Source organism: Actinocorallia libanotica, from assembly GCF_039525175.1.
In the GTDB taxonomy this organism is placed as follows: Bacteria; Actinomycetota; Actinomycetes; order Streptosporangiales; family Streptosporangiaceae; genus Actinocorallia; species Actinocorallia libanotica.
In genome coordinates, this window is sequence record NZ_BAAAHH010000005.1 from 1 (window position 1) to 55,666 (window position 55,666).

At 73.2% G+C, this 55,666-nt stretch carries 55 protein-coding genes; 32 read left to right on the forward strand and 23 right to left on the reverse strand.

Annotated elements, in window-relative coordinates; translation table 11 throughout:
- The 6 genes from ABD140_RS08420 to tsaD all read left to right on the forward strand — a co-directional run.
- On the forward strand, positions 1 to 1,102 hold a 1,102-nt coding region (locus tag ABD140_RS08420), incomplete at its 5' end, for an alpha/beta fold hydrolase (protein ID WP_344238550.1).
- Entirely contained in the window at positions 1,102 to 1,548 is a 447-nt protein-coding gene (gene tsaE / locus ABD140_RS08425; RefSeq protein WP_344238553.1) for a tRNA (adenosine(37)-N6)-threonylcarbamoyltransferase complex ATPase subunit type 1 TsaE, read from the forward strand. The genes ABD140_RS08420 and tsaE, both read left to right, overlap by 1 nt.
- A 131-nt stretch (positions 1,549 to 1,679) precedes the next feature.
- A complete protein-coding gene (locus tag ABD140_RS08430; protein ID WP_344238555.1) occupies positions 1,680 to 2,387 on the forward strand; it encodes a hypothetical protein in 708 nt (235 codons plus the stop codon).
- Between the two features lie 26 nt (positions 2,388 to 2,413).
- Positions 2,414 to 3,079, forward strand: a complete 666-nt coding sequence (gene tsaB, locus ABD140_RS08435) for a tRNA (adenosine(37)-N6)-threonylcarbamoyltransferase complex dimerization subunit type 1 TsaB (RefSeq protein ID WP_344238557.1) — start codon at positions 2,414 to 2,416, stop codon at positions 3,077 to 3,079.
- Between the two features lie 8 nt (positions 3,080 to 3,087).
- Entirely contained in the window at positions 3,088 to 3,519 is a 432-nt protein-coding gene (gene rimI, locus ABD140_RS08440; RefSeq protein ID WP_344239138.1) for a ribosomal protein S18-alanine N-acetyltransferase, read from the forward strand.
- Positions 3,516 to 4,544: a tRNA (adenosine(37)-N6)-threonylcarbamoyltransferase complex transferase subunit TsaD gene (gene tsaD / locus ABD140_RS08445; protein WP_344238559.1), complete on the forward strand. Its 1,029-nt coding sequence runs from the start codon at positions 3,516 to 3,518 to the stop codon at positions 4,542 to 4,544. The genes rimI and tsaD overlap by 4 nt, the downstream gene beginning before the upstream one ends.
- A gap of 24 nt (positions 4,545 to 4,568) precedes the next feature.
- Here the strand turns inward: tsaD and ABD140_RS08450 are convergent, their stop codons facing one another.
- Positions 4,569 to 6,098: an ATP-binding SpoIIE family protein phosphatase gene (locus tag ABD140_RS08450; RefSeq protein WP_344238561.1), complete on the reverse strand. Its 1,530-nt coding sequence runs from the start codon at positions 6,096 to 6,098 to the stop codon at positions 4,569 to 4,571.
- Entirely contained in the window at positions 6,095 to 6,718 is a 624-nt protein-coding gene (locus ABD140_RS08455; RefSeq protein WP_344238563.1) for a class I SAM-dependent DNA methyltransferase, read from the reverse strand. The genes ABD140_RS08450 and ABD140_RS08455 overlap by 4 nt, the downstream gene beginning before the upstream one ends.
- 125 nt (positions 6,719 to 6,843) lie before the next feature.
- Between ABD140_RS08455 and ABD140_RS08460 the strand changes: the two genes are divergently transcribed.
- On the forward strand, positions 6,844 to 8,280 hold the full coding sequence (locus ABD140_RS08460; protein ID WP_344238565.1) for an FAD-binding protein: 1,437 nt from the start codon (positions 6,844 to 6,846) through the stop codon (positions 8,278 to 8,280).
- On the opposite strand, the gene ABD140_RS08465 is transcribed toward ABD140_RS08460, so the two are convergent.
- The gene (locus ABD140_RS08465; RefSeq protein ID WP_344238567.1) at positions 8,255 to 9,505 is read right to left on the reverse strand and encodes an MFS transporter; all 1,251 of its coding nucleotides are present in this window, start codon (positions 9,503 to 9,505) and stop codon (positions 8,255 to 8,257) included. The two genes, ABD140_RS08460 and ABD140_RS08465, sit on opposite strands and share 26 nt — an antisense overlap.
- A 95-nt stretch (positions 9,506 to 9,600) precedes the next feature.
- Here ABD140_RS08465 and ABD140_RS08470 point away from each other — a divergent pair, with 95 nt between their 5' ends.
- Positions 9,601 to 10,563 carry a GlxA family transcriptional regulator gene (locus ABD140_RS08470; protein ID WP_344238569.1) on the forward strand — a complete coding sequence of 321 codons (963 nt, stop codon included), beginning with the start codon at positions 9,601 to 9,603 and terminating at the stop codon, positions 10,561 to 10,563.
- A 27-nt stretch (positions 10,564 to 10,590) separates the two neighbouring features.
- On the opposite strand, the gene ABD140_RS08475 is transcribed toward ABD140_RS08470, so the two are convergent.
- A complete protein-coding gene (locus ABD140_RS08475; RefSeq protein WP_344238571.1) occupies positions 10,591 to 11,997 on the reverse strand; it encodes an MFS transporter in 1,407 nt (468 codons plus the stop codon).
- A gap of 93 nt (positions 11,998 to 12,090) precedes the next feature.
- On the opposite strand from ABD140_RS08475, the gene ABD140_RS08480 reads away from it, so the two are divergent.
- The 9 genes from ABD140_RS08480 to ABD140_RS40060 all read left to right on the forward strand — a co-directional run bounded on the left by ABD140_RS08480 (position 12,091) and on the right by ABD140_RS40060 (position 20,517).
- Positions 12,091 to 12,693, forward strand: a complete 603-nt coding sequence (locus ABD140_RS08480; protein WP_344238573.1) for a TetR/AcrR family transcriptional regulator — start codon at positions 12,091 to 12,093, stop codon at positions 12,691 to 12,693.
- Positions 12,694 to 12,814: 121 nt separating this feature from the next.
- Positions 12,815 to 13,669, forward strand: coding sequence for a hypothetical protein (locus ABD140_RS08485; protein WP_344238575.1), 855 nt, complete (start codon positions 12,815 to 12,817; stop codon positions 13,667 to 13,669).
- 42 nt (positions 13,670 to 13,711) lie between these two features.
- Positions 13,712 to 14,242 carry a carboxymuconolactone decarboxylase family protein gene (locus tag ABD140_RS08490; RefSeq protein ID WP_344238577.1) on the forward strand — a complete coding sequence of 177 codons (531 nt, stop codon included), beginning with the start codon at positions 13,712 to 13,714 and terminating at the stop codon, positions 14,240 to 14,242.
- An 81-nt stretch (positions 14,243 to 14,323) separates the two neighbouring features.
- Positions 14,324 to 15,598: an MFS transporter gene (locus ABD140_RS08495; protein WP_344238579.1), complete on the forward strand. Its 1,275-nt coding sequence runs from the start codon at positions 14,324 to 14,326 to the stop codon at positions 15,596 to 15,598.
- Positions 15,599 to 15,732: 134 nt separating this feature from the next.
- Complete coding sequence (locus tag ABD140_RS08500) at positions 15,733 to 16,698, forward strand: ABC transporter substrate-binding protein (RefSeq protein ID WP_344238581.1); 966 nt, start codon at positions 15,733 to 15,735, stop codon at positions 16,696 to 16,698.
- Positions 16,695 to 17,723, forward strand: a complete 1,029-nt coding sequence (locus tag ABD140_RS08505) for a FecCD family ABC transporter permease (protein ID WP_344238583.1) — start codon at positions 16,695 to 16,697, stop codon at positions 17,721 to 17,723. The genes ABD140_RS08500 and ABD140_RS08505 overlap by 4 nt, the downstream gene beginning before the upstream one ends.
- Positions 17,720 to 18,757, forward strand: a complete 1,038-nt coding sequence (locus ABD140_RS08510; protein WP_344238585.1) for a FecCD family ABC transporter permease — start codon at positions 17,720 to 17,722, stop codon at positions 18,755 to 18,757. The genes ABD140_RS08505 and ABD140_RS08510 overlap by 4 nt, the downstream gene beginning before the upstream one ends.
- Positions 18,754 to 19,554: an ABC transporter ATP-binding protein gene (locus ABD140_RS08515; RefSeq protein WP_344238587.1), complete on the forward strand. Its 801-nt coding sequence runs from the start codon at positions 18,754 to 18,756 to the stop codon at positions 19,552 to 19,554. The genes ABD140_RS08510 and ABD140_RS08515 overlap by 4 nt, the downstream gene beginning before the upstream one ends.
- Positions 19,555 to 19,615: 61 nt before the next feature.
- Positions 19,616 to 20,517 (forward strand): IS5 family transposase gene (locus tag ABD140_RS40060; protein ID WP_425544093.1). Its coding sequence is split into 2 segments (ribosomal slippage): positions 19,616 to 19,963 and positions 19,966 to 20,517, totalling 900 coding nucleotides; the frame shifts between segments, so codons are not numbered across the junction.
- Positions 20,518 to 20,531: 14 nt separating this feature from the next.
- Here the strand turns inward: ABD140_RS40060 and ABD140_RS08530 are convergent.
- On the reverse strand, positions 20,532 to 21,161 hold the full coding sequence (locus tag ABD140_RS08530; RefSeq protein ID WP_344238593.1) for a class I SAM-dependent methyltransferase: 630 nt from the start codon (positions 21,159 to 21,161) through the stop codon (positions 20,532 to 20,534).
- A 291-nt stretch (positions 21,162 to 21,452) separates the two neighbouring features.
- Between ABD140_RS08530 and ABD140_RS08535 the strand changes: the two genes are divergently transcribed.
- Positions 21,453 to 22,175 carry a DUF6624 domain-containing protein gene (locus ABD140_RS08535; protein ID WP_344238595.1) on the forward strand — a complete coding sequence of 241 codons (723 nt, stop codon included), beginning with the start codon at positions 21,453 to 21,455 and terminating at the stop codon, positions 22,173 to 22,175.
- A 77-nt stretch (positions 22,176 to 22,252) separates the two neighbouring features.
- On the opposite strand, the gene ABD140_RS08540 is transcribed toward ABD140_RS08535, so the two are convergent.
- Together ABD140_RS08540 and ABD140_RS08545 are read right to left on the reverse strand one after the other, a co-directional pair.
- A complete protein-coding gene (locus ABD140_RS08540) occupies positions 22,253 to 22,444 on the reverse strand; it encodes a hypothetical protein (protein ID WP_344238597.1) in 192 nt (63 codons plus the stop codon).
- Between the two features lie 61 nt (positions 22,445 to 22,505).
- Positions 22,506 to 22,925, reverse strand: coding sequence for an ATP-binding protein (locus ABD140_RS08545; RefSeq protein WP_344238599.1), 420 nt, complete (start codon positions 22,923 to 22,925; stop codon positions 22,506 to 22,508).
- A gap of 110 nt (positions 22,926 to 23,035) precedes the next feature.
- Here ABD140_RS08545 and ABD140_RS08550 point away from each other — a divergent pair, with 110 nt between their 5' ends.
- Both ABD140_RS08550 and ABD140_RS08555 read left to right on the forward strand, forming a co-directional pair.
- On the forward strand, positions 23,036 to 23,851 hold the full coding sequence (locus ABD140_RS08550; RefSeq protein WP_344238601.1) for a helix-turn-helix domain-containing protein: 816 nt from the start codon (positions 23,036 to 23,038) through the stop codon (positions 23,849 to 23,851).
- Entirely contained in the window at positions 23,848 to 24,030 is a 183-nt protein-coding gene (locus ABD140_RS08555; protein ID WP_344238603.1) for a DUF397 domain-containing protein, read from the forward strand. Before ABD140_RS08550 ends, ABD140_RS08555 begins: the two co-directional genes overlap by 4 nt.
- 13 nt (positions 24,031 to 24,043) lie before the next feature.
- On the opposite strand, the gene ABD140_RS08560 is transcribed toward ABD140_RS08555, so the two are convergent.
- From ABD140_RS08560 to ABD140_RS08590, 7 genes are all read right to left on the reverse strand, one after another.
- Positions 24,044 to 24,763 (reverse strand): aquaporin, encoded by a 720-nt coding sequence (locus tag ABD140_RS08560; RefSeq protein WP_344238604.1) that lies wholly within the window; start codon positions 24,761 to 24,763, stop codon positions 24,044 to 24,046.
- A 203-nt stretch (positions 24,764 to 24,966) separates the two neighbouring features.
- On the reverse strand, positions 24,967 to 26,601 hold the full coding sequence (locus ABD140_RS08565) for a DNA repair helicase XPB (protein ID WP_344238605.1): 1,635 nt from the start codon (positions 26,599 to 26,601) through the stop codon (positions 24,967 to 24,969).
- A gap of 85 nt (positions 26,602 to 26,686) precedes the next feature.
- Complete coding sequence (locus tag ABD140_RS08570; RefSeq protein ID WP_344238607.1) at positions 26,687 to 27,070, reverse strand: hypothetical protein; 384 nt, start codon at positions 27,068 to 27,070, stop codon at positions 26,687 to 26,689.
- Positions 27,071 to 27,121: 51 nt separating this feature from the next.
- Entirely contained in the window at positions 27,122 to 29,407 is a 2,286-nt protein-coding gene (locus tag ABD140_RS08575; RefSeq protein ID WP_344238609.1) for a helicase-associated domain-containing protein, read from the reverse strand.
- Between the two features lie 7 nt (positions 29,408 to 29,414).
- Positions 29,415 to 30,017, reverse strand: coding sequence for a TetR/AcrR family transcriptional regulator (locus ABD140_RS08580; protein ID WP_344238611.1), 603 nt, complete (start codon positions 30,015 to 30,017; stop codon positions 29,415 to 29,417).
- Positions 30,018 to 30,050: 33 nt separating this feature from the next.
- A complete protein-coding gene (locus ABD140_RS08585; RefSeq protein ID WP_344238613.1) occupies positions 30,051 to 30,446 on the reverse strand; it encodes a cold-shock protein in 396 nt (131 codons plus the stop codon).
- Between the two features lie 75 nt (positions 30,447 to 30,521).
- Entirely contained in the window at positions 30,522 to 31,178 is a 657-nt protein-coding gene (locus ABD140_RS08590; protein WP_344238615.1) for an HAD family hydrolase, read from the reverse strand.
- A gap of 184 nt (positions 31,179 to 31,362) precedes the next feature.
- On the opposite strand from ABD140_RS08590, the gene ABD140_RS08595 reads away from it, so the two are divergent.
- On the forward strand, positions 31,363 to 32,226 hold the full coding sequence (locus ABD140_RS08595) for a DUF3027 domain-containing protein (protein ID WP_344238617.1): 864 nt from the start codon (positions 31,363 to 31,365) through the stop codon (positions 32,224 to 32,226).
- A gap of 2 nt (positions 32,227 to 32,228) precedes the next feature.
- A complete protein-coding gene (locus ABD140_RS08600; RefSeq protein WP_344238619.1) occupies positions 32,229 to 35,291 on the forward strand; it encodes a sacsin N-terminal ATP-binding-like domain-containing protein in 3,063 nt (1,020 codons plus the stop codon).
- Here the strand turns inward: ABD140_RS08600 and ABD140_RS08605 are convergent.
- Complete coding sequence (locus tag ABD140_RS08605; protein WP_344238621.1) at positions 35,284 to 35,547, reverse strand: DUF2530 domain-containing protein; 264 nt, start codon at positions 35,545 to 35,547, stop codon at positions 35,284 to 35,286. The genes ABD140_RS08600 and ABD140_RS08605 overlap by 8 nt on opposite strands.
- 155 nt (positions 35,548 to 35,702) lie before the next feature.
- Here ABD140_RS08605 and ABD140_RS08610 point away from each other — a divergent pair, with 155 nt between their 5' ends.
- The 4 genes from ABD140_RS08610 to ABD140_RS08625 all read left to right on the forward strand — a co-directional run bounded on the left by ABD140_RS08610 (position 35,703) and on the right by ABD140_RS08625 (position 39,858).
- Positions 35,703 to 36,137 (forward strand): MarR family winged helix-turn-helix transcriptional regulator, encoded by a 435-nt coding sequence (locus tag ABD140_RS08610; RefSeq protein ID WP_344238623.1) that lies wholly within the window; start codon positions 35,703 to 35,705, stop codon positions 36,135 to 36,137.
- A gap of 8 nt (positions 36,138 to 36,145) precedes the next feature.
- Positions 36,146 to 37,354 carry an MFS transporter gene (locus ABD140_RS08615; protein WP_344238625.1) on the forward strand — a complete coding sequence of 403 codons (1,209 nt, stop codon included), beginning with the start codon at positions 36,146 to 36,148 and terminating at the stop codon, positions 37,352 to 37,354.
- 77 nt (positions 37,355 to 37,431) lie between these two features.
- Entirely contained in the window at positions 37,432 to 38,004 is a 573-nt protein-coding gene (locus ABD140_RS08620) for a TerD family protein (protein ID WP_344238627.1), read from the forward strand.
- A gap of 3 nt (positions 38,005 to 38,007) precedes the next feature.
- Positions 38,008 to 39,858 (forward strand): TerD family protein, encoded by a 1,851-nt coding sequence (locus ABD140_RS08625; protein WP_344238629.1) that lies wholly within the window; start codon positions 38,008 to 38,010, stop codon positions 39,856 to 39,858.
- A gap of 49 nt (positions 39,859 to 39,907) precedes the next feature.
- On the opposite strand, the gene ABD140_RS08630 is transcribed toward ABD140_RS08625, so the two are convergent.
- On the reverse strand, positions 39,908 to 40,462 hold the full coding sequence (locus ABD140_RS08630) for a GlcG/HbpS family heme-binding protein (RefSeq protein WP_344238631.1): 555 nt from the start codon (positions 40,460 to 40,462) through the stop codon (positions 39,908 to 39,910).
- A 285-nt stretch (positions 40,463 to 40,747) separates the two neighbouring features.
- On the opposite strand from ABD140_RS08630, the gene ABD140_RS08635 reads away from it, so the two are divergent.
- Genes ABD140_RS08635 through thpR form a run of 3 tightly spaced genes read left to right on the forward strand, consistent with a single transcriptional unit; the run spans position 40,748 to position 43,271 of the window.
- Positions 40,748 to 42,031 carry a sensor histidine kinase gene (locus ABD140_RS08635; protein WP_344238633.1) on the forward strand — a complete coding sequence of 428 codons (1,284 nt, stop codon included), beginning with the start codon at positions 40,748 to 40,750 and terminating at the stop codon, positions 42,029 to 42,031.
- Positions 42,028 to 42,687: a response regulator gene (locus ABD140_RS08640; RefSeq protein WP_344238635.1), complete on the forward strand. Its 660-nt coding sequence runs from the start codon at positions 42,028 to 42,030 to the stop codon at positions 42,685 to 42,687. The genes ABD140_RS08635 and ABD140_RS08640 overlap by 4 nt, the downstream gene beginning before the upstream one ends.
- A gap of 26 nt (positions 42,688 to 42,713) precedes the next feature.
- Positions 42,714 to 43,271, forward strand: a complete 558-nt coding sequence (gene thpR, locus ABD140_RS08645; protein WP_344238637.1) for an RNA 2',3'-cyclic phosphodiesterase — start codon at positions 42,714 to 42,716, stop codon at positions 43,269 to 43,271.
- Here thpR and ABD140_RS08650 read toward each other — a convergent pair.
- The 5 genes from ABD140_RS08650 to pdxH all read right to left on the reverse strand — a co-directional run bounded on the left by ABD140_RS08650 (position 43,268) and on the right by pdxH (position 49,295).
- Positions 43,268 to 45,103, reverse strand: a complete 1,836-nt coding sequence (locus ABD140_RS08650; RefSeq protein ID WP_344238639.1) for a hypothetical protein — start codon at positions 45,101 to 45,103, stop codon at positions 43,268 to 43,270. The two genes, thpR and ABD140_RS08650, sit on opposite strands and share 4 nt — an antisense overlap.
- A gap of 24 nt (positions 45,104 to 45,127) precedes the next feature.
- Positions 45,128 to 46,087 (reverse strand): hypothetical protein, encoded by a 960-nt coding sequence (locus tag ABD140_RS08655; protein ID WP_344238641.1) that lies wholly within the window; start codon positions 46,085 to 46,087, stop codon positions 45,128 to 45,130.
- A gap of 138 nt (positions 46,088 to 46,225) precedes the next feature.
- Positions 46,226 to 47,344 (reverse strand): phosphoserine transaminase, encoded by a 1,119-nt coding sequence (gene serC / locus ABD140_RS08660; RefSeq protein WP_344238643.1) that lies wholly within the window; start codon positions 47,342 to 47,344, stop codon positions 46,226 to 46,228.
- 11 nt (positions 47,345 to 47,355) lie between these two features.
- Positions 47,356 to 48,627 carry an MFS transporter gene (locus ABD140_RS08665; RefSeq protein ID WP_344238645.1) on the reverse strand — a complete coding sequence of 424 codons (1,272 nt, stop codon included), beginning with the start codon at positions 48,625 to 48,627 and terminating at the stop codon, positions 47,356 to 47,358.
- On the reverse strand, positions 48,624 to 49,295 hold the full coding sequence (pdxH, locus tag ABD140_RS08670) for a pyridoxamine 5'-phosphate oxidase (protein WP_425544085.1): 672 nt from the start codon (positions 49,293 to 49,295) through the stop codon (positions 48,624 to 48,626). Before pdxH ends, ABD140_RS08665 begins: the two co-directional genes overlap by 4 nt.
- Positions 49,296 to 49,624: 329 nt before the next feature.
- On the opposite strand from pdxH, the gene ABD140_RS08675 reads away from it, so the two are divergent.
- Together ABD140_RS08675 and ABD140_RS08680 are read left to right on the forward strand one after the other, a co-directional pair.
- The gene (locus ABD140_RS08675) at positions 49,625 to 50,326 is read left to right on the forward strand and encodes an iron-dependent transcriptional repressor DtxR (protein WP_344238649.1); all 702 of its coding nucleotides are present in this window, start codon (positions 49,625 to 49,627) and stop codon (positions 50,324 to 50,326) included.
- 78 nt (positions 50,327 to 50,404) lie between these two features.
- Positions 50,405 to 52,573, forward strand: a complete 2,169-nt coding sequence (locus ABD140_RS08680) for an ATP-binding SpoIIE family protein phosphatase (protein ID WP_344238651.1) — start codon at positions 50,405 to 50,407, stop codon at positions 52,571 to 52,573.
- A 57-nt stretch (positions 52,574 to 52,630) separates the two neighbouring features.
- Here the strand turns inward: ABD140_RS08680 and ABD140_RS08685 are convergent, their stop codons facing one another.
- Both ABD140_RS08685 and ABD140_RS08690 read right to left on the reverse strand, forming a co-directional pair.
- Entirely contained in the window at positions 52,631 to 53,296 is a 666-nt protein-coding gene (locus tag ABD140_RS08685; protein ID WP_344238653.1) for a class I SAM-dependent methyltransferase, read from the reverse strand.
- Positions 53,297 to 53,369: 73 nt separating this feature from the next.
- Positions 53,370 to 53,528, reverse strand: coding sequence for a hypothetical protein (locus tag ABD140_RS08690; protein ID WP_344238655.1), 159 nt, complete (start codon positions 53,526 to 53,528; stop codon positions 53,370 to 53,372).
- A 92-nt stretch (positions 53,529 to 53,620) separates the two neighbouring features.
- Here ABD140_RS08690 and ABD140_RS08695 point away from each other — a divergent pair, with 92 nt between their 5' ends.
- Entirely contained in the window at positions 53,621 to 55,627 is a 2,007-nt protein-coding gene (locus tag ABD140_RS08695; protein ID WP_344238657.1) for an MFS transporter, read from the forward strand.
- The last annotated feature ends 39 nt before the right edge of the window (positions 55,628 to 55,666 follow it).

The following is a 55,666-nucleotide window of genomic DNA, read 5'->3' on the forward strand; positions in this document are numbered from 1 at the left end:
CGGCAGGTTGGTGCGCGGCCGGGTGCGCGACGGTGCGGCGGGCAGATCCTGCGCCAGGATCGACTGGTGGAGCGCGGCGGTCGCGGCACGCCGGGCGGCGGTCGGCCGGGTCCGGCTGCAGCCCGACCCGTACGCGGGCGAGCCCTTCGGGGTGCGGTGCGGCGAGCCGCTGACGGTGCTGGCCGACGACGGGCTCCCGCTGTACGTGGAGATCGACGAGCCGGCCGTGCGGCGGCCGGGCCTGCCGACGCTGGTCTTCTGCCACGGCTACTGCCTGACCCAGGACACCTGGCACTTCCAGCGCCGCGACCTGGCGGAGTTCCGCCGGGTCTTCTGGGACCAGCGCAGCCACGGCGCGTCGGGGCGCAGCAAGCCCGCCAACGCCACCATCGACCAGACCGGCGCCGACCTGGCGGCGGTGCTGCGCGCCACGGTCCGCCCGGACGAGCCGGTCGTGCTGGTCGGCCACTCCATGGGCGGGATGTCGATCATGGCGCTGGCCGACCGGGAGCCTGAGCTGTTCGGCTCGCGGGTCCTGGGCGTCGGCCTGGTCAACACCTCCACCGGCGACGTCCACGAGATGACGCTGGGGTTCCCGCTGGTGCTGGCCAAGCTGGTGCGCCCGTTCGCGCCCCGCGTGGTGCAGGGGCTGGGCCGCCGCAAGCAGATCGTGGACCCCGCCCGCGAGGTCGGCGCCGACCTGGCGTTCTTCGTGATCCGCCGGATGGGCTTCGCCGACCGCAGGATCAGCCCCGCGATCGTGGACTTCGTGGAGCAGATGATCCGCGTCACGCCCATCGACGTGATCGCCGAGTTCTACCCTTCGCTCATGCGGCATGACAAGCGCGCGGCGCTGGAGGTGCTGACGAAGGTGCCGGTCCTGGTCATGTCGGGGGGCGCCGACCTGCTCACGCCCAGGGCGCACGGCGAGCTGATCGCCGAGCTGCTGGACGACGCGGAGTTCGTCGGCGTGGAGGCGGCGGGGCACCTGCTGCCCCTGGAGCACCCGGACACGGTGACCGCCGCGCTGCGCAGGCTGGTGGAGAGGGCGGCGGGCGGCGGACGGAACGGCAACGGCGGACGCGGAAGGCGGAAAGACTAGTGCGGATCGAGACGGCCGAGGAGATGCACCGCTTCGGCAGGGAGCTGGCGGGGCGGCTGCGCCCGGGCGACCTGGTGGTGCTCTCCGGAGGGCTGGGCGCGGGCAAGACCACGCTGACCCAGGGGATCGGCGCGGGCCTGGACGTGCGGGGGCCGATCACCTCGCCGACCTTCGTGATCGCCCGGGTGCACCCGTCGCTGTCGGCCGGTCCCCCGCTGGTGCACGTGGACGCCTACCGCCTGGGCGGCCTGGCGGAGGTGGACGATCTCGACCTGGACGCCTCGCTGGAGGAGGCCGTCACCGTCGTGGAGTGGGGCGAGGGCATGGTGGAGGAGCTCGCCGAGGACCGGCTGGAGATCCGGCTGGAGCGGGTGGGCGAGGGCGAGGAGCGCGAGGTGGCGGTCATCGGGGTGGGCGAACGGTGGTCCGGGAGCGTTCCATGGTGAAAAAAGGTGTTTCTTCTGGTTGAGAACCTCCTGGGAGGTACTTCTTAAGTTGCAGTTGGATGTCGTAACCTCTTCAGCGCAGTAACGGGTTACTTCTCCTGATATCTCGGCAACGGGCATGGGAGTCCTCCATGGGTGGTCAGAGACGCAGATCCAGCGGCTCCGAGCGGAGCATGGCGATTCTGCTGGGCGGCGCGCTGACCGTCGTCCTCGCGGTCTGCGCCGTGGCCGGGCTCTTCATCCTGCGCAGCGCGGGCACCTCGCCGGAGGAGCGCATCCAGCCGGCGCGCAGCCAGCAGAACGCCCAGGCCCACCCCGACGCCACCTTCACCCCGCTGAGGGTCGTGCCCTCGGCCTGCGACACGGTGCCCGAGGACGTCGCGGGCCGGCTGGCGCCCGGCAGCACCGCGCGGCCGCACGAGGGAAGCGAGACCGACGACTACTCCAAGTGCAGCTGGGGCGGCGTGGGCACGGAGTCCGCCCGGGAGCTGTCCGTCGAGCTGCGCGGCATCCCCGGCGGCCAGGGCATCGAGCAGGCCAAGTCCCTGTTCCAGGAGGAGGCCTCGGCCGACGAGGGGGGCGAGGGATTGCTCTCGGGCCAGCGGCTGCAGCACTTCAAGCAGGTCGCGGACGTCGGCGAGCAGGCGTACGAGCTGTTCATCACCGAGAGGTACCAGGGCCAGGGCATCGTCCACGCCCAGGTCGGCAACGTGCTGATCACGGTGAGTTACGGCGGCAGCGGCAAGAACGACACCCTGCCGGACGCGGATCCGTGCCTCGAAGGCGCCCGCCAGGCGGCCGGAGCGGTCGTGGAGGCGGTGCGCGCGGCCGCCGCCTGACCGGCGAGCGGATAAGCTTGACGGCCGTGCTGGTACTGGCTTTCGACACCGCGACCTCGGCGGTCACCGTCGCCCTCTACGAATGGCGTCCGGGTGACACCGTCTACGCCCGCGGCAGCGTGCGCGGGATGGGCAGACAGCGCCACGCCGAGGTCCTGACGCCCTCGATCTCCCAGGTCCTGGCCGAGGCGGGCGCCTCCCCCCGGCAGCTGCGGGCGATCGCGGTGGGCGTCGGCCCCGGCCCCTACACCGGGCTGCGGGTCGGCCTGGCCACCGCGCACGCGCTGGGCGACGCGCTGAAGATCCCGGTCCACGGGGTCTGCACCCTGGACGCCGTCGCCTGGGCCACCGGCAGCGACGAGCCCTTCGTCGTGGCGACCGACGCCCGGCGCAAGGAGGTCTACTGGGCGCGGTACGACTCCTACGCCCGCCGGGTCACCGAGCCCGCCGTCGGGCCGCCCGCCGAGGCCGCCGAGCCGGGCCTTCCGGTGTACGGCGAGGGCGCCGCGCTGTACCCGGCGGTCCTGGGCGAGCCGCGCGAGCCGCTGATGCCCTCGGCCGCGGCGATCGCCGAGATCGCGATCATCCGCCTGTCGGGCCGCCCCGGCCTGCCGCTGCTGGCGCCCGAGCCGCTGTACCTGCGCCGGCCCGACGCCCAGGAGATCGGGCCGCGGAAGAAGGCGATCCAGTGATCAGGCCGATGACCGAGGCCGACCTGCCCGCCGCGATGGAGATCGAGCACGAGCTCTTCACCGACGAGGCGTGGACCGAGGCCATGCTGCTGGGCGAGCTGGCCGAGCAGCCCCGCACCCGGTACTACGTGGTGCTGGAGCGGGACGGGAAGGTCGTCGGCTACGGCGGGCTGGCCGCCGCGGCCGACGAGGGCGACATCCAGACCATCGGCGTCCGCACCGCCCACCAGGGCGCGGGCCTGGGCGCGGAGCTGCTGGCCGAGCTGCTCGCCGAGGCCGCCCGGCGCGGCTGCCGCGCGGTGTTCCTGGAGGTCCGCGCCGACAACGGACCGGCGCAGCGCCTGTACGAGAAGTTCGGCTTCGTGCGGATAGGCGTCCGCAAGCGCTACTACCAGCCGTCCGGCGTGGACGCGATCGTGATGAGGAGGGACAGACCATGAGCGAACCCCTGGTGCTGGGCATCGAGACCTCCTGCGACGAGACGGGCATCGGCATCGTCCAGGGCCACACCCTGCTCGCCGACACCGTCGCCTCCAGCGTCGACCTGCACGCCAGGTTCGGCGGGGTGGTGCCCGAGGTGGCCTCCCGCGCCCACCTGGAGGCGATGACCCCGACGATCGAGCGGGCGCTGAAGACCGCGGGCGTGACCCTGGACGACCTGGACGCCATCGCGGTCACCGCGGGCCCCGGCCTGGCCGGCACGCTCATGGTCGGCGTCGCCGCCGCCAAGGCCTACGCGCTGGCCCTGGGCAAGCCCCTGTACGGGGTGAACCACCTGGCCGCGCACGTGGCCGTCGACCAGCTGGAGCACGGCCCGCTGCCCAAGCCGTGCGTGTCGCTGCTGGTCTCCGGCGGCCACTCCTCGCTGCTGCTGGTCCCCGACGTCGCCACCGACGTCCGCTCCCTGGGCTCGACCGTCGACGACGCCGCGGGCGAGGCGTTCGACAAGGTCGCCCGCGTGCTGGACCTCGGCTTCCCCGGCGGCCCGATCATCGACCGCACGGCCCGGTCGGGCGACCCCGCGGCGATCACCTTCCCCCGCGGCAAGCTCGACGACGGCACCTACGACTTCTCCTTCTCCGGCCTGAAGTCGGCGGTGGCCCGCTGGGTGGAGGCCAAGGAGCGGGCCGGGGAGCCCGTCCCGATCGCGGACGTGGCCGCCTCGTTCCAGGAGGCCGTCGTGGACGTGCTCACCCGCAAGGCCGTCGCGGTCTGCAAGGCGCACGACGTCGACCACCTCCAGATCGGCGGCGGCGTCGCGGCCAACTCCCGGCTGCGGGAGATGGCCAAGCAGCGCTGCGACAAGGCGGGGATCCGGCTGCGGGTGCCCCGCCCCGGCCTGTGCACCGACAACGGCGCCATGGTCGCCGCCCTCGGCGCCGAGCTCGTCGCCTCCGGCGTGCACGACTCCCGCCTGGACATCCCGGCCGACTCCTCCCTCCCGGTGACGACCGTCCGCGTCTGAGGGCCGTCCGAGGGCTGTCCGGGACTAGGGGCCGTCGGACTGGGTGTTCAGCCGGAACCAGACGATCTTGCCGGTGGCGGTGCGGGTCGCGCCCCACTGGTGGGCCAGCCGGGAGACCAGCTGGATGCCGCGCCCGCCCTCGTCGTCGGCGTCGGCGTGGCGCAGCACCGGCAGGCCGTGCTCGTCGTCGCTGACCTCCACCAGCAGGCCGTCGGTGTGCAGCAGGCGCAGCTCGATGGGGCGGGCGGCGTAGCGGACGGCGTTGGTGACCAGCTCGGTGGCGAGCAGCTCGGCGTGCTCGCTGTGCTCCTCCAGTCCCCAGGAGGTGAGGGTGGCGCGGATCAGCCGGCGCACCCGGGCCGGGGTGATGGGCCGGGGCCGCAGCATCCAGCGGGCGATGCGCGTGGCCGGGATGCCGTTCAGGTCGGCCATGAGCAGCGCGACGTCGTCGTCCTGCTGCCCGCGGACCGGCAGGACGCGCAGCACCTCCTCGCACTGGGCGTCCAGCGGCAGCCGCCGGGCGTCGAGCACGCCGCACAGCTCGCCCAGCCCGTCCATGAGGTCGCGGCCGCGCACCTCCACCAGGCCGTCGGTGCACAGCACCAGCCGGTCGCCGTCGCGCACCGGGAACTCGATCGGCTCGAAGGCCACCCCGCCCACCCCGATCGGCACGCCCGCGGGCACCGGCAGCAGCTCGGCGCGGCCGTCGCGGCGGACCAGGACGGGCGGCAGGTGCCCGGCGTTGGCGAAGGTCACCCGCCGGGCCACCGGGTCGTACACCGCGTACAGGCAGGTGGCGAGGTGGTTCTCGCCCAGCTCCTGGGCGAGCCCGTCGAGCTGGCGCAGCAGCTGGTCGGGCGGCAGGTCCAGGGCGGCCAGGGTGTGCACGGACGTGCGGAGCTGGCCCATGATCGCCGCCGAGCGCATGCCGTGGCCCATGACGTCGCCGACGACCAGCGCGACGCGGCTGCCGGGCAGCGCGATCGCGTCGAACCAGTCGCCGCCGACCCGGGCGTGGTCGCTGGCCGGCAGGTAGCGGTGGGTCAGCTCGATGCCGGTGAAGCGGGGCAGGACGGTCGGCAGCATGCTGCGCTGGAGGGTGTCGGCGGCGGTGGCCTCGACCCGGTAGCGGTGGGCGTTGTCGGCGGCGAGCGCCGCCTGGTCGGCGAGCTGCTCGGCCATCATGACGTCGATCTCGTCGTGCGGCGCCCGCGCGCGCTCCAGCAGGACGGCGCCCAGGGTGCGGCCGCGCACCTTCATGGGCACGGCCAGCAGCGTGCCGTCCTGCAGCGGGGCGTCGAGCCGCATGACCTCGCGGGCGAGCTCCTCGGGCTGCTTGGGGCCGGTCACCAGGCGCAGCCCGGCCGAGCCGTCCAGCCGCTCGCCGGTGAACAGGCCCTCCAGCAGGTAGACGGTGACGGTGTCGGCCAGCTGCGGCACGAGGGCGGCGGCCAGGGCGCGGGCGCTGGCACCGGCGTCGAGCCGGGTGCCGATCCGGGTGGCCGCCCGCCCCAGGTAGGACAGCCGGTCGCGCAGGGGCTCGGCGGCGGTCATGGGCGGCGGCAGGAGAGGAAGAGCTGGACTTCGGGGACGGCCTGGGTGGAGGCGGGCGCGTAGCTGAGCACCTGCTCCTCCTCGATGGCGAACCCGGCGGCGGTGACCTCGTCCCGCAGCTCGTCGCGCAGCAGGGCGGAGACGCGCACCTCCTCGCCCAGGAAGGCCAGGGGGTGGTCGTCGAGGTCGGCCTCGACCATGGACAGGCAGAACAGGCCGCCGGGCCGCACCAGCCGGTGCATGCGCGCGAGGGCGGCGGGGAACTCCTCCAGCGGATACATCAGCAGGAGGAAGAACGCGATGACGGCGTCGTACTCGCCCTCGACGTCGCACAGGTCGATCTGCCGGAACTCGCCCCGCGGAACGTTCTCCCGGGCCAGGCGGACCATCTCGGCGGAGTAGTCGACGCCGGTGACGCGGTGACCGGCTCCGGCCAGCTGCGCGGCGGTCGGCAGGCCGGTGCCGCAGCCGAGGTCGAGCACGGCGGATCCGGGGGCGAGCCGGGCGAGCAGCCACTCGCCGGCCAGGATCTGGCCCTCCTTGTGCGGGAACGCCTCGTCGTAACGGGCGCCGATATGGTCGAAGGCGGCCGCCTGGCGACTCTCCCGTGTTGACTGCATGCTCCCGTTCCTCCGGGGTTCCCGTGGGCACAGTGCCGCAAATTTACAATCTCGGACATTCTGTAGTGAGATTCTTGCCAAGATCCTTTCAGGTGGTCTGAACGGATCTTGCAGGAGGTGCCACTGTGCCGGAACCCGGCCGCCGCTCCGTCATCACCGGCCTCGTGACGGGCGCGCTCGTCCTCGGCCTCGATCCCGTGTCCCGGACCTGGGTCACCGCCGCGCACGCCGGCGGTCCCTTCGACCGGCTGCCCCCGCTGGACGGGCGGCTCCGCCTCGACGCCGCCGCGCTGGACGCGGCCGCCGACGACTTCGGCCACATCGTCAGCAGGCGGCCGCGGGCCGTCCTGGAACCGGGCTCGGTCCGCGACGTGGCCGCCATGGTGAAGTACTGCCGCCGCCACGGCGTCCAGGTGGCCGGACGCGGCCAGGGCCACAGCGTCCACGGCCAGTGCCAGGTGGCGGGCGGCCTGGTCGTCGACCTCGGGACGCTGGACGCCATCGAGATCCGGGGCGACCGCGCGGTCGTCGGCGGGGGAGCCACCTGGCTGGCGCTGGTGCGGGCCGCGCTGGCCGAAGGCAGGACCCCGCCCGTGCTCACCGACTACCTGGGCCTGTCCGTCGGCGGCACCCTGTCGCTCGGCGGGTTCGGCGGCGCGGTCGGCCACCACGGCGCGCAGGTCGACAACGTGCTGGAGCTGACGGTCGTGACCGGGAAGGGCGAGCTGGTGACCTGCTCGCCGACCCGCCGCCGCGACCTCTTCGACGCGGTGCGCGGCGGCCTGGGCCAGGTCGGGATCATCGTCGAGGCCGTCGTCCGGCTGACCCCCGCGCCCGCGGCGGTGCGGCGCTACAACCTCACGTACCCGACGCTGGAGGCCCTCACGGCCGTCCAGAGGCGGATGGTCGACGAGGGGAGGTTCGGGTATCTGGAGGGCTCTCTCAGCCGCGCAGAGGACGGCTCCTGGGCGTACGTGATGGAGGCGGTGGCCTTCGACGCGACGCCCGCCGACGACGAGCGGCTCATCGGCGACCTGGGCCACGCCTCGGCGGCGATCGACGACCTGCCTTACTTCGACTTCCTCAACCGGATAGCCCCGGTCGTGGAGATCCTCATCCAGCTCGGCGAGTGGGCGCGCCCCCACCCGTGGATCGACGCCTTCCTGCCCGGCTCGAAGACCGAGGAGCTGGTCGCGGAGACGCTGCCGGAGCTGACCCCGGAGCTGATCGGGCAGAGCGCGGTCATCCTGCTCTACCCGATCCCCACCGCCAGGGTCCGGGCGCCTCTGGTGCGGCTGGCCGAGGAGAAGCACACCTTCCTGTTCGGGCTGCTGCGCACCGCCTCGCCCGGCTCCGCCGACGCCGCCACGATGGTCGCCGCCAACCGCGCCCTCTACGAGCGGGTCCGCGCCGCCGGAGGAGGCCGGTACGCGACCGGGGCGGTCCCGTTCAGCCGCGACGACTGGCGGCGGCACTTCGGCGACGCCTGGCCCGCCTTCCGCGCCGCCAAGCGCACCTACGACCCGGCGAACATCCTCACGCCGGGACAGGGGATTTTCTGACCGGGGGCCTGGTACGGAGGTTGGCGGAGACGAACGCCGCGGCGATGCACAGCACGCCGGCCCCGTACCAGGCCACGTCGTAGCTGCCGTGCTCGTCCCGGAGGAACCCGGCGACGGCCGAGGCGAAGGCGGCTCCGATCATGTGCGAGGCGAACACCCAGCCGAACACGATCGAGCCGTCCTTCCCGAACAACCGCTGGCACAGCGCGACCGTCGGCGGGACCGTCGCCACCCAGTCCAGGCCGTAGAAGACGATGAACAGCAGCATCGTCGGCTCGACGGAGGCGGCGAACAGCTGCGGCAGCACCAGCAGTGACATGCCGCGCAGCCCGTAGTAGGCCACCAGCAGCCTGCCCGGGTCCACGCGGTCGCTGAGCCAGCCGCTGAAGACGGTCCCGGCGATGTCGAAGACCCCGATGACCGCCAGCAGGCCCGCGGCGGCGGGCTCACTCATGCCGTGGTCGTGGGCGGCGGGGATGAAGTGGGTGCCGACGAGGCCGTTGGTGCTGGCCCCACAGACGAAGAACCCCGCCATCAGGTACCAGAAGCCGCGGCTGCGCGAGGCCTCCCGCAACGTCCGCAGCGCCCGCCCCGCGGCCCCCGGCCGCCGCTCGTGCACGGCGGGCGTGTCGGCACCCAGGGCGGTGAGCCCGATCTCCTCCGGGGTGTCGCGCAGCAGGAACCACACCAGCGGCACGACGGCCAGCGCGGCCACCGCGACCGCCACCGAGGCGAAACGCCAGCTCTGCTCCTCGGCCAGGGAGGCCAGAAGCGGCAGGAAGACCAGCTGACCGGTCGCGCCGCCCGCCGTCAGCACCCCCATGACGAGGCTCTGATGCCGCGCGAACCACCGGTTGACGAGGGTCGCGGCGAAGACCAGCGCCATGGAGCCGGTGCCCAGCCCGACCAGGACGCCCCACAGGGCGACGAGCTGCCAGCTCGCGCTCATCCAGACGGTGAGGCCGCTGCCCGCCGCGATCAGCACCAGCGCCGCCGTGACGACCTGCCGCATGCCGAACCGGTCCATCAGGGCGGCGGCGAACGGCGCCGTCAGCCCGTACAGCAGGAGGTTGACCGAGACGGCCAGCGAGATCGTGCCGGTGGACCACCCGAACTCCGCGCGGAGCGGGTTGATCATGACGCCCGGAGTGGCACGGAATCCCGCGGCGCCCATGATCGCCACGAGCGCGACGCCCGCGACGATCCATGCCCTGTGCAGCTTCATGTCCAGAATTCTTGAGGAGTCGGGAAATCCCGGCGAGTGGCCCGAACGCCAACTATCGCAAGATTCCGGCCAGTGGTCGGCGTACTGTACCGGGCATGCCGCACCGCATCGCCGTCCTGGCCCTGGACGACTTCTCCACCCTCGACCTGGGCATCCCCGGCCACGTCTTCCGGGTCGCCGAACCGCCCGCCGACTACGAGGTGCTCACCTGCAGTCCCGGTGGCGAGCCCGTGCGCTGCCGCACCGGCTACAGCGTGGTCCCCGACCACGACCTCTCCCTCCTGGCCACCGCCGACACGGTCGTCGTGCCGGGCATCCACGGCGGCTCGCCCCTGCGCGACGGAACCCTGCGCGAGGACGTCCGCGAGGCGCTGCGGGCCACCCCCGCCCGCCTGATGTCCATCTGCACCGGAGCCTTCGTCCTGGCCGCCGCGGGCCTCCTGGACGGCCGCCCGGCCACGACGCACTGGCGCAACGCGGAGAGGTTCGCGCGCCTCTTCCCGGCCGTGAAACTGAATCCCGACGTCCTGTTCGTCGACGACGGCGACGTCCTGACCTCGGCGGGCGTCGTCTCGGGCATCGACCTCTGCCTCCACGTGATCCGCAGCGACCACGGCAGCGCGGTGGCCAACCGCACGGCCCGCCGCTGCGTGGCCGCCCCCTACCGGCCCGGAGGCCAGGCCCAGTTCATCGAACGCCCCATCCCCGCCCCCGGAGCCGAAGGCACCGCTCCGGCCCGCGCCTGGGCTCTGGCCCGCCTCGCCGAGCCGATCACCGTGGCCGACCTCGCCGCGCGCGCCGGCATGAGCCCCCGCACGCTCACCCGCCGCTTCCGCGAGGAGACCGGCCACAGCCCCGCCAAATGGCTGACCCAGCAGCGCGTGGACCACGCCCGCCACCTCCTGGAGGCCACCGATCTGCCGGTGGACGAGGTCGCCCGGCACAGCGGCCTGGGCACCGCCGCCTCCCTGCGCCAGCACCTGCACGCCGCCCTGGGCGTGGCCCCCACGGCCTACCGGAGCACCTTCCGGGCCGGGGCGCCCGCCCCGGCCCGATGAGGGTCGGGCACGGGACGCCGTTCGGGGTCAGGGGCGGCCGGGGGTCAGGGCCGCCGCCACCAAGGCCGCGAGGGCGGCCGCGGCGGCGGCCAGGAGGAAGCCGTCGGTGAAGCCGCCCAGGGCGCGGCCGGCGATGGCGGCGGCGGCGACGCTGGAGATGACGGCCGCGCCGAGGGAGGCGCCGAACTCGTGGAAGGTGCTGACGATCCCGGAGGCGATGCCGGACTCGTGCGGGGCGACCCGGCCCAGCGCGGTGGCCGAGGCGACCACGAACAGCGCTCCGGCTCCCGCTCCCGCGACCGCCATCCCGACCGTGACCGTCACCGGGCCGAGCGACAGCACCGGCACGGCCATCCCGACCGCGGAGGCGAGCAGGCCGGCCACGGCCAGGCGGCGTGCTCCGGCGGCGCCCAGGGCCCGGCCGGTGAGGTCGGCTCCGGCCATCGTCGCCAGGGCGACGGGCAGGAACAGCAGGCCGGTGTGCAGGGCGCCGTAGCCGCGGGTGTGCTGGAAGTAGAAGGTGCCGAGGAGGAACGCCGCGATCACCAGGGCGGTGGCCATCAGGATGAGGAACGCGCCCGCGGCCACGGGGCGGCGGGCCAGCATCGCCACGTCCATCAGCGGCGAGCGCGCCTTCTTCTGCCAGAGCGCGAACACCGCGTAGCCGGCGGCGGCCGCCAGGAGGAGCAGGCCGGTGGCGGCGGTGAGCCAGCCGTGGTCTCCGGCGCGGATGAGCGCGAAGATCAGCGTGCCGGAGGCGGCGGTGACCAGCAGCGCGCCGAGCACGTCCAGCCGGGGGCGCGGACCGGTCGCGCCCCGGCGCGGCAGCAGCCGGGCCAGGGCCGCCAGGATCACCAGTCCGATGGGCACGTTGACGTAGAAGACCCACGGCCAGCCCGGCCCGGCGGTGATCAGCCCGCCCAGCAGCACGCCCAGGGCCGCGCCTCCGCCGCCGAGCGCCGACCACACCCCCAGCGCCCGGTTGCGCTCCTCTCCGTCGAACAGGCCCACCACCAGCGACAGCGCCGCCGGTGACAGCAGCGCCGCGCCCACGCCCTGGGCCGCGCGCCCGCCCAGCAGCATCCCGGCCGAGTCGGCCGCTCCGGTCGCCAGCGATCCGGCGACGAAGACCGCCAGGCCCGCGACCACCACCGGCTTGGCCCCGACCAGGTCGGCGATCCGGCCGCCCAGCAGCATCAGGCCGCCGAAGGCCAGGGTGTAGGCGGTGACCGTCCAGGCCACGGCCTGGCGGCCCAGCCCCAGATCGGCCTCGATGTGCGGGAGCGCGATGGCCACGACGGTGACGTCGAGGATCAGCATCAGCTGGGCCACCCCGAGGAACCCCAGAAGGCGCCACCGCAGCGGATGCGCCGCCTCCTGCGGCGCGGTGGAGGCCTGGTCTCCACGGGTGGGCGGATCGGACTGTCGGGTCATGGCGAACCCCTCCCTTAACTCGTACTCATGAGTACGACTTTGCGGTCGCGGGGAGAGTAACACGTACTTACTCATACGAGTTAGGGTGTGGGCATGCCGACCGCCGACCGCCCCCGCCGCCGCGCAGACGCCGAGCGCAGCATCGCCCGCATCGTCACCGCGGCACGCGCATGCCTGAGCGGCGACCCGAACGCCGGCCTCGACGACATCGCCAAGGCCGCCGGGGTGGGGCGGATGACGCTCTACGGCCACTTCGGCAACCGCGCCGCACTGGTCGAGGCGGCGCTGGCCGACGCGCTGCGCGCCGGCGAGGAGGCGTTGGCGGCCGTCGACCTCACCGGGGACGCGCGACAGGCCCTGGCCCGCCTGCTGCACTCCAGCTGGTCGCTGGTGGCCGAATCGGCGGTGCTCCTGGGCGCGGCCCGGGAGGTGCTTCCCGCCGAGCGCATCCTCGAACTGCACGCCGCCCCCGCCCAGCGCGTCGAAGACCTCGTCCGCCGCGGCCAGGCCCAGGGCGTCTTCCGCACCGACCTGCCGATGACATGGCTGGTCAACGTCGTGCACCACATCCTGAAGGGCGCCGCGGAGGAGAGCCGCGCCCAGCGCCTGGAGGCCGAGGACGCCGCCGGCATCGTCACCGCGACGGCGCTGGCCGTCCTCGCCCTCCCCGCCCCGGATCCCCTCGGTCCGCGGTAGCGCTGTCGGCGTCCTGCGGCATGTCGCTGTCCGGACCCCGTAGACGGAAATACCCCCCGGGGGTATGTTGTTGGAGCCGGTACGCCGAGCACGGACGACACATCACCCAGGTGGAGGCATCATGAAGCACCATTCCGGACACGAGACGACCGGCCACGCAGGCCACGGCGAAGCCCGGCCCGGGGGGCTCTCGGTCTCCGAAGACGGGTACACCTTCGAACTCGACTCGACGATCCTCCCCGCCGGGGCGCAGACGGTCACCTTCCGGGTGGCCGGCCCCGACGGACGGCCGGTCACCCGGTTCACGCCCGAGCACGAGAAGGAACTGCACTTCATCGCCGTGCGGCGCGACACGACCGGGTTCCAGCATGTGCACCCGGTGATGGACGAGAAGGGCACCTGGAGCGCCGAAGTGTCCCTGGAACCGGGGGCCTGGAGGTTCTTCGCCGACATCCACCCGGACGGCCACGGGGGTTCCCTGACTCTGGGGGCCGACGCCTCGGTCGCCGGACGGTACGACCCGCGGCCGCTTCCCGAGGAGAACCGCACCGCTCGCGTCGGCGATTACACCGTCACCCTCGACGGCGCGCTCGTGCCCGGCGAAGCAGGCGACCTGACGCTCACCGTCAGCCGCGGCGGTGAGCCCGTCACCGACCTGCAGCCCTACCTGGGCGCGTACGGGCACCTGGTGGCGCTGAGGGTGGGCGACCTGGGCTACCTGCACGTCCACCCGGAGGGCGCGCCCGGTGACGGCACCGCCGAGCCGGGGCCCGCGATCACCTTCACGGCCGCTGCGCCGTCGGGCGGCGCCTACCGTCTCTACCTGGACTTCCAGCACGACGACGTCGTCCGGACGGCTGAGTTCACGGTGCGGACGACCGCGGCCGCCCCCCGCTCAGAGGCGGCGCCCCAGGCCGCACCCGGGCACGGGGGCCACCACGGCCACCACGGGCACCACGCGCACGCGCACCACTGACCGCATGGACGTCAGCACACCTTCCACGGGAAAAGGACCGTCATGCCACGCCTGACCCGACTCACACCCGACACGGCGGTCGGCGCCTCGCGCGGCCTCCTCGCCGACCTGGTCTCCCGCCACGGCCGGATCGGCGACATGGTCTCCACGATGGCGCACTCGCCCGCCGTCCTGGGCGGCTACCTCCAGCTCAGCCGGGCCATGAAGCGAGCCAAGCTCGACCGCGGGACCGGCGAACGGATCTCGATCGCCGTCCAGACCCTGCAGGGATGCGGGCTGTGTCTCGACGCGCACGTCAGCGCCGCCCGCGCGAGGGGAGTGGCCGAGGAGGAGATCGAGCGGGCCCGTGCGGGCACCTCGGCCGATCCCGCGATCGCGGCGATCATCGCCCTCGCCCTCCAGGTCTACCGCGAGCCGGCGTCGATCACCGACGAGCAGGTCACCGCACTGCGCGAGCACGGCTACAGCGACCGCGAGATAGCCGACGTCGTCGGCGTCGTCGCGCTCAACGTCCTCACCGGCGCCTTCAACCTGCTCGCCGGCCTCACACCGGAGAACGACGCCGGTGCATAGAAACGCCCCCGCCCCGATTCGCGGGGCACGGCCCGCCACCCGGGGCCGTGCCCCGCCGCATGGACACGGAAGGAACCCGCCATGCGACTGTTCACCATCCGCGCCTACCGCCACCTGTTCAGCGCCCAGGTCATCGCCTTGTTCGGCACCGGCCTGACCACCGTGGCCCTCGGACTGCTCGCCTACGACCTCGCCGGCCCGCGCGCCGGCACGGTCCTCGGCACCGCCCTGACCGTCAAGATGGTCATGTACGTGGCCATAGCGCCCCTCGCCGCCGCGTACGTCGACCGGCTCCCCAGAAGAACCCTCCTGGTCCTCCTCGACATGGTGCGCGCCGCGGTGGTCCTGGCACTGCCGTTCGTCACCGAGGTCTGGCACATCTACGTCCTGGTCGGCCTGCTCCAGGCCGCGTCCGCGGCGTTCACCCCGACGTTCCAGGCCGTCATCCCCGACATCGTCACCGATGAGTCCGACTACACGCGCGCTCTGTCCGCCTCCCAGGTCGCCTACACCATGGAGAGCCTGCTCAGCCCCGTACTGACGGCCGTCGCCCTGGCGTTCATCAGCTTCAACTGGCTGTTCCTGGGCACCTCCGCCGGATTCCTCCTCTCGGCGCTGCTCGTCCTGGCGACGCGCATCCCCGACGCCCGCCCCAGCGTCCGCACCGGGGTGTGGGACAAGGCGGCGGCCGGGATCAGGACGTTCCTCAGGACACCTCGGCTGCGCGGCGTCATGGCGCTCAACCTCGTGGTCGCGGCGGCGGGGTCGATCGTCGTCGTCAACACCGTCAACCACGTCCGCGACGAACTCGGCGGCTCGCAGTCGGACGTCGCATGGATGCTCGCCGCGTCCGGCTCCGGAACCCTTCTGGCCGCCCTCGTGCTGCCCCGCGTGCTCGACCGGCTCGCCGCCCGCACCGTCATGCTGGCCGGCGCCGCGGTCCTCGTCGGCGGCACGACCGCCGCGGCGGCCCTCCTCGCGACCGGCCTGGCCGCATGGGCGGGGACGGCGATCGTCTGGGCCGTGATCGGCGCCGGAATGGCGCTGATCGTCACACCGACCGGCAAGGTCCTGCGCGACTCCGTCGAACCGGACGCGATCCCCGAGACCTTCGCGGCCCAGTTCTCCCTGTCGCACCTGGCCTGGCTGGTCACCTACCCCATCGCGGGCCGGCTCGGTACGAACGCCGGCTTCGCCCTCACCTGGTCCGTCCTCGCGGTCCTCGCCGGGGCGGGCGCCGTCGGAGCCCTCCTTCTGTGGCCGCGCCGCGACGGACGGCGAGCCGTGACCGTGCCCGCGACGCTCGACCGGGCCACGTCCCGGACGGACAGGTCCACCCTGTCCAAGGCCGCGTAGAGGTTCCAGGTCGCGCCGCATCGGGGTGGGTTCGTCCTGAATGACCTGGGGCTTTGTTAAGGTTAGCTTTACCTAAGTAAAAACTCCCCGTCATGTTCGGGGCCCTCCCTGTGTTGCCCGAGAGGTCACTTTCCATGTCCAGAATCCTCAACCGCCGCAACGCGATGGCGACCCTTGCGGCCGCCGCGCTCGCCGTCACCACCGCCTGCGGCTCCTCCGACGACACGAAGGCGTCGTCTTCGGATGCCGCGAAGCGCACGGTGACCACGGTCATGGGCGACGTGCAGGTTCCGGGGAACCCGCAGAGGGTCGTGGTGCTGGACACCGACGCGCTGGACTCGGCCGTCACGCTGGGGGTCACCCCGGTCGGCGCGACGACGGCCTTCGCGGACGCGCCGCTCTCCACCTACCTGCCCGAGGACAAGGTGGCGGGCGTCAAGCAGGTCGGGCTCATCGGCCAGCCGAACCTGGAGGCGATCGCCGCGCTGAAGCCGGACCTGATCCTGAGCAACAAGGTCCGCGACGAGAAGAACTACACGGCGCTGACCGCCATCGCGCCGACCGTCCTCACCGAGACCACCGGCCCGGCATGGCGCGAGAACTTCGAGCTGCACGCCGACGCCCTGGGCAAGAAGGACGAGGCGAAGAAGGTCGTCACGGACTACGAGACCCGCGTCGGCGAGACCGCCGAGGCGCTCGGCGGCGCCGAGAAGGCCAAGGCCACCAAGGTCGGCTTCGTGCGCTTCATCGAGGGCGCCGACACCCGGCTCTACCTGAACGACACGTTCGTCGGCTCGATCTTCGCCGACCTGGGCGTCGGGCGGCCCGCCAACCAGGACACCACGGGCTTCTCGCTCGACATCAGCCCCGAGCAGGTCGACAAGGCCAACGCGGACGTCATCTTCTACTCCACCTACGGCTCGCCCGAGGCGGCCAAGGAGACCGGCATCACCGGCGGACCGCTGTGGAAGAAGCTCGACGCGGTGAAGAACGGCAAGGTCTTCAAGGTCGACGACACCCTGTGGATGCTCGGCATCGGCTACACCGGCGCGGGCGTGATCCTGGACGAGATCCAGAAGGACCTCTCGGCCGCGGAGTGACGAAGAAGACGACACGGCGCCCGGTCCGGCAGACCGGGCGCCGCCTCGGCTGGCTGGCGGCGGGCGTGCTCCTGCTGCTGCTCGCCGTGCTGCTCAGCCTCATGGTCGGCAGCCGCTCGATCTCCCCGGCCGCGGCGCTGGACGCCCTGCTGCACGGCGGCGCCACCGACGACGCCTACGTCGTGCGGTCGCTGCGCGTGCCGCGCACGGTCATCGGCGTCATGGTCGGCGTCGCCCTGGCCCTGGCGGGCGCGGTGATGCAGGGCATCACCCGCAACCCCATCGCCGAGCCGGGCATCCTGGGGATCAGCCAGGGGGCGTCGCTCGGCGTCATCTGCGCGATCGCCTTCGCCGGAGTGCACACGCTGACCGGATACGTGGGGTTCGCCTTCGCCGGAGCGGCGGTCGCGGCCGTCGCCGTCTACCTCTTCGCCGGCAGCGGCCGCGGCGGCGCGACACCCGTCAAGCTGGCCCTGGCCGGCGCGGCGATGAACGCCTTCCTGGCCGCGCTGGTCTCGGGCATCATGATCACCAACGGGCGCGCGCTGGACGAGTTCCGGTTCTGGCAGGTCGGCTCGATCAGCGGCCGCGGACCCGAGGTCGCCGCGCAGACCTGGCCGTTCCTGCTCGCCGGGCTGCTGCTGGTGGCCGTGATGGCGCGCAGCCTGGACGCGCTGGCCCTGGGCGACGACGCCGCCAAGGGGCTCGGCCACAACGTCCCCCTGATGCGGATCCTGGGCGCCCTCGGCGCCACCGTCCTGACGGGCGTCGCCGTCGCCGCGGCCGGACCCGTCGTCTTCGCCGGCCTGGCCGTCCCGCACATGGCGCGCGCGGCGGTCGGCACCGACCACCGCTGGCTGCTGCCCATGGCCGCCCTGATCGGGCCCGCGCTCATCCTGATCCCGGACGTCGTCGGCCGCGTCCTCTTCCCGCCCTCGGAGGTGCCGGTGGGCGTCATGACGGCGCTGCTGGGCGTGCCCTTCCTGGTCGCCATCGTGCGGCGGAAGTCGGTGGTCGCGGCATGAGGCCCGCCGGATACGCAGCCGTCAAGGCGGGGCGGGCGGCCTTCCTGCTGCACCGCCGCTCCGCCGCCGTGGCGTTCGCGCTGGCCGCCGCGCTGGCGGTCGTCGTCATCGCGTCCCTGAGCGTGGGGGAGTCCTTCGTCTCCCCGGCGGAGGTCGTGCGCGTGCTGCTCGGGCAGCCGAGCCCCGACGAACTCGTGGTGGGCACGCTGCGGCTGCCGCGCCTGGTCGTCGGCCTGCTGGTCGGCGCGGCCTTCGGCCTGGCCGGGGCCCTGATCCAGACGGTGGCGCGCAACCCGCTCGCCAGCCCCGACATCATCGGGGTGTCGCACGGCGCGGGCGCGGCGACGGTCGCCGCGTTCACCTTCGGGATCACCTCCTACGCGGCGCTGCCGCTGGTGTCCCTGGGCGGCGGCATCGCCGCGGCCCTCCTGGTCTACGTCTTCGCCTGGCGGAACGGGCTGCGGGCCACCCACTTCGTGCTGATCGGCATCGGGTTCTCGGCGGCCATGTCGTCCCTGACCCAGCTGTTCCTGACCAAGGGCGACTTCCTCATCGCCGAGCAGGCCAAGGTCTGGCTCACCGGATCGCTCAACGGCCGCGGCTACGACCAGGCCGCGCCCCTCGCGGCGGTCCTGCTGCTGCTCCTCGTGCCGCTGCTGTGGGTGGCGCGCGCCCAGCGCGACATGTCCCTCGACGACGACACCGCGACCGCCCTGGGCGTCCGCCTCGGCCGCGTCCGGCTCGGCCTCGTCGCGCTCGGCGTCGTCCTGGCGTCCGTGGCGACCGCCACCGCGGGCCCGGTCGACTTCGTGGCGCTGCTCGCCCCGCAGATCGTCCGCCGCCTGACCCGCGGCGCCCAGATCCCCCTGCTGTGCTCGGCGCTGATGGGCGCGCTCATCGTCGTCCTGGCGGACCTGCTGGCCCGCAGGCTGTTCGCGCCGATCGAACTGCCGGTCGGCGTGCTCACCGCCGCCGTGGGCGCCCCGTATCTCTTGTGGCTGATCGTCCGAAGCCGTTCCGGAGGCAGAACATGACCGGCAACCGCCTGAAGGCGCAGGGCCTCACCCTGTCGTACGAGAGCCGCACCGTCGTCGACGGCCTCGACCTGGAGATACCGCAGGGGAAGGTGACGGTCGTCGTCGGCCCCAACGCCTGCGGCAAGTCCACCCTGCTGCGCGCCCTCGGGAGGCTGCTCAAGCCCCGCCGCGGCGCGGTCCTCCTGGACGGCGTCGAGCTGTCCCGCCTCCCCACCAAGCAGATCGCCCGCACGATCGGGCTGCTGCCGCAGACGCCGACGCCCCCGGAGGGGATCACCGTCGCGGACCTCGTCGCGCGCGGACGGCAGCCGCACCAGAAGTGGTGGCAGCAGTGGTCGGACGACGACGAGCGGGCCGTCACCGAGGCGATGGAGCGCACGGACGTCGCCGCGCTCGCCGAGCGGCCGGTCGACGAGCTGTCCGGCGGCCAGCGCCAGCGGGTCTGGATCGCCATGGCCCTCGCCCAGGACACCGACCTCCTCCTGCTCGACGAGCCGACCACCTACCTCGACATCGCCCACCAGGTCGAGGTCCTGGACCTGGTGCGGCGGCTCAACCGCGAACGCGCCCGCACCGTCGTCGCCGTCCTGCACGACCTCAACCAGGCGGCCCGCTACGCCGACCACCTGGTCGCCATGAAGGCGGGCCGCGTCATCGCCCAGGGCGCCCCCCGCGACGTCGTCACCGCCGACCTCGTCCACGAGGTCTTCGGCCTCACCTGCGTCGTCGTCCCCGACCCGGTGACCGGCGACCCCCTGGTCGTCCCCGGCGCCCCCTGGCACCCGGCCGACTAGGTCCTGTCCCGTGATCTTTGTTGGCAGTTTGGTGTAGATCATCTGCGTGGGTGATGAACGTCTGAAGCGTCATGATCTGGCGGATGAGGAGTGGGCGCGGCCGGCGCCGCTGTTGCCGGCGCAGAACGTGCATGGGGCGCGGTGGAGCGATCATCGGACGGTGATCGACGGGGTGTTCTTTCGGACCCGAGCGAGCTGTGCTCGGCGGGACCTGCCGCCGTGTTACGGCAAGTGGAAGACCGTCTACAACCGGCATCGCCGCTGGTCCCTGGACGGGACGTGGGAACAGATCCTGGACGGGCTGCGCGCCGGGTGCGACGCGGCCGAGGGTGAGGATTGGACGGTCAGTGCCGATTCCACGATCGTGCGGGCGCATCAGCATGCGGCCGGGGCGCGGCATGCCCCGGCCGTCGACATCGCTCAAAAGGGGCCGGTAAAGATCACGAGCGGGTGACGAAAGGTGGTCGTGAAGCGCTTGGACGGTCCCGGGGCGGCCTGACCACGAAGATCCACCTGGTCGCCGGCCGGCGGTGCCCTCCGATCGCCCGGCTCACCTCGCCCGGCCAGCACGCCGACTGTCCCAAGTTCATCCCGCTCATGGAGTCCATCCGCATCCCACGACGAGGCGTGGGCCGTCCACGCAAGAAGCCGGCCCGCGCCTTGGCCGACAAGGCCTATTCCTCCCGAGCCAACCGCCGCTACCTGCGGCGACGCGGCATCAAGGCCGTCATCCCGGTCAAGAAGGACCAGGCCGCCCACCGCGTCAACCGCGGCTCCAAAGGCGGACGGCCACCGGTCTTTGACCGCGATGCCTATAAGGAACTCAACACCATCGAGCGCTGCGTCAACAAGCTGCGCCAGCACCGTGCCGTCGCTACCCGCTACGACAAGCGAGAACGCATCTACCAGGGCACCATCGACGTCGCTTCGATCCGCATCTGGCTCCGCCGCCCCGTCACATGATCACCTAATACTGCCTAGGGGAGGCGGGCCAGCAGGTGGGCGTCGAGGAAGCCCCGTTCGGAGGCCGGGTCGTGGAGCAGCCGGGCGAACGGAACGAGCCCGGCCCCGGCCAGCAACTCGGCGAACCGGTCCACCGGCCAGCTATAGGCGGACGTCACCTTGTGGTCGAAGTGGACCGGCTCTGATCCGTCGGTCGCGAAGAACGAGACCAGGAGCAAGCCCCCCGGCACCAGGACACGCACCTGCTCGGCGAGCAGCGCGGGCAAATCCCCAGGAGGGGTGTGGATCATCGAGTAGTGGGCCAGCACGCCGCCGAGCGCGCTGTCTTCGACCGGCAGCGCCTCCATCCGCGCCTCGTCGAACCGCAGCGCAGGATGGGCCCGCCGGGCGTGGTCGACCATGCCCGGTGAGAGGTCGAGCCCGAAAGCGTCCAGCCCCAGGTCGTGCAGCATGGCCGTCAGATGTCCGGGCCCGCAGCCGACGTCGGCCGCGCGCGGATTCCCCGTCTCGCGCACCAGCTCGGCGAAGGTAGCGATCATGTTCCGCGAGAACGGCTGCGCCTCCAACCGATTAGCGAACATCGACGCATACAGCTCGACGACCCCATCGTAGGCCGCCCTGGTCTGGTCCTGGTACTCCATCATGGGAAGGGAAGCTAACACCCGCGCGTCCACAGCTTCTCCGGGTCCGTGCCGACAGCCGCACCTGAGACTGACCGTCCCGTCACATGATCGCGAGACAGCCCCTAGGTCCTGTCCGGCGGATCATGCGCCTTCTCGCGCTCCGGCACGTTGGCATGTTCATGGGCGGGGCGATCTCACGAACGGAGAACGGGCCCGGCTGAAGCCGTATCTGCCCAAGTCCGGTCAGCGCGGTGGGCGTTGGACCAGCCACCGCAGGGTCATCAACGGGGGGTCGCACGTGGGACGAGCTCTATGCGGCCGTCCTGGCAGGCGCGGACGCCCAGGGCCGCATCGACGGGTCCAGGGCATCGTGACCGTCGTCGCGGTCTGGCTCTTGCTCCGGGGGTAGATCCATTATCCCGGTGCGGCGAGTTGCCTGTCACCGTTCTCCAGAATGATTTTTACATCCGATTTGCGCCTTTAGGCTTGCGGGCGGGATGCAAAGTGGATTTGGCTTGGGAGTTGAAAGTGGCTCACGACGTTGCCGCACTGACAGCGGAACTCACGGATATGGCTGAGGCCGATTACCGGTCGGCAGTCCGCGCGAACAGCGACGACCCCGCCGAGCAGCTGATCTGGCGGCGGCTGACCGCCCGGCACGGTGACCGGCTCAACGAGATCATGGACGAGTACGGCTGGCCGACGGCGGAACTGGTCGGCGAGGAGGCCGCACGCGCGGCATGGCTCATCGCTCAGCACGCCGACCGGCAGCTCGACGTTCAGCGTCGCGCCCTCCAGCTGATGCAGCAGGCGGTGTCGGCAGGCTCGGCCGGCCCGCGCGAGCTGGCCTTCCTGCGCGACCGCACGCTGGTCAATGAGGGCCGCAAGCAGGTCTACGGAACTCAGATCGCCGGCGTGAAGGACGGGGCGCCGGTTCCGTGGCCCTGTGAAGAGCCCGAGCGCATGGACGAACTCCGTGCGGAAGTCGGTATCGAGCCTTTCGACGAGTACGTCGCCCAGTTCTCCCCGGCCTGACGCCCCCCTTCCAGGTCGCGTCCGGTGGACCACCGCCCGGGCTCACCCGCTGCGGGCAATGATCCGCCGGACAGGCCTTAGGCCGCTCCCCGGGGCGGTGAGCCCGGCCCCCGGCGCCGGAGGGCCGCGGTGTGTCCTGCGCGGCGGACGGCTTGGGCCCGGACCCGCTCGCGGCGGTCGGAGGCGAGGGCGTGAGCCATCCAGGGGAGTACGGACAGGGACATGCCGAGCACCCACGCTGCGAGGGTGTGCAGGGTCTCCTGGATCATCCCCGGACCTCCGGGCCGAGCGGGCGGGCACCGGCGCCTCTTCGGGCGGCACCCTGACGGGTCAGAATCTCGCCCATACGACCTTTCCCTCCCGGACGGCGCGCCAGCCCATGGCGCGGGCGGCGTCCTCGATGAGGATCAGGCCGCGCCCGCGCAGGTCCTCGATGCCCGGCCGGCGCCGTTCGGGCATCTCCGGGGAGCGGTCGGCGACCTCGACGAGGAGGCCGTCGTCGTCCAGGAGGAGGCTGAGGAGGATGGGCGGCTCGCCGTGGCAGTAGGCGTTGGTCACCATCTCGTGGACGGCGGTGATCCTGTCGTCGATGAATCCGGTGTCGATCTCCCAGTCCCGCAGGACGGCGGCGACGCGGTGCCGGACGTCGTTGACGTCCTCAAGGGTCCAGGGGACGGCGAAGTTCTGAAAGTAGAACTTCGTACGGTCCGGCCGTTGTGGAATGTATGTCGCGTCGATGTCGGAAGCCACGTTTCGTCTCCGCGGAGTTCGGGGAATCGGTGGCACCAGAGTCAATCCCCGGGTTAGCGTTTGCCAGTTCTCGCGAGAAACACGAGAACGTCGGATAATCCGGAGGGCGCATGCCCAAACTCGTCCCACCCCCTGAGCCGACCATCGACCTGTGGGCGCTCATCGCCCACCACCTGCGGTTCCTTCGCCTCCAGAAGGGCAAGTCGCAGGCGAACGTGGGCGCCGTCATCAACGCGTCCGTCGCCTCGGTTTCTCGTATCGAGCGAGGCGAGGAGATGCTCGACGAGAAGCAGGCCGCGCTCCTTGATAAGGAGTGGGATACGGGAGGTTTGTTCGGTTTTCTTATTTATCACGCAACTCGGAGCCATAACTCCGCATGGCGTGAGCAATGCCTGCATCTTGAGGCGTCCGCCCATTTCCTGCGCGTCTATGAGGCGCTGGTCGTTCCCGGGGTCTTCCAGACCCCTGAGTACGCGCGGGCGCTCATCCTGTCCGGGCGTTACGCCTCCCGAGCGGACGAGATGGTGGCCGATCGCATGAAGCGCGCCGCCATCTTTCGGCGCGACCCGCCCCCGGAAGTGTGGGCGATCCTTTCGGAGAACGCCTTGGGCTGGCCTATCGGAGGGCCGGAGGTCATGCGCGGCCAACTGGAGCACCTGCTCGACCTCGCCCGATTCGACACCGTCGGAATCAGGGTCGTGCCCCGTTCCTCTGGAGCGTCCCCGGCCATGGACGGAAGCTTCATGATCATGACCTTGGGAGCGGGGGACACGGTCTTCTCCGATTCCCCCGGCGGTGGACGTCTCGTCAGCGAACCGGCCGAAGTGCGTGGGTACCTTGGGCGCTACGAGCGGATCGGGTCCCGGGCGCTCTCCGGTCCTGACAGCCTCGCGCTGATTCACCGATATCTGGAGAACATCGAATGACCACCACTCATGTTTGGCGCAAGTCCAGTCACAGCGGTGCTGAGAACCTGTGCGTCGAGTTGGCGGCGCTTCCTGCCAGGCTGGGGATCCGGGACGGCAAGAACCCCGAGCGAGGCCACCTGGCGCTGTCCGGCCGCCGTGCCGCCTCGTTCCTGGCCCGGGTGAAGTCCGGTTATTGACGCGGCGGGTCGTTCACCCGTCGGTTCGCGGGGCGCCGATCCGGCGCTTTTCGACCTCCGTGTCCTCCGGGGCGTCCCGCAGGGCCTGGGCGACGAGGGCCGCGAGGACGCCGCCGACGAGCGGGGCCAGGATGAACATCCAGAGCTGGCTGATCGCCTTGGCGCCCGCGAAGAGGGCGGGGCCGATGGAGCGGGCCGGGTTCACCGAGGTCCCGTCCAGGGGGATGCCGACGAGGTGGACGACGGTCAGGGCGAAGCCGATGGCCAGTCCGGCCGCGGTGGCGGCGGCCTTGCGGCGGACCACCAGCAGCACCACGAAGACGAACACGAAGGTCAGCACGACCTCGAGGATGAAGGTGCCGGCCCCGTTGATGCCCTCGCCCGGGCCGTAGGCGTTCGCGCCGTCGACGGTGGTCTTGACCTCGCCGACCGAGGCCACCAGCTTGATCACGGCCGCGCCGGCGATGCCGCCGAGGACCTGGGCGACGATGTAGCAGATCGCGTCGGTGCTCGAGATCTGGCGCATGATCCAGGCTCCGGCGGTGACCGCCGGGTTGACGTGGCAGCCGGAGACCGGCCCGATGGCGTAGACCAGGCCCAGGAGGACCAGACCGAAGGCGAACGCCACCCCGACCGCGCCGATCTCGGGCAGCCCGAGCACCGCGCTGCCCACGGCGATGAACACCAGGACTGCCGTGCCCAGGAATTCGGCGACATAACGATCCGCGCGCACAGCCGGTCCCCCGATCAGCCTCCAAAAAGACACTCCACTAAAACACCCTGGTCACAGGGGTGTCCCCAGCGGCTGATCCACTTTCGGCAAAGTCTCGGCGGCGCCGACGGCGGCCCGGGCGCCGTACCGCCGGGCGGGTGTCGCCCCTCCGGCCCCGGGGCTCCCATGGGCGCCGTCGGACGCGGTCGGGCGCCGTCGCCGGGTCAGACGTCGTCGGCGTCGACGATGCGGTAGGCGTAGCCCTGCTCGGCCAGGAAGCGCTGGCGGTGGGCGGCGAAGTCCTGGTCGAGGGTGTCGCGGGCGACGACGCTGTAGAAGCGGGCGCTGCCGCCGTCGGCCTTGGGGCGCAGGACGCGGCCCAGGCGCTGGGCCTCCTCCTGGCGGGAGCCGAAGGAGCCCGACACCTGGATGGCGACGGACGCCTCGGGCAGGTCGATGGAGAAGTTGGCGACCTTGGAGACGACCAGGCAGCGGATCTCGCCGCTGCGGAAGCCGTCGAAGAGGCGCTCCCGCTCCTTGATCTTGGTCTCGCCCTTGATCACCGGGGCGCCGAGGCGCTCGCCCAGCTCGTCGAGCTGGTCGATGTACTGGCCGATGACGAGGGTCTGCTCGCCCTGGTGGCGCTCCACGAGCCGCTGCACGACCTGCGTCTTGGTCTCGGTCGTGGCGCAGAAGCGGTAGCGCTCCTCCGGTTCGGCAGTGGCGTAGGCCAGCCGCTCGGAGTCGGTCAGGGTGACGCGGACCTCGACGCAGTCGGCGGGGGCGATCCAGCCCTGGTTCTCCATCTCCTTCCAGGGCGCGTCGTAGCGCTTGGGGCCGATGAGGGAGAAGACGTCGCCCTCCCGGCCGTCCTCGCGCACCAGGGTGGCCGTCAGGCCCAGGCGGCGGCGGGCCTGGAGGTCGGCGGTCATCCGGAAGATCGGCGCGGGCAGCAGGTGCACCTCGTCGTACAGGACCAGGCCCCAGTCGCGGGCGTCGAACAGCTCCAGGTGGGTGTAGACGCCCTTCCGGCGGGCCGTCATCACCTGGTAGGTGGCGATGGTGACCGGGCGGATCTCCTTCTTGGTGCCCGAGTACTCGCCGATCTCGTCCTCGGTGAGGCTGGTGCGGCGCAGCAGCTCCTGCTTCCACTGGTGCACGCTGACGGTGTTGGTGACCAGGATCAGGGTGGTCGCCCGCGCCTGCGCCATGGCCGCGGCGCCCACGGTGGTCTTCCCGGCCCCGCAGGGCAGCACCACGACCCCGGAGCCGCCCGCCCAGAACGACTCGGCGGCCTCCTTCTGGTAGGGCCGCAGCGACCAGCCGGTCTCCACGAGGTCGATCGGGTGGGCCTCGCCGTCCACGTACCCGGCGAGGTCCTCGGCGGGCCAGCCGAGCTTGAGCAGGGCCTGCTTGAGCGTGCCGCGCTCGGAGGGGTGCACGACCACGGTGTCGTCGGTGACGCGGTCCCCGAGCAGCGGCTTGATCTTCTTGGCGCGCAGCACCTCCTCCAGCACGGCGCGGTCACTGGAGACCAGGACCAGCCCGTAGCCGGGGTGCTTCTCCAGCCGCAGCCGCCCGTACCGGCCCATGGTGTCGGCGACGTCCACCAGCAGGGCGTGCGGCACCGGGTAGCGCGAGTACTCGATCAGCGCGTCGACGACCTGCTCGGCGTCGTGCCCCGCCGCCCGCGCGTTCCACAGCGCCAGCGGCGTCACCCGGTAGGTGTGCACGTGCTCGGGCGCGCGCTCCAGCTCGCAGAAGGGCGCGATGGCACGACGGCACTCACCCGCGCGCTCGTGGTCGACTTCCAGCAGCAGCGTCTTGTCCGACTGCACGATCAACGGACCATCGTTCATAGGCATCGAGTGTGCAACATCGCGGGGTGCGGTGGTGTTCCTGCGCGCCGGTGTGACCGAGACCGCTCCGACAAGGAGATCGCGGTCAGATGCGGATGCCGTCGTCGCCCGTGGTGGAGGTCTCGTCGAGGGAGCCGGAGAGGCCCAGGCCGAAGAAGACCACCAGCAGCACGACGCCCACCAGGACGGCGATGCCGAAGATCACCCAGCTCCAGTTGGTGAGGTTCTTCGCCGAGACCGGGTCGGTGTGGACGCGGTTCATCGCGACCGCGGCGGTGATGACGCCCGGGACGGCCAGCAGCCCGCAGCAGGTGATGGTGAGCAGGATGTTGGCGATGAGCGCGGCCAGGGCGGGGCCGTTGCTCGCGGGCGGGGGCGGCATGTACTGGCCGTAGGGCCCGTACTGGTTGGGGTGCCCGGGGATGCCGTAGCCGGGGCCGAGGTGGGGGTCGTGGGGGGAGTAACTCACGAGAAGACCTTTTCGTCCATGCCGGTGGGACTGTGCGGAGCAACGAACGGTTCAGATTTTGCGGAGGCCGGTGATCCGGTGCAGGGCGAAGCGCTGGACGGAGGCCCTGGTCTGGTCGTACGCCGTCAGGTAGCCGCCGTCCACCCGCACCGGTTCGATGATCCGGCTGGAGGCCTGCCCCTGCTGGTCCAGGTAGCCGATCCACAGCCGGGTGCCCAGCGCGGCGCGCAGCTCCTCGATCAGGGAGGCCGACGGGGTGCGCGGCGGCTCGCCCTCCGGGGCGCCGACCGCGGCCGCCTCCTCGCCCGCGCGCAGCGCCCGGATCGCCGCCTCGGCGACCCGCTCGTCGACGACGTGCTCGTGCTCCACCGGCGGGCGGGCCGGCGGTTCGGCGCGCCGGGCGTCGGTACGGGTGATCACCAGGCCTCCCTCGGGGGACTCGGGGACGGGGGAGAAGCCGACGGAGCGCAGCGACTCCAGGAGGTCCTGCCGGGACAGCCGGGAGGCCAGCACCGTGGGCGCCAGCCGGTACAGGCGCAGGGTGGCGGCGCGGCGGTCGGCGAGGATCTCGTCCAGGGCCGCCGGGTCGTCGCAGCGCACGTACGACAGGGCGGTGCCGACCCGGAGCCTGCCGTGCCTGCGGCCGACGTCCTCGACCAGGTAGGACAGGGGCTGGGGCACGGGGGTGCTGCTGTGCCGGGCCAGCAGGTCCAGCAGGTCCGAGACGGTGCGCCCGGCGTCCAGGGCGCGGCGCACCGACTCGGCGCCGAAGCGGTAGACGGTCGCCCCGCCCGTGGACTCCACGTCGGCGGCCAGCGCCAGCTCCCGCGCCAGGTCGGGCACGAGCGGGCCGGGCGCGACCGCCGTCAGGTCGGCCTGGAGCACCACCCGGTCGACGGGCTCGGGCAGCAGCGCGCCGAGCGCTTCGGCCACGTCCCCTCCGGCCAGGAGCACCCCGGTGTAGGAGGCGCGGGCGCCGAAGCCGGTGAGGCCCAGGAAGGCGGCCTCGTGCATCGTCCAGGAGGCGAGGCGGTCGTGCAGGCCGCCGGTGCGCCGGGGGTGGTGCCAGGCCAGCGCCCGCAGGACCGACTCCTCGTCGGGCGCGACGCCCTCGGGGAGCACCTCCAGCGTCTCGCGCCTGACCCGCGGCGCGGCGGGCCGGATGTTCTCGTCGGCCAGCGCGTTGATCGTCCGGTCCCGGGCGTCGCGCTCGCCGACCAGGCCGGACACCCGGTCGGTCTCCAGCCAGGCGCCCGCCAGGTCCGTCCAGCGGGCCGCGGCGTCGCGCAGCAGCCACAGGTCGTAGGAGCGGGTGGGCAGCCACACCGAGGAGCCGCCGTCGCGGTCCAGCAGGCCCGCGGCGTGGGCGACCTCCACGACCAGCGCGGTGTCGCGCTCGGTCAGGTCGAGCCGCGCCGCCGCGGCCTTGAGCTCCCGGACGCCCAGCCCGCCGCCGCGCAGCACCGGGGGCGGGTGCACTCCCCAGTGCTCCAGCAGCTCCTCGGTCAGGCGCAGCAGGGTGAAGGCCTGCCCGGAGGCGATCTGGTCGGTCAGCCGCTGGGCGCGCCTGGTCCCGGACGGCACGGGCGCGCCCAGCACGTCCTCCCGGAAGAGCGCGCCGCCGCGCAGGTGCAGGCCCACCTCGCGGGGCAGGGTCACCGTCCGGTCGTCGGCGGCGACCAGCAGGCCGCGGGCGAGCAGCCGCTCGACGGGGCTGCGCGCCTCGGCCAGGACCACCCGCCGCCGCGCGTTCTCGACACGGCCCGTGGGCGGGCCCCAGGTCAGATGTTCCAGCGCCGCCCGAGCCTCGGGGCCGGCGTCGTCGATGAGCGGTCCGGGATCGGCCAGCCGCTCGGCGAGGGACTCGGCGAGCCCGGGGGCGCTGGCGAAGGCGGTGGAGACGTCCAGGTTCCGGGCCAGGTCCCGCAGCCGCTCCAGGGGCAGGGCGGCCAGCGCCTCGCGGGCGGGCGGCCCGAGCCCTGCGGGGTGGGTGAGCGCGGCCCGGACCCCGGGGGCCGGGCGCAGCGTGCGGGAGGGTCCCGGCCACAGCAGTCCCAGGTCGCGCAGCCGCGCCGCGACCTCGGCGGCGCGCGCGCCCAGCGCCTTCTTCAGTGCGGTGAGGCTGGCCGACGGCAGGACGACGACCGCCTCCAGGACGGCCAGCGACGCGCGGTCCAGCCCGTCCAGCGCCCGGCTCACGGCGGAGGGCGCGGCGGCGCGGGCGGCCAGCGCGCCGAGGTCGGCGGGGACGGGAGTGATCAGTTCGGGCCGTGCGGAGACCAGGGCGCGCAGCTGGTCGTCGGTGCGCCCGCGGAGCCAGTCCCCGTAGCTGTCCAACGGCCCGTCAGTTCTGGTTGAGCAGGCCCATGGCCAGGCGTGCCCAGGCGGCGGCGAAACGCCTCTCGTCGGTCTTGACGGGTGTCTCGTACAGGGACTCGTTGGCCAGCCAGTAGTTGACCACCGAACCGCCGAGGATCGCCGCGATCGCCTCCCAGTCCTCGTCCCTGCCCTGGAACTCGGGCTGGGTGGACAGCCAGGACGCGATGCCCTCGTACAGCGGGTTGACCACGCCGTCCCGCAGGTCGGCCACCAGGTGGGGGAACTGGTCGAGGTCGCGGAAGAGCACCCGGATGAGGTCCTGCTCCTCGCGCATCTTGGAGATGCCCGCGTGGCAGGTCATCCGCAGCCGCAGGTCCAGCGGCTTGGACTTGAACTGCTCGGACTCCGCCAGGGTCGCGTCGACCTGGTGGCGGGTGCGCTCGATGCGCTCGCGCACCGCCGCCGCGAGCACTTCCTGCTTGGACGGGAAGTGCCGGTAGAGGCCGCCCGCCCCGGGGGAGAGCCCGGCGGCGGCCTCGATCTCGGCGACGGACGTCGCCGCGTAACCGCGGTCGGCGAACAACCGCAGCGCCTCGGCCACGATCCGCTCGCGCGTCGTTCTGCTCATTGGTGTGATCCTCCCCCAGAAGCCTAGGGCAGGTCAGGCGTCGATGTCGTCGGCGACGGCGCGCAGGACCGTGGCGATCTTGCGGGCCTCGGCGCCGGAGGGGTGCTTGCCGCGGCGGTAGGTCTCCGAGACGTGGTCGAGGAGCTTGATGAGGTCCTCGGTGATGAGGACCATGTCGTCGGGGCGTTTGCGCTTGGCCTTGGCGATGGTCTTCTCGACCGAGGGAGGGGTGTCGATGATCTTCACGGACAGGGCCTGCTGGCCGCGGCGGCCCTCGACCACGCCGAACTCCACGCGCTGGCCCTGCTTCAGGGCCTTCGTCCCGCCGGGCAGGGCGGAGGAATGCACGAAGACCTCACCCCCGTCGTCGCGGGTGAGGAAACCGAAACCTTTGTCGGTGTCGTACCACTTGACCTTGCCACTGGGCACGGCGGACCTCTGTCTGGCTGCGTTTTCTTATGATCCGTACAAGGCTAATGCCTTACGGCAAAACGGCGATACTCCTTATCGCCTCTCGCCGGGCGGCATACCGTCCTCTTCCCGTCGCGGCGGGGGTTGACGCGTGCGGTCGAAGCCGTCGAGCCAGTGCGGGAACGCGGTGAGGTCGGCCAGGACGTGGTCGGCGCCGTAGCCGAGGAGGTCGGCCGCGGTGAAGCCGCCGGTGGCCACGGCGAGGCTGAAGGCGCCCGCCGCCCGCGCCGCGTCGATGTCGCCGGTGTGGTCGCCGACGTAGGTGTGGGCGCCGTGTTCGCGCAGCGCGGCGCCCTTGGCGGCCGACCACAGGCCGCCCACGAGCAGGTCGGCCTCCAGGTTCAGGAAGGCCAGGGTGGCGCGGGCGTGGGGTTCGTTCTTGGCGGTGACGACCATGACGCGCTCGCCCGCGGCGCGGACGGCGGCGACCGCCTCGGCGGCGCCGCTCATGAGCACGGTGGCGGGAATGGCCAGTTCCGGATAGAGCGCCCTGAAACGTCGGATCATCTCCGGGATGTGTGCCTCGGGGAACCAGTTCGCCAGTTCCATCTCCAGGGGCGGGCCCAGCCGCCCGACGACGAGGGGGACGTCGATGAAGGCGCCCGTCTCGGCGGCGAGGGCGGCGTACACCGCGCCGATGCCCCGGCGGGTGTCCGCGAGGGTCAGGTCCAGATCGAATCCCACCATCATGACCGTCATTTTAAGGACCGGGCCGAAAACACCGAACCCCTTTAAGATCGAGCCGGAACATCTGTTTCATGACGCCCGTAACAGGGATCCCGGGCTGTGCGGGGACCGGGGGAGGCAGGTTTCCCCGGGCGCGCGGGCGGGGAGGGGTGCACGGCCATCCCCCGGCATGGGCGACAATCTGTATGTGACGTCACTCCGTTCCGCCCCAGTCCGCCGAGGCCGTTCCGTCGCGGATCCGGCCTGCGTCGAAGCCGTCGACCTGGCACTGGAGGCCGCACGCGAGACGGCGAGGCCCTCCGAGGTGGGCGAGCACCTGGGATACGCCGTCGAAGGCGACCGGGTCGTCACCCACTTCTTCGCCTGCACGGACTTCGGGTACCGCGGCTGGCGCTGGGCCGTCACGGTGGCCCGCGCCGCCCGGGCCAAGGTCGTCACCGTCTCCGAAACCTCCCTCCTGCCGGGGGACGAGGCGGTCCTGCCGCCGGCCTGGGTGCCGTGGCTGGACCGGCTGCGCCCCGGCGACCTGGGCCCCGGCGACCTGCTGCCCACCGCGCCCGACGACGAGCGGCTCGCGCCCGGCTTCGCCCAGCCCGAGGAGGAGCTCGACGAGCAGGCGGTGTGGGAGCCCGGCCTGGGCCGCGCCCGGGTGCTGTCGGCCGAGGGCCGCGACCAGGCGGCCGAACGCTGGTACGAGGGCGCCGCGGGACCGCAGGCGCCGATCGCGGTGGCGGCCCCCGCCCAGTGCAGCACCTGCGGCTTCTACCTCCCGCTGGCCGGCGGCCTGCGCCGGCTCTTCGGGGTCTGCGCCAACGAGCACGCGCCCGACGACGGCCGCGCCGTCTCGGCCGACCACGGCTGCGGCGCCCACTCCGAGGCGGTCGTGGTGCCCTCGGCGGCCGAGGCCCCGCCGCTGATCCTGGACGAGACGGCGCTCGACCGGCTCTCCGACGAGCCCGCCGGGGAAGCCTCCGAGGAGCCCGCCGGCGAGTCCTCCGGGGAGCCGGCGGAGGCCGGGGAGCCCGGCGGGGAAGCGCCCGGCCGCGGCTGACCATGGACGATCCCTTCGGCACCGCCGGGCTGCGGGCCCGGGTCCTGGACGCCTGGACCGCCTCGCCCGCCCGGTTCCGGGAGGACGCCAACGCCGAGGAGGACTACGCCCTCGGCGCCTACCGCGACCGCGTCCTGATCGAGCTGGCGCAGAACGCCGCCGACGCCGCCCAGCGGGCCGGGGTGCCCGGCCACCTGCGGCTGGAGCTGCGCGACGGGACGCTGACGGCCGCCAACACCGGCGCGCCGCTCACCGCCGAGGGCGTGGCCTCGCTGTCCTCGCTGCGCGCCTCCACCAAGCGCGGCGCCGACGCCGCCGGCCGGTTCGGCGTGGGGTTCACCGCGGTCGTCTCGGTGAGCGACGCCCCGTCCGTCGCCTCCCTCACCGGAGCCGTCGCCTGGTCGGCGAAGCGCACCCGCGCCCTGGTCGAGGCGGTGCCCGGCCTGGCCGGGGAGGCGGCCGCCCGGCACGGCCACGTCCCGGTCCTGCGCCTGCCCTTCCCCGCCGAGGGCTCCGTGCCGGAGGGCTTCGCCACGCAGGTCGTCCTCCCGCTGCGCGACGCCGCCGCCGAACGCTCGCTACGGGCCCGGCTGGCCGAGCTGGGAGCGCCCCTGCTGCTGGCGCTGCCCGCCCTGGCCACTTTGACGATCATCACGGACGGCGGCACCCGCCTGCTGCGCGCCGCCCGCCCCGAGCCGGGCGCCGTCACCGTCACCGAGACCCGGGACGACGCCCCCGAGGGCGAGGTTTCCCGCTGGCGGACGGTGGAGGCGCACGGCCGGATCCCCGACGAGCTGCTGGCCGACCGCCCCGCCGAGGAGCGCGACCGCCCGTTCTGGTCGGTGCGCTGGGCGGTGCGCGCCGAGCCGCGCGGCCCGCTGGACGCCCTGCCGGCCGGCGGCGAGGTGCTGTACGCCCCCACCCCGACCGACGAGCCGCTGGACCTCCCCGCCCTGCTGATCGCCAGTGTGCCGCTCGCCTCCGACCGCCGCCGGGTGGAGCCGGGCCCCCTCACCGACTTCCTGGTGGCCCGCGCCGCCGACGCCTACCTCGACCTCCTCGCCGGCACGGCGGGCCCCGCCCTGCTCGACCTCGTGCCGGGCCCCGTCCCCGCGGGCGCCCTGGACGGCGCCCTGCGCCGCATCGTGCTCCGGCGACTCCCCGAGACCCCGCTCCTGCCCTTGGCCGAGGACGTCGAAGACGTCGAAAGCACCGGGGGGTCCAGAGGCGCCGGGGCCGCCGACGCCGCAGGAGGCTTCGGGAACGCCGGGAGCATCGGGAACGCCGGGATCGCTGATGCCGCGCATGGTGTCGAGGCCGCCGGAGACGTCGAGAGCGCGGGCGGTGCCGGGATCCGGGTGCGGGGCCGGGACGCGGTGGTCGTGGACGGGCCCGCTTCGCTGGTGGCGGTGCTGGGCGGGGTGGTGCCGGGGCTGCTGCCCGCGGGCTGGCCCGCCGGGCACCGGGCGCTGCGGGCGCTGGGCGTGCGGCGGATGGGCCCCGCGGACGTGGTGGACGCGCTCGCCGGGCTGGATCGCGAGCCGGGCTGGTGGCGGGGGGTCTACGACGCGCTGGCCGGGGTGGACCCGGGGGAGCTGGGCGCGCTGCCGGTGCCGCTGGCCGACGGGCGGCTGGTGCGCGGCCCGCGCGGGGTGCTGCTGGCCCGGGACCTGCCCGCGCCGGAGCGGCTGCGGCCGCTGGGCCTGCGGGTCGCCGACCCGGCCGCCGACCATCCGCTGCTGGTGCGGCTCGGCGCGGTGGAGGCCGGTCCGCGCCAGGTGCTCGCCGATCCGGCGGTGCGGGCGGCGGTCGAGGGCTCCCTGGACCTGGAGGACCCGCAGGAGCGCGCGGAGCTGGCGGACGCCGTGCTGACGCTGACCGGCGCGCTGTCGGGACCGGCCGACTCCTGGCTGGCCGAGCTGGCGCTGCCCGGCGCGGACGGCGAGCCGTACCCGGCGGGCGAGCTGATGTTCGAGGACGCCCCCCTGCGCCGGGTGATGGGCGAGGACTCGCCCTTCGGGATCGCCGACCCCGAGCTGGTCGGGCGGTACGGGGCCGAAGCGCTGGAGAACGCCGGCGTGCTGCGGGGCTTCGCCCTGCTGCGCGCCGAGGACGTGGACCTGAACGACCCCGACGCCCCGGACGAGCTGAGCCTGGACGGCCTGGAGGAGTGGGACGTCCCGTCGGCGCACCTGCCGGAGCTGACGGCGGTCCGGGACCTGGAGCTGGTCGAGGACTGGGAGGCGGCGCTGCGGCTGCTGGCCCTCCCGCCGTGGCGCGAGGCGGTCGTGGCGCCGCTGGCGCTGCCGGACGGCACCCGCGTGCCCTCGTACACCTCCTGGTGGCTGGCCCGCCACCGGGTCCTCGGCGGGCCGCGCCGCGCCCGCGGCGCCGACCCGCTCCTGGAGGGCCTCTACGACCCGGCGCCGGAGTTCCTCGACCCGGAGTTCGCCCTCGCGCTGGGGGTGCGGCGCTCGCTGGAGGACGTCCCGCCGGACGAGCTGCTGGAGCTCCTGGCCGACCCGGCGAGGCCGGTGCGGCGCGACCAGCTCCGCGCGCTGTGGACGTGGTTGTCGCACGCCGCCGAACTCGACCCGCCGGACGAGGTGCGCGCGGTGACCGGGACCGCGATCGAGGTGGTCCCGGCCGAGGACGCCATCGTGGTGGACGTCCCGTACGCGCTGCCGCTGCTGGCCGACCAGCCGCTGGTGCTGCTGCCGCACGACCGCGCCGGGATCCTGGCCGAGCTGCTGGAGCTGCCGCGGGCCTCGGAGGAGGTGCCGGACGGCCCGGACGCGCCGGGCGAGGAGCGCGAGGTGCCGCGGATCGTCCGCGAGCTGTTCCCCGAGGCGCCCGAGGCGTACCGGCACCACGACAGGCTGGTCGTGCAGGACCGGGAGGTGTCCTGGTGGTACGACGGCGGCCCGCACGCCTCCGGCCCCGCGGGTCTGGCGCGGGCGATCGCCTGGGAGCTGGGCCGGTGGGGCGACCGCCAGGCGCTGCAGGCGCTGCTGGCCGATCCGGATGACGCCGCCCTGCTGCTGGCCGAGGCCGATCTCAGCTGACCGGGGGCGCCCCGGAGCCCGCCACCGCCTCGTCGTCGGCGCGTTTGCGCTGCAGGCGCGGGATGTACAGGCAGGCGAAGACGCCGATGGCCGCGCCGGTCGCGCACACCCACAGCCACCAGCGCTGGTCGGCGGGCAGCCCGACGACCAGCAGCACCACCAGCGCGACGAGCCAGATGGCGGTGCCCCCGGCCGCGATGAGCACGTCGTTGGTCTTCAGTGGTTCCGGTTGGGGCCGGCCGGGGTGTGTCGGCATGCCGCCACACTATCCGGCGCGGGTGGCGCGGTCCCGGGCGCGGGTCGGATGCCCCGCGCCCGCGGGAGGTACGGAAAGATCTTCGGCCGGCGGAGGAATGGACGAGCCCGGGAGGTTGTTAGCAAGGGTAATGACTCTTGCTAACGAAAACGATGATGGACGAGACCACGAAGGCGGCGGTCATGAGCCTGGCCGAGGAGCTGCGGATCTCGGTGGCACGGCTGTCGCGGAGGCTGCGGGCGCAGGCGGGAGACGACCTGTCGGTCACGCAGTTCTCGGCGCTGGCGGTACTGGAGCGGCACGGCGAGATGACGCCCGGCGAACTGGCCGGGCACGAGCGCGTCAGGCCGCCCTCCATGACGCGGACGGTCGCGGCGCTCGAAGCCGCGCACCTGGTCGCCCGCCGGCCCCACCCGACGGACCGGCGGCAGGTGGTGCTCGCGGTGACGGAGGCCGGAAGCACGCTGCTGAGCGAGCATCGCAGACGCAAGGAGGCGTGGCTGGCGCAGCGGGTGGCGGAGCTGACCGACGAGGAGAGGGCCGTGCTGGAGAGGGCGGTGCCGCTGCTGGAGAGGCTCAGCAGAAGCTGAACGGCGGCATGTTCCGCAGTTTGCGCAACCGCAACTACCGCCTCTTCATGTCCGGCCAGGTGATCTCCAACATCGGCACCTGGATGCAGCGCATCGCCCAGGACTGGCTGGTCCTGGAGCTCACCCACGGCAGCGGCGTCGCCCTGGGCATCACCACGGGCCTGCAGTTCCTGCCCATGCTGCTGTTCGGCCTGTGGGGCGGCGTCATCACCGACCGCTACCCGCGGCGGCGCCTGCTCATGCTCACCCAGATCGGCCTCGGGCTGCCCGCCCTGGTCCTGGGCGTGCTGGCGGTCGGCGGCAGCGCCGAGGTCTGGCACGTGTACCTGCTGGCGTTCGCGCTGGGCATGGTCACGGTCATCGACAACCCCGCCCGGCAGGCCTTCGCCGTGGAGATGGTCGGCAAGGAGGACCTGCCGAACGCGATCGCGCTCAACAGCGCCACCTTCAACGGCGCCCGCGTGGTCGGGCCCGCCGTCGCCGGCGTGCTGATCGCGCTGATCGGCACCGGGCCGGTGTTCCTGATCAACGCCGCCTCGTTCGGCGCGGTGATCCTCGGCCTGGGCATGATGCGCGAGAACGAGCTGCGGACGCCGCCGCCGGTGCCCCGCGCCAAGGGCCAGCTGCGGGAGGGGCTGCGTTACGTGCGCGGACGGCCGGAGCTGGTCACCGTGCTGGTGACCATCGCGCTGGTGGCGGGCTTCTCGATGAACTTCCAGGTCACGACCTCGCTGATGGCCACCGAGGTCTTCGGCCGCGGCGCCTCGGAGTTCGGCCTGGCCAGCACCCTGATGGCGGTCGGCTCGGTGAGCGGCGCCCTGCTGGCGGCCCGCCGCGCCATGCCCACCCGGCGCCTGCTGTACGGCGCGGTGCTGGTCTTCGGCGTGCTGGAGGTGCTGGTGGGGCTGATGCCCACCTGGCCCGCCTTCCTGCTCATGCTGGTGCCGGCCGGGCTGGTGCTGATGACCTTCACCACCGCGGCCAACGCCACGGTCCAGCTGGGCGTCTCGGCGGAGATGCGGGGGCGGGTGATGGCCCTGTACATGCTGGTGTTCATGGGCACCAACCCGATCTGCGCGCCGCTCGTCGGCTGGGTGGCCGAGGCCTTCGGCGCCCGGAGCGCGATCGTGCTGGGCGGGGTGGTGGCGATCGCCACCGCGGCCGCCGTGATCGCCTATCCCCGGATACGCCGCGAAACCGTCGTGCCTTCGGCATAGGCTCATTACCAGATGACAACCTGCGGTCCTGCTGGAAAGCTGGAAAGCCGGACCGACAGAACGTGGAGGGGCACGTCGTGACTGTTTCGTTGCAGAAGGGGCAGCGCATCTCGCTGCAGAAGCCCGGCGGTGGCGGGCTCGCCGTGGTCCGGATGGGCCTGGGCTGGGACGCGGTGAAGAAGAAGAGCTTCTTCGGCTCCCGGGAGCAGGACATCGATCTCGACGCCTCGGTGGTGCTCTTCGCCGACCACCAGGTCGCCGACGTGGTCTACTTCGGGCAGCTGACCAGCCGCGACGGCTCGGTGCGCCACACCGGCGACAACCTCACCGGCGCGGGCGACGGCGACGACGAGTCGATCATCGTGGACCTGAGCCGGATCCCGGTCCACGTCACCTCCCTGGTCTTCACCGTCAGCTCCTTCCAGGGCCAGACGTTCAACGAGGTGCAGAACGCCTTCTGCCGCCTGGTGGACGAGTCCACCGGCCAGGAGCTGGCCCGCTACACCCTCACCGGCGGCGGCGCCCACACCGGCATGGTGATGTCCCGCCTCTACCGGCACGGCCAGGAGTGGAAGCTCGGCGCCATCGGCGAGCCCAGCCAGGGCCGCACCTTTCAGGACATGCTCCCGGCGATCGCCGCGCACGCCTGATCCGTGGCCGAGCTCATCCGGGGGGCCAACGCCCCGCTGGACGCCGTCCGGCTCACCGTCACCTGCTCCTGCGCCGCCCCGGTCGACCTCAGCGCCCTGCTGGTCGGCCGGGACCTCAAGGTGCGCTCGGACGCCGACCTGGTCTTCTACAATGCGCCGCGGGGCCCCGGCGTGCGCTGGTCGCCGGACGGCCTGGAGGTCGACCTCGCGGCCGTGCCCGCCGACGTCCACGCCGTCCTGGTCGCGCTCAGCCTCGCCGACCACGCGCCCCTGTCGACGGTCCCCCCGCCGACCGTGCGCGCCGGAGACCACGGCTTCACCATCGACCGGCTCACCGACGAGACCGCGCTGATCGCCCTGGAGCTGTACCGCCGCCAGGACGCCTGGAAGATCAGGGCGGTCGGCCAGGGCTACGCCGGAGGACTTGCGGCCCTGGTCACCGCGCACGGCGTCGAGGTCGAGGACGACCCGGCCCCGCCGCCCGCCGCCCCCCTCCCGCCTGCCGCGCCCCACGTCCGGCCCGAGGCGGAGCCGACCGTCCCGGTCTCCTCCCTGTACGACGCCCACGGCGCGCAGAGCGGCGGCCAGGGCACGCAGGGCGGTCAAGGTACTACGCACGGCACGCAAGGTGCGCACGGCGGTCAAGGCGCGCACGGTGCGCATGGCGCGTACGGCGGGCAAGACGCGCAGGGCGGTCAAGGCGCGCAGGGTGGGCAAGGATCGCGAGGGCCGCAGGGCGGGGCGACGGTGCCGCCGCCCGCCCCGCCTCCCGGCACCGTGCCGCCGTCCGTCCCGCCTTCGGACGCTCCGCCTTCGGGCGCCGCGCCTTCGGGTGCCGGGCCTTCGGCGCGGGGCGTGCCGTTCACCGAGCGGGCCTGGCTGGTCTGGGAGGACGCCAGCCGCTCGCTCGCCTCCTACCGCGCGTCGATGGACCACGCGCTGGCGATCAGGGACGAGGAGGTCGGCGGCCGCGCCGCGCCCGGCCGCTCCCAGCAGCTCATGCAGGCCGCGACCGAGCGGCTGACCACCGACATGGCCCAGCTCGCCGGGGAGCTGGCCGCCCACGAGGGGTCGGCCGGCGCCGAGCTGGCGCCCTTCGACGACCCCGCCTGGCTGACCTGGGAGCCGGGGGAGGAGCTCGGCGAGGGCCTCCTGCTGGGCCACCTGGGCGCCGACGAGGTCACCACCCTGCGCATCCCGCTCATCCTGCGCATGCCCTGGCAGCGCATGGTCTGGATCAACCGGGGGCTGACCCCGGGCGAGCCGGTGGCCTTCGCCTGGTCGCTGGTCACCCGGTTCTTCGCCGCGGTGCCGCCCGGCGTCTGCGGCCTGGACGTCGTGGACGTCACCGGCATGTCGGGGGCGGGCTGGATCCACGGCCTGCCGCCGGCCACCGTCAACCTGCTGTGCGGCGGCGGCGTCGCCACCGGCCGCGCGGCGGCCGAACGGCTCGGCAGGCTCGTCGACCTCGTCGACCTCCGGGCCGTCGGCGGCGACGACGCCGCGCTGTCACCGGGGTACCCGCCGGTGCGGCTGCTGGTGGTCTTCGACGCGGGCGCCGCCCTGGAGGAGCACGGCGACCGCCTGATGCGCCTGGTCGAGGACGGCCCGCGGCTGGGCGTCCCGGTGGTCTGCGTGGAGACCGAGACCCCCGCCGACGACTCGGTGCGGGCCCTGCGCCTCAAGCAGACCGGCCACACCCTCCCCTCCGGCGAGGGCGTGCTGACGGACGCCTGGGTCGGCGGCGACTGGGCCCTCACCCCCGAGGTCCTGTTCGACGGCGCGGGCACCCGCCCGCCCGCGCTCCTGTCCCACGTCCTGAACGCCCACTCCCGCATCATCGAACGCGCCTGACCCGGCGGCGGCACGCGGGTGTCACGCCGCCGGGCCGGGACGGACGGTGTCAGCGGCCGCGGGAGACCGCCGTGACGCCGGCCCGCGCGAACTTCTCGTCCAGGTCGCCGGAGGGGGCTCCGGCGACGCCGATGCCCGCGATGGGGGCGTTCCGGTGGGTGATCGGGGCGCCGCCCGCCAGGAACAGGGTGTTGGGGATGTCCTTCAGGTTCGGGGCGGACTTCAGGCGCTCGGCCAGCTGGGAGGTCGGCGCGTTCCAGGCGGCCGAGGTGTACGCCTTCCTGACCGCGGACTCATAGGACTGCGGCCCGGCGCCGTCGCCGCGCAGGGTGACGATCGTGTTGCCGTTGCGGTCCACCACCGCGACGGTCACCCGCTGGCCCTCCTTCTCGGCGGCGTCCAGCGCGGCCTGCGCGGCGTCCACCGCGGCGTCGACCGTGAGGTGGTCGGTGCTGGTCGTGGTCTCGGCCTTCGGCCCGGCCGGGGCGGCGGCCGCCGGCCCGGTGGCCAGCGCGCCGAACATTCCGGCGCCCGCGGCCGCGAGGGCGGCGGCGGAGATGGCGATCCTGGCGCGGGTGGCGGGCTTGTTCACCTGGTTCTGCATGGCGGCGGCTCCTCGGGGCTTGTCGTCGTGCGGTCTCGTCGCCCGGTCCGGGGAGGTCCGGGAACGCGGCGCTCTGTGCGCCGTGCCTCCAGCCTCGGCCCGCGAAGGGCGCCCGGCGGTCGGCGCATCGGGTGCTCCCGGCGGGCGGGACGGCTGACGGGGATGTCGTCCGATCGGTTGACCCCCCTTCCCGCGACCAGGGCGATAATGAAGTGTTCGACCAGCTCAGGAGGCTTTCGGGCGGGTGATCGCGGATGCGCCCGGCCGGCGGGGAGAGGAGCGGCCATGCCGCCGAGCGGCACGCCAGGGCCCGAGGGCCCCTCGGCCGCCGAGCGCGACGCCCGCCTGCTGGCGCTCGTCGTCCACGTGGCGTTCTTCCTGCTGCTGGGATCGGCCCTCATCCGCTACGCGCAGCGGCACGGCACCGATCCGCGCGCGCCGGCCGTCCTCGCCCTGGCGGGCCTACTCGCCCTGCTGTACGTCCTCGGCCCGCTCCTCGGCCGCCGCCCGGGTTCCGGCGCGGGTTCCGCGGCCGCGGTCCGCTTCCTCCAGGACGCCGACCTGCCGCCGCTCTCCAGCCTGCTCCGGCTGTGCGGGCTGGTCGCGGTGTGGACCGTGCTGGTCGGCCTGGCGCCCAGCTTCTCCTGGTGCGCGGTGCCGCTGTTCTACACCGCGCTGCGCGTCCTGCCGCCGCTCGGCGCCTACCTGCTGGTGGCGCTCCTCACCGGATTCGTGATCTTCGCGCAGCTGCGGCTGGCCGGCCGCTTCGACCTGGACCTGGTGGTCGGCCCGGCCGCCGTCGCGGGCCTGGCCACCGCCGTCTTCACGTACATGGACCGCCAGGCCGCCCGCCAGGCCGCCCTGATCCGCGACCTGATCGGCACCCGCCGGGAGCTGGCCGCCACCGAGCGCCGCGAGGGCACCCTCGCCGAACGCCAGCGGCTGGCCATGGAGATCCACGACACCCTCGCCCAGGGCCTGTCCAGCCAGCGGATGCTGCTTCAGGCCGCCGACCGGCTGTGGGACGCCGAACCGCGGCGCGCCCGGGAGCACGCCCGCACCGCGGCCTCGATCGCCGAGCGCAGCCTCGCCGAGGCCCGCCGCTTCGTCCACGACCTGGCGCCCGCGGACCTCGCCGAGGGCGGCGGCCTGGAGGCGGCGCTGCGCGCCCTGGCCTCCCGCGAGACGACCGCGGAGCGCACCGTGGAATGCCACGTCGACGGCCCGCCGGGCCCGCGCCCGCTGCCCGAGGACGTCCAGTCCGCGCTGCTGCGCATCGCCCAGGGCGCCCTCGCCAACGTACGGGAGCACTCCGGCGCCACCCGCGCCGCCCTCACGCTCACCCACCTCGGCGACCAGGTACGCCTGGACGTCGCCGACAACGGTCGGGGCTTCGACGCCGCGGCCCTGCCCGGGCGCGCCGAGGGGACCCGCGGCCACGGCCTACCCGCGATCCGCGCCCGGGTCCGCCGACTCGGCGGCACCCTCACCGTCGAGTCCGCGCCCGGCGACGGCGCCGTCGTCTCCGTCGCCGTCCCGCTCGCCCCCTCGGAGGTCCCCGCGCCATGACCGGCACCGAACGCCCGGAGGACGGGGCCGCCCCCGTGCGGATCGTGCTCTGCGACGACCACGCCGTGGTCCGCGCCGGGCTGCTCGCCCTGTTCGGCAGCGCCCCCGGCATCGAGGTCGCCGGCGAGGCGGGCGGCGGGGCGGAGGCGGTCGCGCTCGCCGCCAGGCTCCGGCCCGACGTCGTCCTGATGGACCTGCAGCTCGGCGGGGGGATGGACGGGGTCGAGGCGACCCGCCGGATCACCGCGGACTCCGGCGGGGCGGTGCACGTCCTGGTCCTCACCACCTACGACACCGACGCCGACATCACCCGCGCCATCGAGGAGGGCGCCACCGGCTACCTCCTCAAGGCCGAGCGCCCCGAGGAGCTGTTCGCCGCCGTCCGCGACGCCGCCGCGGGGCGCACCGCCCTGTCCGCCCCCGTCGCCCGCCGCGTCATGGCGCACCTGCGCAGCCCGCGCCCGGCCCTCACCGACCGCCAGCTCGACATCCTCGCCGAGCTGGCCCGCGGCCTGTCCAACCGCGAGATCGCCAGGGAGCTCTTCCTCAGCGAGGCGACGGTCAAGACGCACCTGGGCCGCATCTACGACAAGCTCGGCGTCGACACCCGTGCCGGTGCCGTCGCCGTCGCCAAGGAGCAGCGCCTCCTGCCCTGACCGGCGGAGGCGGGGAAGGACGGCACATGAGGCTCTTCGCGGCGCTCATCCCCGCCGAGGAGGCCCTGGACGAGCTGGCCGGGACGCTGGCCTCGGCCAGGGCGTCCTGGCCGGGCCTGCGCTGGCTGGACCGCGGGCTGTGGCATGTGACGCTGGCCTTCTACGGCGAGATCGACGAGACGGCCCGCCCGCGGCTGCTGGCCGGACTGGAGCGGGCGGCCCGCAACCCCGCCTTCGGCCTCTCCCTCGCCGGAGCCGGCGCCTTCCCGCAGGGCGCGCCCCGCTCCCGGGTGCTGTGGACGGGAGTCGAAGGCGAGGTCCAGACCCTGACGTCCCTGGCGGAGGCGGCCATCACGGCGGGCGAGGCGGCGGGCGCCCTCCAGGACCCCCACCGCGCCTACCATCCCCACCTGACCGTGGCCCGCTCCCGCGTCCCGCGCGACCTGCGCCCCCTCACCGGACACCTGTCCGACTTCGCGGGAACCCCCTGGACCGCCGGCGAGCTCCACCTCGTCCGCAGCCACCACGGCGGCCCTCGCTACGAGTCCCTCGTCCGCTGGCGGCTGGGCGGGCCGGAAGCCTAGATCTCCGGGGGCGGCGCGGAGCTCGCCCGGTCGGGCGGGCCCCAGGGGAGGCCGTACTTCTCGCAGGCGCGGCGGAGGTCGGACAGGTCGGGGGCGAACGTCACGCGGCGCAGGACCCGGCCGCCGGGGCTCCAGACGACCAGGCGGGGGACGCCCTCGCCGGAGTGGTCGATGCCGACCCCGCCGACGGTCTCCCGGCGCAGGCTCCAGTCGGTGCGGCCCAGGCGGGTCACCGAGGCGATGCCGTGGACGGACACCCGCAGCTGGGAGCGGTTGCGGTCGTGGAACCAGGCGCCGGCCAGGCCGGCCAGCAGGCCGCCCGGCACGGACCAGGCCATGATCGCGCCGAACCCGGCGAACAGCCAGGCCACGGTCATGGCCACCAGCAGGCAGACCGCCGCGGTCACCCCGTACCCCCACGCGCGGGAGCGGGGGGTGGCGTCCAGCAGGGCGCCGGGCCCCGCCTCCGGGGCGGGCAGCGGCGCCGGGTCCTCGGCGGCGAGGGTGGAGACCGCGCCGTGGAAGGCGGCGCTCAGGTACGCCTCGTACTCGGCGTCCGTCACCGGCAGGCCCGCGCTGCGCGCCTTCTCCCGCAGGTCGGTGCGGGCGATGCGCAGCGCCTTGAGGGGGGCGGTCAGGAACTCCTCGCCCTCGTTGTCGTACACCCGCAGCCAGGCGTGCCCGTCGACGGTCAGCAGCTCGATGACGCCGATGCGGTCGGCCGGCATCTTGAGCATGACGTCTCCGGCCATGTCGGCCCAGCCCAGCCCGTCCTCGCCGACGACCAGCCGGCCGCCCGGCACCTGGGAGAAGATCTCCGGCAGCCCCTCCAGCCCGTACTCCGAGGGCCGCGGCGAGGCGGGCGCCGTCGAGACGACCCGGTAGCCGTGCTCGTCGAGGGTGTGCGCGAGCTGGAACTCGTCGACGCCCCGGGCGTGCAGGTGGCGCAGCACCCGCAGCCGGTGGTCGAAGACCACCGCGGTCAGCGGCGCGTAGTCCGGTTCGCCGGTGACCGCGTCGAGCTCGGGGCCGGGACCCAGCAGGATCGCGCCGATCGAGGCGGCGGGCACCCCCTGCACCTCCTCGGCGGAGATGGTCCAGTGCACCGGGGCGCTGCGGCGCAGCCTGCGCCGCACCGCCAGCAGCACGACCGACCCGGCCAGCGCCCACAGGCCCGCGCCGAACCGCGCGGCCAGGGTGGGGGCGCCCTGCACGGCGGCGAGCACCACCATCAGCCAGGCCAGCACGACCGCGGCGCCGCCCAGCAGCGCCAGGCGCAGCCGCGCGGCGCGCCGGACGGGCGAGGCGAGCACGACCGGCTCGCCCTTGGTCTCGGCCGGTTCCACGACCGCGGCCATCAGCGACGCCTCGACGTCCAGGTAGTCCTGCTCCTCGTCCGGGTCGGGCGCGAAGTCCCCGTCGACGACCCGGATGACCAGGCCGAGCCGGCGCGCGGTCACGAAGAACGCGTGCGGCTCGAAGCCCATCTCCGGCAGCGTCCCCAGCTGGGTGGTGCCGAACTTGTGGTGCACGGTCAGCACCAGTTCGTCGGCGCTGATCGACAGCTCCTGGATGCGGCGGGGGGAGTAGCCCTGCAGGACGGCGCCGCGGCGGTCGAGGAGCTCCAGGCCGGAGGGCGACAGCCGCCAGGACGGCCCGGTCCGGGCGCCGGGGACGGCCAGGGGCAGCGCCGCGCAGCCGAGGACGAGGGCGGCCCACAACCAGGGCGGGTTCAGGGGGACAAGCGCAAGGGCGAGTGCGAGCAGGGCGAAGGGGGCGCCGCCCGGAGGGCGCCGGCCCTCAGCCCTCAGGCCGACGAGCTCGTGGTCCACAGGAGGAATAGTGACACGCTCCACTCACTTTCGTCTGCGGCTGTAGGCGATCGCCGCCACCACCGCTCCCACGACAACGAACAAACCAAGTCCCCGGTTAGTTCCGGAGCGTTCCGATTTGCTATCGGACTTCTCCGGGGCCGCCTCCGCGGCCTCTCCGGGCGGCGGGGAGGGCAGCGCCTCCTCGGGGAGGGGCACCCGCCAGACCTTGCGGTCGCTCCCCTCGGAGCTGACGAGCAGGGCGCGCCCGTCCGGGGTGTAGGTGACCGCCTCGCCCTGGTCCTGCGACGGCAGGGAGATCAGCTTGATCTGCTCGCCGGGGGAGCTGTAAAGGGTGGCGGAGAAGTAACCGCGGATCACGAAGGAGCTTCCGTCCGGCGCCCAGGCGCCGTCGGTGGCGAAGGAGTGGGCCGAGCCGACCGGCCGCAGGACGTTGGCGCGGTCGGTGCGGAGCTCGCGGGGCGCCCGGTAGAGCCGTCCGGCCCCGAACGCCTTGGAGGCGATGTAGAGCCGGTTGTCCCGCGGGTCGATGAGGATCGCCTCGGCGTCGCGGGCGCCGTCGGAGTAGGTGAAGCGGAAGGCGGTGGCCTTCAGGGTCCGCGAGCCGATCCGGGAGGGTTCGCGCACCCGGTAGACGGTCACGTAGGGCCAGGCGCCCTTGAGGTTGTCACCGATGTCGGCGATGTAGAGGGCGGACCTGCCGGCCTCGTCGCGGCCGAGGGCGATGCCCTCCCAGTCCCGGGCGGTGGCCCCGGAGATGGTGAAGACGGCCTTGGTGCGGCCGGTGGCGGAGTCGACCGCGAAGATCTGCGGCGCCCCGTCGGAGTCGTTGTGGGTGTAGACGATGCCCGGATGCCTCGTGGAGGCGGCCAGCCCGGAGGACTCGCTGATCGCGGGATCCTGGAGGGAGAAGGCCACCTGCGCGTCGCCGCCGCCCCCCAGGGGGAGGGCGGCGGCGAGCGTCAGCGAGATCGTTCGGCTCACTGCAGCAGTGTTCCCACGATCACGGCCACGACGAGCAGGACCAGGATCGCCGGCAGCAGCCAGTTGGTGGGGCGGTACACGTTCACGAGCCTATTGCGGGGTGCGGAATGCCCGCACCGGGGTGGACGGTGGGGAACCTCACCCGTTCAGGCGCTCGGCCACGTAGTCGACGCAGGCGGTGAGCGCCTCGACGTCGGCCGGGTCGACCGCCGGGAACATGCCGACGCGCAGCTGGTTGCGGCCCAGCTTGCGGTACGGCTCGGTGTCGACGATGCCGTTGGCGCGCAGCGTCTTGGCGATCGCGGCGGCGTCGACGCCCTCGGCGAAGTCGATCGTGCCGACCACCTGGGAGCGCTGCGCCGGGTCGGTGACGAACGGGCTGGCGATCGCCGACTTCTCGGCCCAGGAGTACAGCCGGGAGGACGACTCGGTGGTCCGCGCGGTCGTCCAGGCCAGGCCGCCGCCTGCGTTCATCCACTCGATCTGCTCGGCGAAGAGCAGCGCGGTGGCCACGGCCGGGGTGTTGTACGTCTGGTCCTTGGCGGAGTTGTCCACCACGGTCGGCAGGTTGAAGAACTCCGGGATGTAGCGGCCGGAGGAGGCGATCTCGTCGATGCGCGCGAGCGCCTTGGGCGAGACCAGCGCCACCCACAGGCCGCCGTCGGCGGCGAAGCACTTCTGCGGGGCGAAGTAGTACACGTCGGTCTCGGAGATGTCGACCGGCAGGCCGCCCGCGCCGGAGGTGGCGTCGACCATGAGCAGCGAGTCGTCCTCGACGACCCGCCGGATCGGCATCGCCACGCCGGTGGAGGTCTCGTTGTGGGTGAGCGCGTAGACGTCCACGCCCTCCTCGGCGACCGGCACCGGGTGGCTGCCCGGCTCGGCGGAGACCTTGGTGGGCTCGTCCAGCCACGGCGCGCCGGAGACGACCTTGGCGAACTTGGAGGAGAACTCGCCGAAGGTGGCGTGCTGGGACTTCTGGCGCACCAGCCCGAAGGCGGCGGCGTCCCAGAAGGCGGTGGTCCCGCCGTTGCTGATCAGGACCTCGTACCCGGACGGCAGCTGGAACAGCTCGCCCAGCCCGGACCGGATCCGGCCGAACAGCGACTTCACCGGCTTCTGCCGGTGCGAGGTGCCCATGTAGGTGCTGCCGGAGTCGTACAGCGCCTGCAGCTGCTCGGGACGCACCTTGGAAGGACCGCACCCGAAACGGCCGTCGGCTGGCTTGATCTCTGCGGGGATCACGATGTCGCTCACGGTAGGAAAGCTTAGGTGACCTGCTCGGGAGAACGCCCCTCCGGTCCGGAATCCGAGACGTTCGGGCGGTAGCGCATCAGGGCGGGGGAGGCCAGGCCCACGAGGGCGACCAGGACGGCGCAGGCCAGGCCGCCGAAGACCCAGGAGACGCCGGCGCCGAAGGCCACGGCCATGACGCCGGCGCGCAGGTCGCCCAGGCGGGGGCCGCCGGCGACGACGACGGTGAAGACGCCCTGGATGCGGCCGCGCAGCTCGTCGGGGGCGTAGGTCTGGAGGATGGTCTGGCGGAACACGGCCGAGACCAGGTCGGCCGCGCCGCCGACGGCCAGCAGGGCGATCGCGGCCCACAGGGAGTGCTGGAGGCCGGCCGCCGCCACGGCCAGGCCCCACACGACGATGGAGACGACCAGGGCCAGGCCCTGGCGCCGGACGCGGCCGATCCAGCCGGAGAACAGGCCGCCCAGCACCGCGCCGATGCCGATGGCGGCGAACAGCCAGCCGACGGCCTCGTCGCCGCCGAAGCGGGTGTCGGCCAGCTCGGGGAAGAGGGCGCGGGGCATGGCGACGCCCATCGCGATGATGTCGACGACGAACGACATGAGCAGGACCGGCTGGGTCCACAGGAAGCGCAGGCCCTCCAGGACCGAGCGCAGGCCGGGGGAGCCCTGCACCTCCTCGCCGGCGAGCGGGGGGATGGGCGGCAGCCGGAAGGCGGCCCAGAGCATGACGGTGAAGAGCACCATGTCCAGCCCGTAGGCCCAGGAGTAGTCCCAGCGGGCCAGCACCAGGCCGGCCAGCAGCGGCCCGCCGAGGGTCGCGGCCTGGCTGAAGGTGTAGCTGAGGGTGTTGGCGGCGGCGACCTCGTCCAGGGGGAACAGCCGGGGGATGATCGCGCCGCGGGTCGGCGAGGAGATCGCGAACCCGGTGGCCTGGAGCGCCACCACGAGCATGATCAGCCAGAGCAGCTCCAGGCCCAGCAGGGCCTGGGCGAACAGGCCGAGGGTGGCGACCCAGGTCAGCACCGAGGAGGCCAGCAGCAGCCTGCGCCGGTCCATGTGGTCGGCGACCGCGCCGCCCCACAGCCCGAAGACGACCAGCGGCACCAGGTTGACCATGCCGAGCACGCCGACCCAGAACGAGGAGCCGGTCATCTCGTACACCTGCACGGGCACGGCCACGGCGGTGACCTGGAAGCCGATGAAGGAGACGCCGTGACCGATCCACAGCCGCCGGTAGGCGGGGTTGCGCAGGGGGGCGGTGTCCAGGAGGAGGCGCCTGCTCACGGGGACAGCCGCTCCCGCAGCCAACCCCCCGCGGGGCCCTCCTCGCGGGTGTAGCGCAGCCGGTCGTGCAGCCGGTCGGGCCTGCCCTGCCAGAACTCCACCGCGTCGGGGACCACCAGGTAGCCGCCCCAGAAGTCGGGGACCGGCACGTCGCCCGGCTCGGGCCAGCGGTCGGCCAGCGCGGCGAAGCGCTCCTCCAGGACCCGCCTGCCGGGGATCACCGAGGACTGCCGCGACGCCCAGGCGCCGATCTGCGAGCCGTGGGGCCGGGTGCGGAAGTAGGCGGCGTCCTCCTCCGGGGACAGCCGCTCGGCGCGGCCGGTGACGATCACCTGGCGCTGCAGCGGGTGCCAGGGGAAGAGGAGGCTGGCCCAGGGGTTCTCGGCCAGGTCGGCGGCCTTGCGGGAGGTGTGGTTGGTGAAGAACCGGAAGCCGTCCCCGCCGAACCCCTTGAGGAGGACGGTGCGGTTCCGCGGCCTGCCCTGGGCCGAGGCGGTGGCCAGCACCATGGCGTTGGGGTCGGGCAGCCCGGCGTCCACGGCGTCGGCGAACCAGTCGGCGAACAGGGCGAAGGGCTCCAGGGGCGCGGTTTCCTCGGCGAGGGCTCCCCGTTCGTAGGAGATCCTCAGTCCTGCGGGGTCGGCGGGCAGACGTTGCACAGTGTCCAAGCCTCCCACCGGGCCGGGGAGGCGGAGACGTCCCCCTCTGGTTACTCGCCAGTAACTGGAGGGATTCCAGAAAACGCCTACCCTGGGGTGAGCGCGCCGGCCGCCCGGTGCGCCCGCGAGTCCGTGATGCCGACCCAGATCCGCCGCCCCTCCCGGGGGCGGCGGGACACCGGGTCGTGTAACAAAAATCACAAGAGCCGCCCCCCGGGGCGGCCTTTTGTAGTTGGGTGGAATAAACAGCGTCCGCAAAACGCTTGACCGAGCCACGGCATCCGGGCATCTGGAGGGCGGCCGACGACGTAAACTCTGAGGCAGAGACTGGAGGAACCTTGACCTCACACGGCCTGATCGACACCACGGAGATGTATCTCCGCACGGTGTTCGAGCTTGAGGAGGAGGGGATCGTTCCGCTGCGCGCGCGCATCGCCGAACGGCTCTCCCAGAGCGGGCCGACTGTCAGCCAGACGGTCGCCCGGATGGAACGCGACGGCCTGCTGCGGGTCGAGGGGGACCGCCACCTGGCGCTGACCAGATCCGGCCGGGATCTGGCGGTACGGGTGATGCGCAAGCACCGCCTCGCCGAATGCCTGCTGGTGAACGTGATCGGCCTGCCGTGGGAGGAGGTGCACTCCGAGGCCTGCCGGTGGGAGCACGTGATGTCCGAGTCGGTGGAGCGGCGGCTGCTGGTCCTGCTGGAGAACCCCACGACCTGCCCGCACGGCAACCCGATCCCCGGCCTGGAGGAGCTCGGCGGCCACAGCGCCGAGTCCGGGCAGTTCGCCGACGAGAGCATGACGACGGTGGCGACCCGGGACGGGCAGACCGCCGTGATCCGGCGCATCAGCGAGCAGATTCAAAGCGATCAAGACCTTATGCTTAGACTCAAGCAGGTCGGGATTCAGCCCGGACGCGAGGTCACGCTCGCGGTCGGCGACGATGGTGTGCGAGTGACCAGTGACGACTCCGGGGACGGTCCTGAGACAGAGCTTCCGCGACGCATCGCCGAACACGTCTTCGTCGCGAAGATCTGAGATCTTGGCCGACGATCTCCACGCTTTCCCGCCCACGCGAGCGGCGTTCGTCGTTGAATGGGCGCCGGAGGTGAGGGGATGAGGCACTGGGGCGAATCCCCCTTCGAGCCCGAGCTCGCGGCCGAGGCCGTGCTGGGCCAGATGGAGATGGCGGTCATCGTCTGCGACCGCTTCAGCAACATCATCCATATCAACGCTTTCGCCAAGAAGCTGTTCGGCTTCGCGGGGAGCGAGTACATCGGCCAGAGCGTGCTGTCCCTGGGCATCGCCGAGGAGGACCACGAGCAGGCGACCGAGCTGGCCCGGCACGTGCTGAAGGGCGGCGTGTGGGAGGGCACCTTCTGCAACCTGCGCGCCGACGGCAGCACCATCTACACCCGCGCCCAGGCGGTGCCGCTGCGCCACCCGTCCGGCGCCATCGACGGGGTGGCGATCCTGGCCCGTGAGGCGCTGCGCAGCAACCAGCGCGACCAGGACAGGTACGGCCTGCTGGACCGCATCGGCACCCGGCTGGCCGGCTCGCTGGAGCTGGAGGTCACCCTGCGGGCGGTGGCCGACACCCTGATCCCGCAGTTCGCCGACCACGTCTTCATCGACCTGGCCTCGGCCGACAAGCTGGTGCGCCGGGTCTCCCGGCACGCCGGCGGCTGGACGCCGCCGCCCGGCACCTGGGCCGAGGTCGGCGAGCAGGTCGTGCACCCGCCCGAGCACCACGCGGCCAAGGCGATGAGCCGCCGTGACGCGGTGCTGGTCGACCTGTCCACCGGGCTCGACGGCGAGCTGGGCCTGACCTCCATGATCTCCGCCCCGCTGGTGGCGCGCGGCCAGGTGCTGGGCGTGATGAGCCTCGGCCTGTCCCATCTGGGCCGCCGCGCCGACCCCCACTACGACGGCTTCGACCGCGACCTCGTCGGCGCGATCGCCGGCCGGGTGGCGCTGTCCATCGACAACGCCATGCTCTTCGAGGAGGAGCGCCAGACCGCCCTGGCCTTCCAGCGCCACCTGCTGCCGGGCGAGCGCCCGCCCCGCCTCGACGGCCTGCAGATCGCCTGGCGCTACGAGCCGGCCAGGCCGCTGGAGTCCCACGGCCACGGCATCCAGACCCAGGTCGGCGGCGACTGGTACGACGTGATCCCGCTGTCGGCGGGCCGGGTCGGCATCGTCATCGGCGACGTGGAGGGCCGCGGGGCCCGCGCCGCCGCGGTGATGGGCCAGCTGCGCGCCGCGCTGCGCGCCTTCGCCCAGGATGACAAGTCGCCCGCCGACATCATGCGCAAGCTGGACGAGTGGGTGCGCACCATGAGCCCCGCCGACGCGCCGCGCCCGTCCCTGGTCTCGTGCACCTACTTCGTCTACGACGCCTGGTCGCGCGAGCTGACGTTCTCCAACGCCGGGCACAGCCCGCCGCTGACGGTGGTCGACGGCCGCGTCGGCGAGCTGGACTTCCACTCCGCCGCCGGGGCGATGCTCGGCGTGCGCTCGCCCGGCCTGGGCGGCGACATCATCTACAACGAGGAGACGGTCACGCTGCCCCCCGGCAGCACCCTGGTCCTCTACACCGACGGCCTGGTGGAGCGCCGCCCCCGCGACGACGGCACGTACTACACCGGCGAGCAGGCCCGCGGCCTGATCCAGGCGGACCTCGCCCGCGTCGCCCGCAGCGGGGTGGAGACGGTGGCCAACACCGTGTTCTCCGCGGTGCCCGGCGACATCGACGACGACGTGGCGCTGGTGGTCATGCGCACCGCCCCCGAGGAGCTGCCGGTCGAGGAGCGCACCTTCCCCAGCGAGCCGATCATGGTCTCGGAGGCGCGCCGGCTGGCGGCCGAGACCTTCGCGGCCTGGGGTCTGCACGACGACGAGGCCGAGATGGCCTGCCTGCTGGTCTCGGAGATCGTCACCAACGTCGTCCTGCACGCCACCAACGTCCCGGCGCAGAAACGCGCGCTGGTGGGGGCGCCGGAGCTGTCGTTCGACGAGGACGACTGGGACCTGAGCAGCGTCGGCCTGGGCCTGGGCCGGCCCGAGCCGGTGAAGCAGGAGTTCCGGCTGCGGCTGCGCAAGGGCGCGGGCGCGCTGTGGGTGGAGGTCTTCGACCCGGACCTGCGGCTGCCCCGCATCCGCAACGCCGGGGAGACCGACGAGGGCGGCCGCGGCCTCTACCTGGTCGACCAGATCGCGGCCCGCTGGGGTTCGCGCCCCACCCCCGACGGCAAGGCCGTCTGGTTCGAACTCCCCCTCACCTGACCCGGACGCCCCGGGACCCGGCCGGGTTCCACCCGACCCGGACGGCCGGAGACCCGGTCAGTTCGGGTGGGGGCGGACGGGCTCGGCGGCCAGGTGGGCCCAGGTCTGGGTGAACCACAGCTCGCCGCCGATGATGCGGGGCTTGGCGCCGGTCTTGGGGCCGCCGTCGACCTCGGCGAGCAGCACGTCGCGCAGCCGCGCGGCGATCCGCGGGTCGCGGGCGGCGGCCAGCCACGGTTCGGCGGGGCGCTCGACGGTGAGCAGGTCGAGCCGGCGGATGCGGGCGCCGGCGGCCTCCACCATCGCGACGAGGTCGCCGATCGGCGGGGTGGCGCGGAAGCTGGGGTCGCGCACCCGCTCCAGGGCGTCGCGGTGGTCGCTGGAGCAGTTGGTGCGGGCGAGCTCGGCCAGGACGATCCGGCCCGCCGGGCGGCAGACCCGCAGCATCTCCCGGAGCGCGGCGGCCGGGTCCGCCATGCGCAGCAGCGTGAACCGCGTGGTGACCAGGGAGAACGCCGCGTCCCCGTAGGGCAGCGCGACCGGTTCGACGCCGTCGCCCGGCCCCAGGTCCACCGAGGTGAGCGCGCCGACCCGCGGGGTGAGCGCGGAGGCCAGCGGGCTGGCCCCGTAGCACAGGTCCAGCACCTCGTCGGCGGGCCGGGGCTCGGCGAAGTCGGCGAGCCGGGTGAGGAAGGTGGAGAGAGTGCCCACGGCGCTCGTCACGGCACTACCTCCCCTCGCGGTGGACAACCAGATGAGACGGCGGGAAGCGCCGGATGGTTCATCCCCGGGCCGGTCAATTCAGTGTCTGCCCCCACAACGCCAGCACCACGAGCACGAAGACGATGACGACGGCGCCGGTCGTGGGCGCGGGGAAGCGCAGCCGTACGGCGGCCCAGCGTAGGCAGAAGGCGGCGAGGAGCGCGAGCAGTACGAGCGTGACGATCCCGTCCATGGGGCTCACCCTAAACCGTTCTTGGCGCGGTGTTTGGATTCCGCGGCCACGGGCCCCGGGTACGCGTCCCGGGAGGGCCGGGGAGGGTGCGGATGGGTCGGGAGGCCGGTGCGCGGGGCCGGGGGATCGGCCTGATCCTGACGGCGCTGCTGCTGGGGATGCTGCTGGGCGCCCTGGACCAGACGATCGTCTCGACGGCGCTGCCGACCATCGTGAGCGAGTTCGGCGGCCTGAACCACCTGTCGTGGGTGGTCACCGCCTACATGCTGGCGAGCACGGCCTCGACCCCGCTGTGGGGCAAGCTCGGCGACCAGTACGGCCGCAAGCCGCTGTACGTCACCGCGATCGTGGTCTTCCTGCTCGGCTCGGTGCTGTGCGGGCTGTCGTGGAACATGTTCTCGCTGATCGGCTTCCGCGCGCTGCAGGGGCTGGGCGGCGGCGGGCTGATGGCGCTGGGGATGGGGATCGTCGCCGACGTGGTCTCGCCGCGCGAGCGGGGCCGCTACCAGGGCTACTTCGGCGGCGTCTTCGGGGTGGCGAGCGTGACGGGCCCGCTGCTGGGCGGCTTCTTCGTCGACACGCTGAGCTGGCGCTGGGTCTTCTACGTCAACCTGCCGATCGGCGCGGTGGCGCTGGCGGTGATCGTGGCGGTGCTCCAGGGCAAGGGGGAGCAGACCCGGCACCGGATCGACTACGCCGGCACGTTCGCCCTGGGCGGGGCGGCGGTGTGCCTGGTGCTGGGCACCACCTGGGGCGGCACCGAGTACTCCTGGGACTCGCCGGTGGTGCTCGGCCTGTTCGCCGGCGCCGTGCTGCTGCTGTTCGGCTGGTGGCTGGCCGAGCGGCGGGCAGCCGAGCCGGTGCTGCCGCTGCACCTGTTCGGCAACTCCGTCTTCACGATCTGCGGCCTGATCGCGTTCGTCATCGGGTTCGCCATGTTCGGCGCGCTCACCTACCTGGCCGTCTACTTCCAGGTGGTGGAGGGGGTCTCCCCGACGCTGTCGGGGCTGAGCCTGCTGCCGATGACGGCGGGGACGCTGACGATGTCCATCCTCTCCGGCCACCTGATCACCCGGACCGGCAGATACAAGGTCTGGCCCGTGCTGGGCACCGGGATCACCACGCTGGCGCTGGCCCTGTGCTCCCGGCTCGACGTGGGCACCGGCGTCCTGGAGCGCAGCGCGTACCTGCTGCTGCTGGGCGCGGGCCTGGGCTGCGTCATGCAGGTCCTGATCATCGCGGTGCAGAACACCAGCCCCTACCGGGACCTGGGCGCGGCGACGTCGGGCAACACCTTCTTCCGCTCCATCGGCGGCTCGTTCGGCGTCGCGGCCTTCGGCGCGATCTTCAGCAACCGGCTGGCGGCGGGCATGGCGGAGCTCCTGCGGCAGGGGAGGCTGCCCGCGGGGACGGATCCGGCGGGCCTGCAGGAGAACTCGGCGCTCATCAAGCGGTTGCCGCCGGAGTCGGCGGAGGCGGTGCTCGGCTCCTACGCCGACGCGATCCAGACCGTCTTCGTCTACGCGACGCCGGTGGCGGCCGTCGCGTTCGCCGCCAGCTGGTTCCTGCGCGAGGTGCCGCTGCGCACGGCGACCAGGGACGCGGGGATGGGCGAGTCGATGGGGGCGCCGACGGCGCGCACGTCCAAGGCGGAGCTGGAGCTGGCGCTGGCGCGGCTGCTCTACCACGACCGCGACGCCCGCGCCCTCTACAGCCGCCTGGCGCTCCACGCGGGAGCCGATCTGGAGGCGGGGAGCGTCTGGGCGCTGTGCCGCCTCGCGTCGGAGGGCCCGGAGGGCTCGATCGGCGCCGCCGAGCTGGCCGCGCGCGCCCGCACCACGCGGGAGCACGGCCGCCCCTACATCGACGCGCTGGTCTCCCGGGGCCTGGTCGAACGGCGGGCGCGGGGCGAGCGGCTGGCGATCACCCCGGCGGGGCGCGATCTGGCCGAGCGGATCTTCCTGGTCCGCCGCATGGCGATGGACCATCTGGTGGCGGACTGGCAGCCGGAGCTGCATCCGGAACTGGCCGAACTGCTGGAGCGGCTGTGCCGCGAGTCGCTGGGCGCGGACGCCGATTCCCGGGTCTTCGCCGGGTGAGTGTTCACGGTCACTCTTGGGTTGTCGCATACTGACGGG

Coding starts and splice junctions, on each gene's coding strand:
- ABD140_RS08450 (WP_344238561.1), bottom strand. CDS start 6,098: ATGACCGCCGCCGAGCCCCTGCGCGACCGGCTGTCCTACCTGGGGCGG.
- thpR (WP_344238637.1), top strand. CDS start 42,714: ATGAGGCTCTTCGCGGCGCTCATCCCCGCCGAGGAGGCCCTGGACGAG.
- ABD140_RS08565 (WP_344238605.1), bottom strand. CDS start 26,601: ATGAACGATGGTCCGTTGATCGTGCAGTCGGACAAGACGCTGCTGCTG.
- ABD140_RS08455 (WP_344238563.1), bottom strand. CDS start 6,718: ATGCAGTCAACACGGGAGAGTCGCCAGGCGGCCGCCTTCGACCATATC.
- ABD140_RS08475 (WP_344238571.1), bottom strand. CDS start 11,997: ATGACCCGACAGTCCGATCCGCCCACCCGTGGAGACCAGGCCTCCACC.
- ABD140_RS08540 (WP_344238597.1), bottom strand. CDS start 22,444: ATGATCCAGGAGACCCTGCACACCCTCGCAGCGTGGGTGCTCGGCATG.
- ABD140_RS08605 (WP_344238621.1), bottom strand. CDS start 35,547: ATGCCGACACACCCCGGCCGGCCCCAACCGGAACCACTGAAGACCAAC.
- ABD140_RS08695 (WP_344238657.1), top strand. CDS start 53,621: ATGGGTCGGGAGGCCGGTGCGCGGGGCCGGGGGATCGGCCTGATCCTG.
- ABD140_RS08465 (WP_344238567.1), bottom strand. CDS start 9,505: ATGAAGCTGCACAGGGCATGGATCGTCGCGGGCGTCGCGCTCGTGGCG.
- ABD140_RS08495 (WP_344238579.1), top strand. CDS start 14,324: ATGCGACTGTTCACCATCCGCGCCTACCGCCACCTGTTCAGCGCCCAG.
- ABD140_RS08510 (WP_344238585.1), top strand. CDS start 17,720: ATGAGGCCCGCCGGATACGCAGCCGTCAAGGCGGGGCGGGCGGCCTTC.
- ABD140_RS08690 (WP_344238655.1), bottom strand. CDS start 53,528: ATGGACGGGATCGTCACGCTCGTACTGCTCGCGCTCCTCGCCGCCTTC.
- tsaD (WP_344238559.1), top strand. CDS start 3,516: ATGAGCGAACCCCTGGTGCTGGGCATCGAGACCTCCTGCGACGAGACG.
- ABD140_RS08485 (WP_344238575.1), top strand. CDS start 12,815: ATGAAGCACCATTCCGGACACGAGACGACCGGCCACGCAGGCCACGGC.
- ABD140_RS08490 (WP_344238577.1), top strand. CDS start 13,712: ATGCCACGCCTGACCCGACTCACACCCGACACGGCGGTCGGCGCCTCG.
- rimI (WP_344239138.1), top strand. CDS start 3,088: ATGACCGAGGCCGACCTGCCCGCCGCGATGGAGATCGAGCACGAGCTC.
- ABD140_RS08515 (WP_344238587.1), top strand. CDS start 18,754: ATGACCGGCAACCGCCTGAAGGCGCAGGGCCTCACCCTGTCGTACGAG.
- ABD140_RS08480 (WP_344238573.1), top strand. CDS start 12,091: ATGCCGACCGCCGACCGCCCCCGCCGCCGCGCAGACGCCGAGCGCAGC.
- ABD140_RS08640 (WP_344238635.1), top strand. CDS start 42,028: ATGACCGGCACCGAACGCCCGGAGGACGGGGCCGCCCCCGTGCGGATC.
- ABD140_RS08610 (WP_344238623.1), top strand. CDS start 35,703: ATGGACGAGACCACGAAGGCGGCGGTCATGAGCCTGGCCGAGGAGCTG.
- ABD140_RS08430 (WP_344238555.1), top strand. CDS start 1,680: ATGGGTGGTCAGAGACGCAGATCCAGCGGCTCCGAGCGGAGCATGGCG.
- ABD140_RS08580 (WP_344238611.1), bottom strand. CDS start 30,017: ATGAGCAGAACGACGCGCGAGCGGATCGTGGCCGAGGCGCTGCGGTTG.
- ABD140_RS08500 (WP_344238581.1), top strand. CDS start 15,733: ATGTCCAGAATCCTCAACCGCCGCAACGCGATGGCGACCCTTGCGGCC.
- ABD140_RS08600 (WP_344238619.1), top strand. CDS start 32,229: ATGGACGATCCCTTCGGCACCGCCGGGCTGCGGGCCCGGGTCCTGGAC.
- ABD140_RS08615 (WP_344238625.1), top strand. CDS start 36,146: ATGTTCCGCAGTTTGCGCAACCGCAACTACCGCCTCTTCATGTCCGGC.
- ABD140_RS08635 (WP_344238633.1), top strand. CDS start 40,748: ATGCCGCCGAGCGGCACGCCAGGGCCCGAGGGCCCCTCGGCCGCCGAG.
- ABD140_RS08550 (WP_344238601.1), top strand. CDS start 23,036: ATGCCCAAACTCGTCCCACCCCCTGAGCCGACCATCGACCTGTGGGCG.
- ABD140_RS08535 (WP_344238595.1), top strand. CDS start 21,453: ATGCGGCCGTCCTGGCAGGCGCGGACGCCCAGGGCCGCATCGACGGGT.
- ABD140_RS08680 (WP_344238651.1), top strand. CDS start 50,405: ATGAGGCACTGGGGCGAATCCCCCTTCGAGCCCGAGCTCGCGGCCGAG.
- ABD140_RS08590 (WP_344238615.1), bottom strand. CDS start 31,178: ATGATGGTGGGATTCGATCTGGACCTGACCCTCGCGGACACCCGCCGG.
- ABD140_RS08555 (WP_344238603.1), top strand. CDS start 23,848: ATGACCACCACTCATGTTTGGCGCAAGTCCAGTCACAGCGGTGCTGAG.
- ABD140_RS08530 (WP_344238593.1), bottom strand. CDS start 21,161: ATGATGGAGTACCAGGACCAGACCAGGGCGGCCTACGATGGGGTCGTC.
- ABD140_RS08630 (WP_344238631.1), bottom strand. CDS start 40,462: ATGCAGAACCAGGTGAACAAGCCCGCCACCCGCGCCAGGATCGCCATC.
- ABD140_RS08470 (WP_344238569.1), top strand. CDS start 9,601: ATGCCGCACCGCATCGCCGTCCTGGCCCTGGACGACTTCTCCACCCTC.